Raw genomic sequence first — 57,671 nt, forward strand, 5'->3', positions numbered from 1 at the left:
CTTTATCCAGCTCGTAGATCGAGGCGATGTCGAAGCTCGAACCCTTGTCTTTCAACAGGTCGATGATCTCGACGGCCGGGTTGGCCTTGACCGCGTAATAGACTTTGGCGAATTCGAAACCGGCGCGCAGGTCATCGTAGGCCTGGCTGATCATCGCGGTGTCGATCACCACGAACGGGGTTTCTTGCTTGTCGGCGAACGCCTTCATTTTGTCAAAAGTGGCGCGCGCGAAATAATCTTCGACGTTGATCGACATGCTGGGAACTCCTAAGGGCAAACTGTAGTAATCAATGGGTGCAACTGAACGTCCTCCGTATCCCCACTTTGGTTCGCCTACTTCCCAAGGCATGTCGCCGAAAGCAAAAAGGCCATGGGATAACCGCGTCCCTTGGCCTTGCTGTCTCGTCGTCAGTACTTGAGCCGGATGGATCGTTTCCAGCATGGACGTTCGGCGCGAACTTTAGGACGTGAGGGGCCATAGATCAACTAAAAATGTCGCGTTTTTGCACGCGTTCGTCGCGGGACCCGGTGCAGCTACTTATGTAACCGACAGGTGTGACGGATTGATGTTCCCCCGGGAGTGTTATTTGAGGGGAATTTGGAGCGCTTTGTGGCGAGGGAGCTTGCTCCCGCTGGGGCGCGAAGCGGCCCCAAAATCAGTCAACCCCGTTTACCTGAAACTATTGAGTCGTCTGTTCTGGGGCTGCTGCGCAGCCCAACGGGAGCAAGCTCCCTCGCCACAGAAGTTAATCAGGCCAGTGCTGTCTCGGCAGGCGACACGATACTGGTCTTGCCCCCACGCGACTTACCGGAACTCAGGTACTCGGCAATCGACTCTTGCGTCACTTCACCGAGGAACACCCGCTCGGCGTCCATCACCGGCAACCACGAACGGTTGAACTCATACATACGCGACAACAGGATGCGCAAATGCTCGTCGTACGCCGCCGTGGCGTTGAACTCGCGCAGGTACTGCCCGCAGGTACCGGTCTGACGGTGCAGGTCGCGACGTCGTACATACCCCAGTGCCTTGTTCTCGGCGCAGGTGACCACCACATAACGGCGGTCAGTTTCATCCATCAGCTCCAGCGCATCCGCCACCGGAGTTTCCGGGCTCACCGACGGGGCGTTGTCGGCTGCATCTTCGGCTTTCACCAAGAGCAGGCGCTTGAGGGTGCTGTCCTGACCGACAAAGTTACTCACGAACTCGTCAGCCGGGTGCGCTAGCAAGGTGTCCGGATGGTCGATCTGCAGCAGCTTGCCGGCGCGGAAGATCGCAATCTTGTCGCCCAGCTTGATGGCTTCATCGATGTCGTGGCTGACCATGATCACGGTCTTGTTCAGCGCCCGTTGCATCTCGAAAAACTCGTTCTGGATCATCTCGCGGTTGATCGGGTCGACCGCACCGAACGGTTCGTCCATCAGCAGCAGCGGGGCATCGGCGGCCAGCGCGCGGATCACGCCAATGCGCTGTTGCTGGCCACCCGACAGTTCACGCGGGTAGCGATGCAGGTACTGCTTGGGTTCGAGCTTGATCATGCTCATCAACTCGCGGGCGCGGTCATGGCATTTCTGTTTGTCCCAGCCGAGCAGCTTGGGCACGACCACGATGTTTTCCTCGATGGTCATGTTCGGGAACAGGCCGATCTGCTGGATCACATAGCCGATGTTGCGACGCAGGGTCACTTCGTCGAGGTCGGTGGTGTCTTCACCGTTGATCAGAATCTTGCCCGAGGTCGGCTTGATCAAGCGGTTGATCATTTTCAGCGTGGTGCTCTTGCCGCAGCCCGACGGGCCGAGGAATACGCAAATTTCGCCTTCGTTGACGGTCAGGCTTACGTCGTTCACGGCGGAGACAGTCTTGCCGTTGCTTTGAAAAGTCTTGGTCAGGTTTTGAAGTTCGATCATTTGAGCAGTCCTTTTGGAGTCAGCGAGCGTTGCAGCCATTGCAGAAGCAGGTCGGCGAAGATGGCCAGGAGACTGACCAGCACGGCGCCCACGATCAGCATCGACATGTCGCTGCGGCTGATGGAAGCCAGAATAAGTACACCCAGGCCACCGGCGCCGATGGTGGCGGCGATGGTCATTACACCAATGTTCATCACCACGGCGGTGCGCACACCGGCGAGGATCACCGGCACGGCAATCGGCAGTTCGACCATGCGCAGGCGCTGGCCGAAGGTCATGCCGATGCCTTTGGCGGCTTCGCGAATGCCAGGCTCGACGCCGGTCAGCGCCAGGTAGGTGTTACGCATGATCGGCAGCAGTGAGTAGAGGAACACCGCGGTAATCGCCGGCATCGGCCCCAGGCCCTGGCCGAACTTGGAGTAGAACGGCAGCAGCAGGCCGAACAGCGCGATGGACGGCACGGTCAGCAGCACCGTGGCGCTGGCTTGCAGCGGGCCGGCCAGGGTCGGGAAGCGGGTCATCAGCACGCCCAGCGGCACGCCCACGACAATCGCGAGAATGACCGCAATGCCGACCAGGGTGATGTGCTGCCAGGTCAGTTGCAGGACAAGTGCCCAATCAAGATGGGAAAAGGCGTTCAGGAATTCCATGTCTTCTCCTCTTATTGGCTGATGGGATGTTGGCGCAGAAAATCTGCGGCCACGGCGGATGGGCTTTCATGGTCGACGTCGACCCGTGCGTTCAACTGGCGCATGGTGGCGTCGTCAAACAGCGCAGCCAGCGGCTTCAGGTCGGCGGCCAATTGTGGGTGGGCGTCGAGATAAACCTGACGCACCACGGGCGCTGCGGTGTAGTCCGGGAAGTAGTGCTTGTCGTCTTCCAGCAGCTTCAATTTGAAGGCATTCAGGCGACCGTCGGTGGTGTAGACCAACCCGGCAAACACCTGGCCATTACGCAGCGCGGTATAGACCAGGCCGGCGTCCATCTGCCGAGTGTTTTTACGCGTGAGGTTCATGTCATACAGCTTGACCATGCCGGCCATGCCGTCGGAACGGTTGGCGAACTCGGTGTCCAGGGCTACCAGGCGGTTTTCCTTGGTTTTTTCCGCCAGGGCTTGGGTCAGGTCGCTGATGCTATTGACCTGCGGGAACTCCTTAGCCACGTTCTCCGGCAATGCCAGGGCGTAGGTGTTGCTGAATTTCGACGGCGACAGCCAGACCAGGCCTTTTTTCGCGTCGAGTTCTTTCACCCGAGCGTAAGACTGTTCGCTGTCGAGCTTCTCGTCGATATGGTTGTAAGCCACCAGCGACACGCCGGTGTACTCCCAAATTAAATCAAGCTGCCCGCTTTCCTGGGCACTGCGTGCCAGGTTACTGCCCAGGCCGCCGGTCACACGGGTGTCGTAGCCCTTAGTGCGCAGGTACTGGGAAGTGATTTCGGCGAGCAGGGTCTGTTCGGTGAACACCCGGGCGCCGATGCGAATCACCGGTTTTTCGGCGGCTTGCGCAATGCCTGCAAACAGCAGGACGCAGCTCAATATCAAAGTCAGTTTTTTCATGTGATTTCCTTTGCCAAGCCTTAAGACGCACGCACTCCGCGTTCCAGCCAGAGGCGGCTGGCCATGGTCACCAGACCGTCGAGCAGCAATGCCAGCAGCGCGGTGCACGCGGCGCCGAGCAGCAGTTGCGGCTGATTGTTCAGGGCGATGCCGGGGAAAATCAGGCTGCCCAGGCTGTTGGCGCCAATCAGGAACGCCAGCGGGGCGGTGCCGACGTTGATCGCCAGGGCCACGCGCACGCCGCCGATGATGATCGGCACGGCGTTAGGCAGCTCCACGCGAAACAGCACCTGGCGCGGCGTCATGCCGATGCCGGTGGCGGCTTCTTTGAGTGAGCCTTGAACGTTTTTGAGGCCTTCGTAGGTGTTGCGCACAATGGGCAGCAACGAGGCGAGGAACAACGCGAAGATGGCCGGGCCGCTGCCGATGCCGAGGACGCCGAGGGCGATGGCCAGTACGGCCAGGGGAGGGACGGTGTTGCCGATGTTGAAGATCTGCATGAAGCGTTCTGCGCGCCCGACCATGTTCGGTCGGCTGAGCAGGATGCCGGCGGGGATGCCCACAACGAGGGCGGCCAGCATGGAGACTAGAACGAGGATCAGGTGTGCTTGCAGGTAAAACAACAAATCGTCGCGGTACAGTTCGATCGTGTTGATGCCGATCCAGTGGACCAGCAGGGCCAGGAGTGCGACGACAACCGCACCTCCTATCAGCCCTTTGCCATAGCGAATAGCCACAGGCGGACTCCTTTTTTTCTTTTGTCGGCGAACACATTCTCCGGCGGCAATGCCATTGCTGGCTGCCTTCGAATGTGTTCGCGAAAAGCAGCTCGCCGATACCGGCAACGCGGTATGCGATCGAGCCATGAGCGCAGCCTCGTCAGGCTAACTTGCTGATTTTTCAGCCCCTGTTCCGAGTGCGGTAGCAGGGGAGTGGACGTCTCTACCTTTTAAAAGGTTCCATACTTGGCAGCATTTAGCCACCCCCAATCGGGTGAACGGTGGTCCGGCGCCTGGGGTTTGCGCTATACTCGCCGCCCTTTTTTGACTCACCTGCCAGGCGATTTCCCATGACCCACCAGGCCGCCGAAGTCGCGAAACGCCGCACTTTCGCCATTATTTCCCACCCCGATGCCGGTAAAACCACCATCACCGAGAAGCTGTTGCTGATGGGCAAGGCAATCGCTGTGGCCGGCACGGTGAAATCCCGCAAATCCGACCGCCATGCGACATCCGACTGGATGGAAATGGAAAAACAACGGGGTATCTCCATTACCACGTCGGTCATGCAGTTCCCGTATCGCGACCACATGGTCAACCTGCTCGACACCCCCGGCCACGAAGACTTCTCCGAAGACACCTACCGCACCCTCACCGCGGTGGACTCGGCCTTGATGGTTCTCGATGGCGGTAAGGGCGTTGAGCCACGGACCATCGCGCTGATGGACGTCTGCCGTCTGCGTGATACGCCCATTGTCAGCTTCATCAACAAACTCGACCGCGATATCCGCGACCCGATCGAGTTGCTGGATGAAATCGAAGCCGTCCTGAAGATAAAGGCCGCGCCGATCACCTGGCCGATCGGCTGCTACCGCGACTTCAAGGGTGTGTACCACCTGGCCGACGACTACATCATTGTCTACACCGCTGGCCACGGTCACGAACGCACCGAAACCAAGATCATCGAGAAGCTCGACTCGGACGAAGCCCGCGCCCACCTGGGTGACGAGTACGACCGTTTTGTCGATCAGCTGGAATTGGTGCAGGGCGCCTGCCACGAGTTCAACCAGCAGGAATTCCTCGACGGCCAGCTGACGCCGGTGTTCTTCGGTACTGCACTGGGCAACTTCGGTGTCGACCACGTGCTCGACGCCGTGGTGGATTGGGCGCCGAAACCCCTGGCCCGGGTTGCCAACGAGCGCACCGTGGAACCGGTCGAAGAGAAATTCACCGGCTTCGTGTTCAAGATCCAGGCGAACATGGACCCCAAACACCGCGACCGTATCGCCTTCATGCGCATCTGCTCCGGCAAATACGAAAAAGGCATGAAGATGCGCCACGTGCGCACCGGCAAGGACGTGCGCATCGGCGACGCCCTGACATTCTTCTCCTCCGAGCGTGAACAGCTGGAAGAGGCGTTTGCCGGCGACATTATCGGCCTGCACAACCACGGCACCATCCAGATCGGCGACACCTTCACCGAAGGCGAAGCCCTGGGCTTCACCGGCATCCCGCACTTCGCCCCGGAACTGTTCCGCCGCGTACGCCTGCGTGACCCGCTCAAATCCAAGCAACTGCGCCAAGGTTTGCAGCAGCTGGCGGAAGAGGGCGCCACCCAGGTGTTCTTCCCTGAGCGCAGCAACGACATCATCCTCGGCGCCGTCGGTGTGCTGCAGTTCGATGTGGTCGCCAGCCGCTTGAAGGAGGAATACAAGGTCGAATGCTCCTACGAGCCAATCACCGTGTACTCCGCGCGCTGGATCGATTGCAGCGATAAGAAGAAGCTGGAAGAGTTCTCCAACAAGGCCGTAGAAAACCTGGCGATCGACGGCGGTGGTCACCTGACCTACCTGGCACCGACGCGGGTCAACCTGGCGCTGATGGAAGAGCGCTGGCCGGATGTGAAATTCCGGGCGACGCGTGAGCATCACTAAGGTCTGTGCGGTACACCAAAGGGCGAAGCTGTCATGGCTTCGCCCTTTTTTGTGTGCGCGACGCTGGTCCATTGTGGGAGCTGGCTTGCCTGCGATGGCGGTCTGTCAGTAACCCTATCAGTGGCTGGCCCACCGCTATCGCAGGCAAGCCAGCTCCCACATTTTGATCTTCATCTGTCCGGGCCATTGGCGCGAACCCCGCATCCGGTCTAGCGTTTTCAAATACTTCACCCACTCACCGACGGATCCGGAGGCGACCTTGCGTATAACTCAACGTGCCGTCCAGCTGATGCTGCTGGCAGCCCCAGGCTCAGCCCGCGCCCAAGGAATATCAAGAAAACCCCTACAATGACGGTGAGGACAGGATACGTGAGGCCTGATTGGCATAAACCCGAGAACGGAACTAGCTTCATTCACAGCGCCGGTCGAACGCTGGCGCACGTGTTTCACTGACTGGACGGAAATCGACCATGACTATCTTTCAACGTTTGGTGCTGTTGCTGAAAGTGTTGGTGATGTTATCGCTGGGCGCTTCTTCGGCGTGGGCCAGTACGGCTGTGCAGAGCCAGGTCCCAGGCTATGTGGCGGCGAAGACGGCGCAGGTGGGTGGTTTGCAGTTGGCCAAGAGCGAGTCTGAGGCCGGTGATGAAGACCAGGGCGGCTCAAAGGATGATGATGACCAGCAAGCGCCGCCAGATGACGATGACAACTCTGAAGGTGACAGCGATACCTGAGTCGAGATGAAAAAAAGCCCCGCCTGCCGGACTGATGCGCAATCCGACGGGTGGGGCGGTAGAACTCCTCTAAGTCGATCGTTCCCACGCTCCGCGTGGGAATGCATCCTGTGACGCTCTGCGTCACGCCTTAATCGAGCGACGGGACGCAGAGCGTCCTGGGCGGCGTTCCCACGCAGAGCGTGGGAACGATCCACTGTCTCGCCCTACAAGGCTTAAGCCACAAACTGCTCCGCATAGTGGCAAGCCACCTGACGGTTATCCAACGCTCGCAACTGCGGCTCCTCACTGCTGCACCGCGCCGTGGCATACGGGCAACGTTTGTGGAAAGCGCAGCCAGGCGGCGGGTTTAGCGGGTTGGGCAGTTCGCCGACGATCTTGATCTTCGGCTTGTTCGGGTCCGGGTGGATGGTCGGGGTGGCCGACAGCAGCGCCTGGGTGTAGGGGTGCAGCGGGCGCGCGTAGATGTCTTCCTTGGGGCCGACTTCCACGGGGCGGCCGAGGTACATCACCATCACGTCGTCGGCGACGTGTTGCACCACCGCCAGGTTGTGGGAGATGAACACGTAGGCGGTGTTGAATTCCTGCTGCAGGTCCATGAACAGGTTGAGTACCTGGGCCTGGATCGACACGTCCAGCGCCGAGGTCGGCTCATCCGCCACCAGCACTTTAGGCTGCAACATCATGGCGCGAGCCAGGGCGATGCGCTGGCGCTGGCCACCGGAGAACATGTGCGGGTAGCGCTGATAATGCTCAGGGCGCAGGCCCACTTGCTTCATCATGGCCTGCACTTTCTCGCGGCGTTCGGCGGCGGACAGGTTGGTATTGATCAGCAGCGGTTCGCCGAGCTGGTCACCGACCTTCTGGCGCGGGTTCAACGAGGCGTACGGGCTCTGGAACACCATCTGCACGTCTTTGCGCAATTGCTTGCGCTGGGCCTTGTCGGCGCCGGCGACTTCCTGGCCGGCGATTTTCAAGGAGCCGGACGACGGCTCTTCAATCAGCGTGAGCGCACGGGCCAGGGTGGATTTGCCGCAACCCGACTCGCCTACCACGGCGAGGGTCTTGCCGGCTTCCAGTTCAAACGACACACCATTAAGCGCGCGCACCAGTGCATGGCCCTTGAACAGGCCACGGGACACTTCGTAGTGACGGGTGAGGTCGCGGGCGGTAAGAACGACGGCCATTACGCCACCTCCTGGTTCAAGGGGTAGAAGCAGCGCGCGAGGCTGTTGCTTTTCGGGTCAAGGCCGGGGCGCTGGGCACGGCAGGATTCCTGCACGTACGGGCAACGTGGCGACAGCAGGCAACCCTGCGGGCGGTCATAACGACCAGGCACGATACCCGGCAGCGTGGCCAGGCGCGTGGCGCCCAGGCTGTGCTCGGGAATGGCCTTGAGCAGTGCTTCGCTGTACGGGTGCGCCGGAATGTCGAACAGTTGCGGCACCTGGCCGACTTCCACGGCCTGGCCGGCGTACATCACGCACACGCGCTGGGCGGTTTCAGCCACGACCGCGAGGTCGTGAGTGATCAGCACCAGGCCCATGTTCTGCTCTTTTTGCAGGGCCAGCAGCAGTTCCATGATCTGCGCCTGGATGGTCACGTCCAATGCCGTGGTCGGCTCATCGGCGATCAGCAGCTTCGGCTCGCCGGCAATCGCCATGGCGATTGCCACGCGCTGGCTCATACCGCCGGACAGTTGGTGCGGGTAAGCATCCATACGGCTGGCGGCGCCTGGGATTTCTACCTTTTCGAGCAGTTCGATAGCGCGTTTGCGGGCTTGCTTGCCGGACATTTTCAGGTGCAGGCGCAGCACTTCTTCGATCTGGAAACCCACGGTGTAGCTGGGGTTCAGCGCGGTCATCGGGTCCTGGAACACCATCGCCAGGTCTTTGCCGACGATCTGGCGACGCTGGCGGTTGCTCAGCTTGAGCATGTCCTTGCCGTCAAAGTTCAGCGCGTCGGCAGTAACGATACCGGGGTGCTCGATCAGGCCCATCAGCGCCATCATGGTCACGGATTTACCCGAGCCCGACTCGCCAACGATCGCCAGTACTTCGCCTTTGTCGACGGAAATGTCGAGGCCATCGACCACCGGCACGGCGGTCTTGTCGCCGAAGCGCACGTTGAGATTCTTGATTTCTAACAGTGACATGGGAATCTCCTCAGGCGGCGTTCTTGAGTTTCGGGTCCAGCGCATCGCGCAGGCCGTCACCCATCAAGTTGATTGCCAGCACGCTGAGCAAAATGGTCAAACCAGGCAAGCTCACCACCCACCAGGCGCGTTCGATGTAGTCACGGGCCGAAGCCAGCATGGTGCCCCACTCAGGGGTTGGCGGTTGTACGCCCAGGCCCAGGAAGCCCAGGGCGGCAGCATCGAGGATCGCCGAGGAGAAGCTCAAGGTGGCCTGTACGATCAGCGGCGCCATGCAGTTGGGCAGCACGGTGATGAACATCAGGCGTGGCAGGCCGGCGCCGGCGAGGCGGGCGGCAGTCACGTAGTCGCGGTTCAGTTCGCCCATTACCGCAGCGCGGGTCAGACGGACATAAGACGGCAGCGACACGATAGCGATGGCGATGACGGTGTTGATCAGGCCAGGGCCGAGGATTGCGACGATGGCAACAGCCAGCAGCAGCGATGGCAGGGCCAGCATGATGTCCATCAAGCGCATGATGGTCGGGCCAAGCACGCGTGGGAAGAAACCGGCGAACAGGCCCAGCAGGATGCCCGGGATCAGCGACATCACCACCGACGACAAGCCGATCAGCAACGACAGGCGCGAACCCTGGATCAGCCGCGAGAGCAGGTCACGGCCCAGCTCGTCAGTACCCAACAGGAACTGTATTTGCCCACCTTCCAGCCAGGCCGGTGGGGTGAGCAGGAAGTCGCGGTATTGCTCGCTGGGGTTATGTGGCGCAACCCACGGGGCGAAAATCGCGCAGAACACGATCAGCAACATAAACAGCAGGCCGGCAACCGCGCCTTTGTTTTTGGAAAAGGCTTGCCAGAATTCTTTGTACGGGGACGGGTACAGCAGGCTTTGATCGACTGCTACCGCTTGAGTAGGTGTGCTCATGGTCATGATCTCAGCGCTGGTGACGGATGCGTGGGTTGGCGAAGCCGTAGAGGATATCCACCACGAAGTTCACCATGATCACCAGGCAGGCGATCAGCAAGATGCCGTTTTGCACCACCGGGTAGTCCCGCGCGCCAATGGCTTCGATCAGCCATTTGCCGATGCCGGGCCACGAGAAGATGGTTTCGGTCAGGACCGCACCGGCCAGCAGGGTGCCGACTTGCAGGCCGACCACGGTCAGTACCGGGATCAGCGCGTTACGCAGGCCGTGCACGAATACCACGCGCGCCGGCGACAGGCCTTTGGCCTTGGCGGTGCGGATGTAGTCTTCGCGCAGTACTTCGAGCATCGACGAACGGGTCATGCGCGCAATCACCGCCAGCGGGATGGTGCCGAGCACGATGGCCGGCAGGATCAGGTGGTGCAGGGCATCCCAGAACGCGTCCGGCTCGTCAGCCAGCAAGGTGTCGATCAGCATGAAGCCAGTGCGCGGCTCGATGTCGTAGAGCAGGTCGATACGCCCGGAAACCGGGGTCCAGCCCAGGCTCACCGAGAAGAACATGATCAGGATCAGGCCCCACCAGAAGATCGGCATCGAATATCCCGCGAGGGAGATGCCCATCACCCCATGGTCGAACAGGGATCCTCGTTTAAGGGCCGCGATCACCCCGGCCAACAGGCCCAGGATACCGGCGAACAACAGGGCGGCCATGGACAGTTCCAGGGTCGCAGGGAAGAGGGCGGTGAATTCGGTCCACACGCTGGTGCGCGTGCGCAGGGATTCGCCGAGGTCGCCGTGGGCGAGCTTGCCTACATAGTCAAAGTATTGCGCATAGAGTGGCTTGTTCAGGCCAAGGCGTTCCATTGCCTGTGCGTGCATCTCGGGGTCGACACGGCGTTCGCCCATCATGACTTCTACGGGGTCGCCGGGAATCATGCGAATCAACGCAAACGTCAGCAACGTGATGCCGAAAAACGTGGGGATCAATAACCCCAATCGGCGGGCAATAAAACTAAACATCTTGTTGTGTACCTCAATCAGCCGGTTAGGCAGGTTCGGCACCGTCAATGTCGACGGTGCCGAGCGTCTTCTCTTATTTACTTCACCTGGGTGGTGGCGAAGTTATTTGTACCCAGAGGGCTTTGGGTAAAGCCTTCTACGTTCTTGCGCATGGCGGTGAACAATTTCGGGTAAGCCATGGGCAGCCATGGTTGATCTTTTTCGAAAACGTCCTGTGCTTGTTCATAGAGCGCAGCGCGCTGGCCGGGTTCAGCGATCGCGCGCGCTTTGTCGATCAAGTCTTGAAACTCTTTGTTACACCAGCGGGCGTAGTTTTCGCCGTTTTTCGCTGCATCGCAACTCAGGTTTGGCGTGAGGAAGTTATCCGGGTCGCCGTTATCACCGACCCAGCCGGCCGAAACCATATCGTGCTCGCCGTTTTTGGCACGCTTGAGCATCTCGCCCCATTCCATGACTTTGATGTTTACTTTCAGGCCGATCTGCGCCAGATCCGCCTGCATGCGCTGGGCGCCGAGCATCGGGTTGGGGTTGGTCGGGCCGCCACCGTTACGGGTGAACAGGGTGAACTCGGTGCCTTCCGGCACGCCGGCTTCCTTGAGCAGGGCGCGGGCCTTGTCGAGGTCACGGGGTGGGTTTTTAAGCTTGTCACTGAAACCCAGCAAGGTTGGCGGGTAAGGGCCGGTGCCCACCACGGCATTGCCTTTGCCGAACAGGGCTTCGGTATAGCCGGCCTTGTCGAATGCGATGTTGATCGCGTGACGCACCCGTGCATCGCTCATGTACTTGTGGGTGGTGTTCAGTGCGGTGTAGCTGGTGGTCATCGCCGCCAGTTCATCGACTTTCAGGTTCGGGTCTTTCTTGATGCTTGGAATGTCATCCGGCTTGGGGAACAACGCGATCTGACATTCGTTGGCCTTGAGCTTCTGCAGGCGCACGTTGTTGTCGACGCTGATCGCCAGGATCAGCGGGTCGACTGCCGGTTTGCCGCGGAAGTAGTCGGGGTTGGCCTTGAACCGCGCCTGGGCGTCTTTCTGGTAACGGATGAAGACGAACGGGCCAGTGCCGATTGGCTTGGCGTTGAGGTCTTCGGTCTTGCCGGATTTGAGCAACTGGTCAGCGTATTCCTTCGAGTGGATTGAAGAGAACGCCATGCCCAGGTCGGCAAGGAAAGGTGCTTCAGGACGGGTCAGGGTAAAGACGACGGTGTGATCGTCGGTCTTCTCTACGCTCTTGAGCAGTTCCTTGAAGCCCATGCTTTCAAAGTACGGGTAGCCCACGAGGGACTTGTTGTGCCAAGGGTGATTCGGGTCCAGCTGGCGCTGAAAGCTCCAAAGCACGTCGTCGGCGTTCATGTTGCGCGTGGGTTTGAAGTAGTCGGTGGTGTGGAACTTTACATCGTCACGCAGGTGGAAGGTGTAGGTCAGGCCATCAGCGCTGATCTCGGGCAGGGCCTTGGCCAGTGCCGGTACAACTTCGGTGGTGCCGGGCTTGAAGTCCACCAGGCGGTTGAACATGGTTTCAGCGGCGGCGTCGGCGGTTACTGCGGTGGTGTACAGAACCGGGTCAAAACCTTCCGGGCTGGCTTCGGTGCAGACCACCAGCGGTTTGGCTGAAACGCCGATCGCAACGCTCAACAGCGCAGCGGCAATGGCAGCTTGTAGCGGGAGCATTTTCATTCAGAGCCCTCTGCAATCGATTGAACCAGACAAGCGTAGACGGCGGGCTCGTGATGAGCCCGCCGTCTACCTGGCGCTAATTAAAGAATGTTGAACGGGATGGTGGTGACCAGACGGAACTCACGGAGGTTGCCGTCAGCCTGGTTGGCGCTGGCGCGGTGAGTCACGTAGGTACCACGGATGGTGGTGGCCTTGAGTGGGCCGCTCTGCAGGGCGTAGGAAGTACCGATACCGTATTCCTGGTGTTTCTCGCCATCCTGGTTCTGGATGCCGTTGTAAGCGAAGCCTTTCACGCCGCCATCGCCGGTGTAGTGAGTGCCGTCGATGCCCCAGCCGCGAGCCGAGTAGATGTTGAACTTCAGGCCCGGCACGCCGTATTCGGCCATGTTGAGGCCGTAAGCGACCTGGAACGATTTCTCGTTCGGGCCGTTAAAGTCGGACGTCAGGGAGTTGGCCAGGTAGATGCCGTTGGTTTCGTGCAGGTAGTCGAAGTACTCGTTACCGTTAACTTCCTGGTACGAGAAGGTCAGGCTGTGAGCCTGGTGAGTCAGGCCCAGCGACAGCGAGTAGGTGTCGTTGTCGATCTTGCCCATCAACTTTTTGCCTTCGTCGACGGTCTTGTAGTAGTTCAGGCCGGTGGTCAGGGCCAGGGTCTGAGCATCACCCAGTTCGTGGGTGGCGCCGAAGTAGTACTGGTTCCAGAAGTCTTTGACTTGAGCGCCAAAGAAGCTGGTTTTCAGGCTCTTGAACGGCTGATAGTTCACACCGGCGGTGTAGACGTGATCCGCTTCCTGGCCATTGCCGTATTCACTGCGGAATTTCGACAGGCTCTGTTCGGTACGTGGCGACACGCGGTCGAAGTAAGCGCCCTGGAACGACAGGTTGCTGAATTCTTCGCTGTTCAGGGCGAAACCTTCGAAGCTCGATGGCAGCGCACGGTTGCCGATGGTGTCGACGATGCCGCTGCTGAAGTTCTGGCGACCGGCGGTCAAGGTGGTGTTCGACACACGGAACTTCACGTTGGCCAGGCCCAGTTTGCTCCACTGGTCGACTGCATCACCGTTGGAGTCGGCCAGGGTACGGTTGGAACCACCCTTGATGTCGCGCTTGCTACGGTCCAGAACCAGAGCGTTGTAGACCGCCACTTCGGTGCTCACGCCGACGGTGCCTTGGGTGAAGCCCGAGGTGGCGTTGAGGATGGTGCCTTGTACCCAGTTGGTACGGTACGCGTCAGTGCGGGTTTCGCCGTGCTTCTGGTAGCTGAATTTGCTGCCGCGGAAGCGTTGTTCGTTGGCGAACCAGTTACGGGTGGTACCGCCCAGGCTAAATCCATCGACAAAGCCTTTGGCCTCGCTTTGGGCGCTGGTGCCGGCCAATGTGGTTGGAACGAAGTCCTGGCTCTGGGTTTCAGCGAAGGCGGTTGCCGTGATGCTGCTGATGGCCAGGGCCAGAAGCGCTTTGCTGCTCAGTTTCATGGGTGGAGCTCCTTTGGTTCTCTTTTTAATGCCGGTCTTTTTAGGTGAACCGGCTATTGGGTGTGTAACTCGTTCAAGCTATTGCAAACGTTTGCCGTAGGATAAATCCCAACAAAAGGCTGCACGTTTGCTACGGAGCCGATTTGGCTCCGCACCATCCGGTTATTTTCTTATGGGTTGAAACTGACGCCCGAGAACACGTTGCGGCCGAAGGGGCTGACTTTGAAACCTTCGACTTTGGCGCTTAACGGCTGGTTGACCGTCGAGTGGGCGACTGGCGTGATTGGCACTTGCTGTTTAAGCAATTGCTGCGCCTGTTTGTACAGAACAGTCCTTTGTTCGCGGTCGGTCACGACCTTGGCTTGCTTGATCAGCTTGTCGTACGCCGGGTCACACCACATGGAGTAGTTGTTCCCGCCGATGGCGTCGCAGCTGTAGAGGGTGCCCAGCCAGTTGTCCGGGTCACCGTTGTCGCCGGTCCAGCCGATCAGGCTGATATCGTGCTCGCCGTTTTTGGTGCGCTTGATGTACTCGCCCCATTCGTAGCTGACGATCTTGACCTTGAGGCCGATCTTGGCCCAATCGCTTTGCAGCATTTCGGCCATCAGCTTGGCGTTGGGGTTGTACGGGCGCTGCACCGGCATGGCCCACAGGGTGATCTCGGTGCCTTCTTTAACGCCGGCGGCCTTGAGCAGTTGCTTGGCTTTTTCCGGGTTGTAGGCGGCGTCCTTGATGCTGTCGTCGTAGGACCACTGGGTCGGCGGCATGGCGTTGACCGCCAGTTGGCCCGCGCCCTGGTACACGGCATTGAGGATGCTTTGCTTGTTCACCGCCATGTCCAGCGCCTGGCGCACTTCGAGCTGGTCGAAAGGTTTGTGGCGCACGTTGTAGGCGATGTAGCCGAGGTTGAACCCCGGCTTGGTCAGCAGTTGCAGGTTCGGGTCGGCCTTGAGCGCGTCGACGTCAGCGGGGCGCGGGTGCAGGGTCACCTGGCACTCGCCAGCCTTGAGCTTCTGCACCCGCACCGAGGCGTCGGTGTTGATGGCGAAAATCAGTTGGTCCAGCTTGACGCGGCTCGGGTCCCAGTACTGCTTGTTGCCCACATAACGGATCTGCGAGTCTTTCTGGTAGCGCTGGAATACGAACGGGCCTGTGCCGATCGGCTTCTGGTTGATGTCGCTGGGTTTACCTTGTTTAAGCAACTGTTCGGCGTACTCGGCCGACAGGATCGAGGCAAAGCTCATGGCGATGTTTTGCACAAACGCGGCATCAACCGTGTTCAGGGTCATCACCACGGTGTAAGGGCCGGTCTTCTCGACCTTGGCGATGTTCTTGTTCAGGCTCATCCCGTTGAAGTATGGAAACTCGGTGGGGTAGGCCTTGCGAAACGGGTATTCAGGGTCGAGCATGCGGTTGAAGGTGAACAGCACGTCGTCGGCGTTGAAGTCGCGCGTCGGCTTGAATTCCTTGTTGCTGTGGAACTTCACCCCTTCACGCAGGTGAAAGGTGTAAGTCAGGCCGTCTTCGGAAATATCCCACTTGGTTGCCAGCCCAGGCACCACGTCAGTCGCGCCTTTTTCGAATTCAACCAGGCGGTTGTACAAGGGCTCCGCCGCGTCGTTGTCGGTGGCGGTGGTGTACTGCGCGGTGTCGAACCCGGCCGGGCTGCCTTCAGAGCAGAACACCAGGCTCTTCTTTTCGGCGGCTTGGCCCATCGTGGCCACAGCCAGCAGGCTGGTGCCAAAAATTGCGGATAGAACAGTGGTATGGCGCATGACGATCCCGATCCTTGTTTGTTGTTGTCACCAGCGAACAATCACCCAGGCGTCAGGCCTGGGAGACATCACTGATCCCACATACAGCAAGTGCCTTTCCTAGGTTGGAGCCTCTGCTGTCCTACGACGGTATGGGTCGCGGAGCTTGCAGTAAATGCGCCAAAACGGATTGACCTTGTAGGCAACGGATGCACATGTCGCAGTTCATTGCTGTAGGACGGCAATGTTGCGGATGTGGTCTGTTTCCTGCGGTCTGGGCGGATGCAATAACGGCGACGTTATGAAACGTCGCCGCTACTGAGCCTTACTTGCCGCTTACGCTAACGCCGTAGAAGGAGTTCAAGCCAAACGGGCTGATCTTGAAGTCCTGCACGGTGTTGCGCATGGGTTGATACACCGTCGAGTGCGCGATAGGTGTCATCGGGACTGCATCTTTGAGGATATGTTGCGCCTGCTTGTACAGCTCGGTGCGTTTGGCGACATCCGATGTGGCTTTGGCTTCTTTGACGATGCCGTCGAATTTCTTGTCGCACCATTTGGAGAAGTTGTTACCGGACAGCGAGTCGCAGCCGAACAGCACGTTCAGCCAGTTGTCCGGGTCACCATTGTCACCGCTCCAGCCAATGATCATGGCCTGGTTCTCGCCGCCTTTGGAACGCTTGATGTACTCGCCCCACTCGTAGCTGACAATGTTGACCTTCAGGCCGATCTGTTTCCAGTCGTTCTGCAGCATCTCGGCCATCAGCTTGGCGTTCGGGTTGTACGGACGTTGAACCGGCATGGCCCACAGGGTGATTTCGGTGCCTTCCTTGACGCCCGCTTCCTTGAGCAAAGCCTTGGCTTTGGTCACATCATGCGGGGCATCCTTGATGGTGGTGTCGTAGGACCACTGGGTCGGCGGCATGGCGTTGACGGCCAGTTGGCCTGCGCCCTGGTACACGGAGTCGATGATCTGCTGCTTGTTCACCGACATGTCCAGCGCTTCACGTACACGCAGGTCAGACAGTGGGTTGGCGGCGGTCTGGCCCTTGAGCACCGGCATAACGTTGTAAGCGATGTAGCCCAGGTTGAAACCGGCCTGGTGCGGCAGTTTCAGGTCCTTGTCTTCACCCAGCGCCTTGAGGTCGGCTGGACGCGGGAACAGGGTCACCTGGCATTCGTTTTTCTTCAGCTTCTGGATACGCACCGACGGGTCAGTGGTGATGGCGAAGATCAGGTTGTCGATCTTCACGTCTTCAGGCTTCCAGTAATCCTTGTTGCCGGTGTAACGGATGTTGGAGTCTTTCTGGTAGCTCTTGAACACGAACGGGCCAGTGCCGATTGGCTTCTGGTTGATGTCCTGTGCCTTGCCTTCTTTCAACAGTTGGGCGGCGTATTCAGCCGACTGGATCGACGCGAAGCTCATTGCCAGGTTCTGGATGAAAGCGGCGTCCACAGTGCCAAGGGTGAACTTGACGGTGTGGTCATCGACTTTCTCGATGTTCTTGATGTTGGTGTCCATCCCCATGTCCGTGAAGTACGGGAACTCGGTGGGGTAGGCTTTGCGAAACGGGTCGTCCTTATTGATCATGCGGTTGAACGTGAACAGCACGTCATCAGCATTGAAGGTACGGGTCGGCTTGAAGTACGAGGTGGTGTGGAACTTCACGCCATCACGCAGGTGGAAGGTGTACGTCAGGCCATCCGGGGAAACGTCCCAGCTGGTGGCCAGCCCAGGAATCACAGCAGTGCCGCCGCGTTCGAACTGGGTCAGACGGTTGAACATGGTTTCGGCCGAGGCATCGAAGTCTGTTCCGGTGGTGTACTGGCCTGGGTCGAAACCGGCCGGGCTCCCTTCGGAGCAGAACACCAGGTTAGTCGCCGCTTGGGCGAATGGAGCTGCGGCCATAAGGCCAGCACTCACTAAAAGCGGAAGGACTGCGTGTTTAAGCATGTTGGCCTCATGATTTGTTGTCATTTTTGGTGGTGAGGGCGACCTCGTGAGTCGGCCTGCGGATACTTATGCAGGGGCCATACCCATTGCAAGATGCTGAACCGTTGCGAGAGGCAAACTGTGGTACGAACGTACAGGAATGTCGCATTTATGAAAGTTTGTACATAAATGCATATATATAGAGGGTTTTTTCGGTGCATTGTGCGCACCAAAAAGGCCCAGCCGAGGCGTCTGGCGCACTCGGTTGGGGCGATGATGTTACTTATCTAGACTGACACCATAGAACGGCGTAAGCCCAAACGGGCTGATCTTGAAGTTTTGCACTTCCTTACGCAGTGGCTGGAAAACCGTCGAGTTCGCAATAGGTGTTATAGGTACTTGTTCCTTAAGTATTTTTTGCGCCTGTTGATACCACTTGATGCGTTGCTCGCGGTCGTTGCTGACCTTGGCCTGTTGCACCAGCTTGTCGTAGGCCGGGTTACACCATTTGGCGTAGTTACTGCCCTTGACGGCGGCACAACTGTAGAGCACGCCGAGCCAGTTATCCGGGTCGCCGTTGTCGCCGGTCCAGCCATAAATCATGGCGTCATGCTCGCCATTTTTGGCGCGCTTGATGTATTCGCCCCATTCGTAGCTGATTATGTTGGCCTTGATACCGACCTTCGCCCAATCCTGCTGGATCATTTGTGCCGACATGCGTGCGTTGGGGTTTGAAGCACGCTGTACCGTCATGGCCCACAAATTGATGGTGGTACCTGGTGCAACCCCTGCTTCTTTTAGTAGCGCCCGGGCCTTGGTCGGATCGTAGGGCGCGTCCTTGATAGTGGGGTCATAAGACCACTGCGCCGGTGGCAGTGCGTTCTGCGCCAATTGTCCGGCGCTCTGGTAAACGGCCTTGATGATCGCGGGCTTGTCGATGGCCATGTCCAGCGCCTGGCGCACTTTGAGCTGGTCCAGCGGCGGATGCGTCACGTTGTAGGCCAGGAAACCCAAGTTGAAACCGGCCTGTTGCAGCACGCGCAGGTTGGGGTCTTGTTTCATTATTTCAATGTCGGACGGACGCGGGTAACCGCTGACCTGGCATTCACCGGCCTTGAGTTTCTGCAGGCGCGCGGCGGCGTCCGGGGTGATGGCGAATACCAGATTGTCGAGCTTCACATCCTCGGGCTTCCAATACTGCTTATTGGCCACGTAGCGAATCTGCGAATCTTTCTGGTAGCGCTTGAACACAAACGGGCCCGTGCCCACCGGCTTCTGATTGATCTGCTCGGCTTTGCCTTCTTCTAACAGTTGGGCGGCGTATTCGGCTGATTGCACCGAAGCGAAGCTCATGGCCAGGTTCTGTACGAACGAGGCATCGACATTGTTCAGGTTGAACTGCACGGTGTGGTTGTCGAGTTTCTCGACGTTTTTGATCGTGGTGTTCAAACCCATGTCAGTGAAGTAAGGCGATTCTGACGGGTAAGCCTTGCGAAACGGGCTGTTGGCATCGAGCAAGCGATTGAACGTGAACAGCACATCATCCGCATTGAAGTCACGGGTAGGGGTGAAGTAGTCGGTGGTGTGGAATTTGACGCCATCGCGCAGGTGGAAGGTGTAGGTCAGGCCGTCTTTGGAGACCTCCCAGCTTGTTGCAAGGCCAGGCTCTACCTCGGTGCCACCGCGCTTGAACTGGGTCAGGCGGTTAAAGACGGTTTCGGCTGAGGCATCGAAATCGGTGCCGCTGGTGTACTGGCTGGGGTCGAAGCCGGCGGGGCTGGCTTCGGAGCAGTAGACCAGGGTAGTCGCCGCCTGAGCGGTCGGCATCAAGGCCAGGAGGCCGGCGGCAAGGAGCAACGGTTTTAAGGTGATTCTTTCCATGGAGACCCCTGAAGTGGTGGGCATATAAAAGCTGCCCAAACGGAAGCGACGGTCACCGAGGTTACCGCCGTTCAGGGTTATCAGGTAGAGACTCTGGTTCACTTAATGCAGTCAGATGATGCCCTTCGGCAGGTTCTCGCTGTTATGGTTGTGGGAAGGTCATTGGCTTATAAGTAAATGCCCACCATGAAAACGGATTCCAATAGGGATTTTTCTTTACGGGTTTGAAGTTTATGGTTTTCGCCAATTCTTTGGCGACGTATTTTTCAGCTTCGTCTCTGGCCAATGCCCTATCGGCATCAGTCAGCGGGGAGTTCTGAGTTTGTTTTAGGGCTTTCAAATATTCTTTTTCTACTTTTTCAATCGCGGCATTTATTTCTTCCGGCACGAGGTTGCCTGTGAGCGTGCCACGATAGCCTTTGACGGGGCGCTGTATGAGCCTCTGAAACTCAGCCGCGAAGGAGGCATCTCCACCACTTGCAGAGTCACATGTCAGCAGCCGTATATTGTCAAACGTCTCCGGGTGAATACCTGCGTCTTTAAGTGTCTGAAGTAGCTCGTCGGGCGTATGGAGTTTTCCGGCATATGAAACTTTCGCGATACCAGTAGCAGGGTCGACGCTCCCATGGACGAGTATGTTGAGTCGTTCTGCACTGCCTTTTTTGTTGAAATCGGTAAATGTGTAGAGTTTTTTGTCAAGGGCGTTTAGGTCATTGAGTTCTCCACTCAGAATTACGTTTTTTTCAGGCGTAGAAAAAAGAGCCTCGCCGGTCGGTAAGTCTTCAATGGACCTTAGAATCGAACGTTTACTGTTTTGCGCTTCGATTGTCGGGGGCACGCCTTCTGTCTCAATGGCCGGTGGCGTACTCGGTTCGTTTGGCGCGGCGTGGGTGGCGGGGTGTATATCGCTTTCGCTCGACACTTTTATGTTTCGCTCAAAATTAAAACTCTTGGTCTGCTCATTGTATTTCCAGCCGTAAACTTCGCTGCCCGCGGTAGTAGGTCCGATGGGGGCTTCACCCAACCCTGCATCCGTCCCAATTTGTGCAACTTCGTGCGCGAGTTGCAGGGCAGATATCACCGCGGCAGCAGTGCCGCCAACGCGATCGCTGGCTGTCATACCCGTGGCGGCGTCATGAATGCCAAACACGATATTGCCCGTATTGCCGACAACGGGGACGTAACCGAAGGTATTGCCCCACGCCTCTTTCGCGGCCTTCCACGATTGCTTCGAGGCACCAAACACCTGCGTCTGATCGTCCGATTTTGCATTTTTGGTGTTCATCTCCTGATAGGCGTGGGCAATACCGGAGTTAAGGCTTCCAAACTTTAAATAATAGTGTGAATTTCGCGACTGGGTATAATTAAAGGTCTCCTCCACCGGTACAACTTTTTCGCTGGTTTTACCGGCACGCCCCGGGTAGGTGGCACCTTTACCGATAATCAAATTTTCGAGTACATCGCCCGCCGGGGGCCAATGGGTATTTTGGCCGCCCTGCCTGTCCTTGGAGTTGAAACTCCGTAGCAACTCATTGCGGTTTTCTTTTGCCCAACTGGCAAATTCATTATCTCCGTCTATTTTACTGACCTTGCCGTTCTTCAAGTCAATCATCAGGCCTCTATTGGGCCGGTGATCATAATCGCCATGGTAGTTTTTGTAAGGGATAAACGCATACCCGGCGAGCGGATAGCCGTAGATATTTGGAATAACCACGTTGCCGTTTTTGTCTAGTGTTCGGTCGATGGCTTCTTGTGCCTCAGCCCCGAGCGCCTTATAACTTTCCTTGTCGTTGCGCAGACTGTGCAAGGTGCCCCGCACTACATAGGCATCGGCCAACCCTGAGCGCTTCGCCAGTGCGCCCGAATGATCCGCCATGGGCTTGATTATCTCGTTTTTCCAATGATGCTGAAGCTTGGCGCCCATCGACTCCAAGTCGTTAATTTTATTTCGGTCTTCTGGCCTGATTTGCATGCTTTGGGCATTAATCACGCCGCCTCCCGCGGGCCTATCGTGCTTAAGGGCTCCGGCTGCAATCTCCCATGCAAAGTAGGTGCGCTCGTCTTTGCTGGTCAGGTGAGAAGCACCATTAAGCTCCTTGGTGTAAGCGGTGAACGTCACCGTGATTGTTTCATGCGGGTCATACCCGGCTGCCAGCAAACCGCCACTGAAGTAACCTGCGGGTTCCATGTATTGACGGGCATCTTGGAATTTAATATTCCTTTCGCCTTCGCTACCGTGTTCCACAAGCTTTAACTTCCACCTTACGCGATCCGCATAGTCACCCATACGTGCCTCCCGTTCTTGCAGGGAGGCGTTCGCCGCGGGTGGAGTGACGCTCCATCCATAAATGACTCCCGGGATATTACCCGGTTTAAGATCGTCGAAGGGCGAGTGTCCATGAAACCCACCGCGATAAAACGGCTGGCCCCTCGGTAAACCTCTTGAATTTCTATCCGGAGGGGTTAGATCGCGAGTGACGCGATTGCCCATGTGTGTTTGTTCTGGATAGTTTGAATCCAAGGGAGTAGTTGGTGTAGCGCAAGCGTGCAGCGAAGAGGGTGCCATTGTTTGCATGGTCGGCTCGATTTACTGAGTGGGTTGTGAACTTAACTGTCGATCCTCACTGGGCAGCAGGCGGCCGCAAGTTTACGCTGCGGTGCAATAGCAGGCATCGCACAGAGAACGTCGAATAAACACGTTGCTTGTTAAGTTAAGGCAGCAGTGATGATCACTCAGTGGGGGGCTGGACGCGTCGAGTTCCACTTTACACCCTGGTTGAGCACGTAAAGTTGATGCTTAAACTTATTCCGACTGTGCAGAAGAAAAGTTTTACATGAAGGTACTGTCAACTGTTGCATGGCAGTTTGAGTGGGAAAGCTTTCCACTTGAAATTTTACGGTCGTCGTTAATGAAATGTTGCTGTATGGCGTTCGAGCGCGGCGATGTGAGTTGTGATTTTGCGATGTCGGTGTGGGGCTGTTGGGCGACATAAGCGCGGTCAAAAAAAAGCGCAGCCTGTCAGGCTGCGCCGTTTCTAATATCGCAAAGGGTTTAGTGCAAGACCTCAATCACCCCATCAGCGCTCATGTTGACCTGGCTGGTGCCGGCTTCTACTTCTGGCGTTGGCGCCGAATCCGCCATGGCCGCCTTCATCATCATCCCGCCATTGCGGGCGTAAGGCATCGGGTAACCATTGGTGTTGAAGTTCAGGTTGACGATCTTGTAGCCCTTGCCACCCAACGCGTCAGTTGCGAGCTGGGCACGGGCCTTGAACGCGGCGACCGCATCCTTGAGCAACGCATCTTCGCTGGCCTTGCGCGTGGTGTCGGCGATGGCGAAGTCCATGTTTTCCATTTTCAGGGTGTTCAACAGCTCGCCAGTGAGTTTGGACAGTGCCGGGAAGTCGGCGCTTTCCAGACGCAGTTCGGCGCGTTCGCGCCAACCGGTGATCTTCTGGTTCTTGCTGTCGTAGATCGGGTAGCTGTTGCGGCTGCCTTGGCGCAGGGTTACGGCTTTGACTTCACGTGCCTGGCCCAACGCCTTGTTCATGGTGTTGGTGATTTCGGCAGCAAGCTTGGCCGGGTCGGCATTTTGCGATTCGGTGTACAGCGTGACGATCATCTTGTCGCGGGCAACCTCCTGGCTGACCTCGGCGCGCAGGGAAATCTGGTTGTAGTTCAGCCCTTCGGCTGCCAAAGCGGGGAGGCTGGCAAGGGTGGCGACGCCCAGGGTGATAACAGCTGCACTGCGAGTGAAACGAGACATGGAAGCTCCTTAAGGTGTTCGTATCGGGTATGACTGTAGACGGTGGTATCGGGTTCTTCGGGTTTACACATTCGCTACAAGTTGTGATGGCGCCGACGAACGGTCGTTTGGCCGGCCTGCGTCAAAGAGCCACACGCGCCGTGCCAGCGGGTCTGCTTCGTTTATACTCGTGCCGATCCGCCTGCAGCGCTCACCGGGAGAGCTCATGCTCGCCGCCGTAAAACTGACTTCCGCCACACGCCAGAACCTCTGGCGCCTGACGTTCATCCGCACCCTGGTACTGGCCGCACAGGCCGGCTCCGTCGGGCTTGCCTATTGGTTCGACCTGCTGCCGCTGCCGTGGCTGCAACTGGGTGTGACCCTGGCGTTTTCCACTGTGCTGTGCGCGTTCACGGCCATCCGCCTGCGTACCACGTGGCCTGTGACCGAGTTGGAATACGCACTCCAGTTGGCCTGCGATCTGTTTATCCACAGTGTGTTGCTTTATTTCTCTGGTGGTTCCACCAACCCGTTTGTTTCTTACTACCTGGTGCCACTGACCATCGCCGCCGTGACCTTGCCATGGCGCTATTCGGTAGTGCTGTCGGGTATTGCGCTGACGCTCTATACCTTGCTGCTGGCGCAGTTCTATCCGTTGCAAACCTTTCCCATCGCCCGTGAAAACCTGCAGATCTACGGGATGTGGCTGAGCTTCGCGCTGTCTGCTGCAGTGATCACGTTCTTCGCTGCACGCATGGCCGAAGAACTGCGCCGTCAGGAAGAACTGCGCGCCATTCGCCGCGAAGAAGGCCTGCGTGACCAGCAATTGCTGGCCGTCGCCACCCAGGCCGCGGGTGCCGCCCACGAGTTGGGCACACCACTGGCGACCATGAGCGTGCTGCTTAACGAAATGACCCAGGACCATCACGACCCGGTGTTGCAAGAAGATCTCGGCGTGCTGCGCGAACAGGTCAAACAATGCAAGCAGACCTTGCAGCAACTGGTGCGCGCCGCCGAAGCCAATCGCCGCCTGGCGGTGGAGATGCAGGACGTGACCCAGTGGCTCGACGAAGCCCTGAATCGCTGGCACCTGATGCGCCCCGAAGCCAGTTACCGTTTTCATCTATTAGGGCAGGGCAGTGTGCCGCGCATGGCGCCGCCGCCGGACCTGACCCAGGCCTTGCTCAACCTGCTGAACAACGCCGCCGACGCTTGCCCCGAAGGCTTGGGCGTGCAGCTGGACTGGGACGCGGAAAACGTCACCATCAGCATTCGTGACCACGGCGCGGGCGTGCCGCTGGCCATTGCCGAACAGATCGGCAAACCCTTCTTTACCACCAAGGGCAAAGGCTTCGGCCTCGGCCTGTTTTTGAGCAAGGCCAGCGTGACCCGCGCGGGCGGCTCAGTGAAGCTCTATAGTCATGAGGAAGGTGGCACGCTCACCGAGCTGCGCCTGCCCCGTGTCGCACGAGGAGATATCGATGAGTGACGAGATCCAAGTCGAAGGCGAAGAACTGCCGCACCTGTTGCTGGTAGATGACGACGCCACCTTTACCCGCGTGATGGCGCGCGCCATGAGCCGTCGTGGCTTTCGCGTGAGCACCGCAGGTTCGGCTGAAGAAGGCCTGACCATCGCCCAGGCCGACCTGCCGGACTACGCCGCGCTCGACCTGAAAATGGATGGCGACTCCGGCCTGGTGCTGCTGCCCAAGCTGCTGGAGCTCGACCCGGAAATGCGCGTGGTGATCCTCACCGGTTACTCCAGCATCGCCACCGCCGTCGAGGCCATCAAGCGCGGCGCCTGCAACTACCTGTGCAAGCCGGCGGATGCCGACGACGTGCTGGCTGCGTTGCTCTCAGAGCACGCCGACCTCGATACCCTGGTGCCGGAAAACCCGATGTCGGTGGACCGCCTGCAGTGGGAACACATCCAGCGCGTGCTCACCGAACACGAAGGCAATATCTCCGCCACTGCCCGTGCCCTGGGCATGCACCGTCGCACCCTGCAACGCAAGCTGCAGAAGCGTCCTGTACGGCGCTGAACAAAGTCTGAACAATCTGCTTCAGGCTGCACAGCGCGCTGAACCGATCGTCTATGATCGGTTCAAACGCCTGTCACATTTTCTTACAGAGCCTGAACGATGAGTCAGAACGCTGAGTATTCCGCGGTCAACGACGCGGTGCGTGGGCAATTCTTGCGCCGAACCTGGGCGATGATCACACCGTATTGGCGTAGTGAAGAGAAGGGCAAGGCCTGGTTGTTGCTGGCTGTGGTGATTGGTCTGACGCTGTTCAGCGTGGCGATTTCCGTGTGGCTTAACCACTGGTACAAGGATTTCTACAACGCCCTGGAAAAAAAGGACACTGCGGCCTTCTGGCAACAGATCATCTATTTCTGCGGCATCGCTGCAGTGGCTATTCTCGGCGCGGTCTACCGCCTCTATCTGACCCAGATGTTGACCATTCGCTGGCGCGCGTGGCTCACCGAAAAGCACTTTGCACGCTGGCTTAACAACAAGAACTACTACCAGTTGGAGCAGGGCGGCTACACCGATAACCCGGACCAGCGGATTTCCGAAGACCTCAATAGCTTTACCTTGAACACATTAGCTCTGGGTTTGGGCCTGCTGCGCAATGTGGTCAGTCTGGTGTCGTTCTCGATTATCTTGTGGGGCGTGTCGGGCAGCATCGAAGTGTTCGGTATCACCATCCCCGGCTACATGTTCTGGTGCGCATTGCTGTATGCCGCCGTCGGCAGTTGGCTGACGCACCTGATCGGCCGTCGTTTGATCGGCCTTAGCAACCAGCAGCAACGGTTCGAAGCAGACTTGCGTTTCTCCATGGTGCGCGTGCGGGAAAATGCCGAAAGCATTGCTTTGTACAATGGCGAGTCAAACGAGAATCAACGTTTGAGTGCGCGGTTCGGCAAGGTCTGGCACAACTATTGGGACATCATGAAGGTGTCCAAGCGCCTGACATTCTTCACCGCAGGCTATGAGCAGATCGCGGTTGTCTTTGCATTTATCGTGGCGGCACCGCGCTATTTCGCCGGCAAGATCGAACTGGGCGAGCTGATGCAAATCAACTCGGCGTTCGGCAATGTGCAGGGCAACTTCAGCTGGTTTATCACCGCTTACTCCGACCTCGCCAGCTGGCGTGCCAGCAGTGACCGTCTGCTGAGTTTTCATGAGGCCATGAGCCGCAACGAACAACGTGCTCCGGCCATCGATGTGCGCCCGCAAGGCGAGCAACTGGTGGTCAAAGACCTGGGCATGGACCTGGCCGACGGCCGCCACCTGCTCACCGACGCCGACATGACGGTAGAGCCTGGCCAGCGTGTGATGCTCAGTGGGCGTTCCGGTAGCGGTAAAAGTACATTGCTGCGCGCCATGGGCGACTTGTGGCCGGCGGGCCACGGCAGCATTTGCCTGCCGGCGGCGCGTTATCTGTTCCTGCCGCAAAAGCCTTACTTGCCGATTGGCAGCCTGAAGGCCGTGTTGAGTTATCCACAAGACGACAGCACCTACCCGGCCGAACGTTATGCACAGGTCCTGGAAACCTGCCGCTTGCCGCATCTGGTCAGCCGTCTGGATGAGGCCAACCATTGGCAACGCATGCTCTCGCCCGGTGAGCAGCAACGTCTGGCCTTTGCGCGTGCCTTATTGTTCGCGCCGCAGTGGCTGTACATGGACGAAGCCACCTCGGCGATGGATGAAGAGGATGAAGCGAACCTGTATCAAGCGCTGATCGATGAACTGCCGGGCCTGAGCATCGTCAGTGTCGGCCATCGCAGCAGCCTCAAGCGTTTTCATGGGCGGCATGTGCGGATTGAAGGCGGGCTGTTGCAGGAGCAACAACCGGCTTAAGGTCTTACGCGGTCAATGTGGGAGTCGGGCTTGCCCGCGATGGCGGTGTGTCAGGCAATGGAAGCTTTGCTGATACACCGCTATCGCAGTCAAGCCAGCTCCCACAGTTGACCGGTGTCGCCTGCTTGATTGAGGCCCACAAAAAAGCCCGGCTGATCATCGATCAACCGGGCTTTTTAGTGTTTGAAAAAACTTACTTCTTCAAACCGTAATGCTCATCCAGCATGCCTGGGGCGTTCGGCGTTTTTGGCGCGTAGTCCCGTGGCGGCTCCTGGTTTTCCCGCGGTGGCGTCAGGCGCTCCCGTGGGGCTTGCGGTGCATCGGAATGCAACGCGGCCAGCAGGCGCTGGCGGGTGATGTCGTCGAGGGCGAGGCGGTTGGCGCCATCGGCGAGATGATCCTGTACTTCCTGGTAGCTCTGGGTGAGCTTCTTGACCAGGGTCGCGGTGCTGTTGAAGTGGGTAACAACCTCGTTCTGATAACTGTCAAAACGTTCCTGAATGTCATCCAGCTGACGCTGCGTGCGGTTAGGCGCGGCATTCGGCAGCAGGCGGGCAACCAGGAATCCAATGGCGACACCGGCAACCAGGGCAAGAGTCGGCAACAACCAAACTAAGAGCGAGTGTTCCACGAGTCCTTCCTCTATAAACGGCTTTGCTTTACGTTAACGGCTCAAACCTGCGCTGTATACCGCGATTAAGCTCGCAATGATGCCATGCACAGACTTTTAGCTAGACGAGTCGACCCTTTGAGAGGTCACGGAGTTCATTCCTTGCTCATGCGTGAAACCCCCGTTTTGATCGCTGGCCCGGTGGGCCAATTGGAAGCCTTGTACCTGGATCACCCCGAGCCACGTGGCCTGGCGCTGATCTGCCACCCTAACCCGGTGCAAGGCGGGACCATGCTCAATAAAGTCGTTTCGACCCTGCAACGCACTGCCCGCGATGCTGGTTTGATTACTTTACGTTTCAATTACCGTGGCGTCGGCGCGAGCGCCGGTACTCACGACATGGCCACCGGTGAAGTGGACGATGCCGAAGCGGCGGCCACCTGGCTGCGGGAAAAGCACCCCGACCTGCCGATCACCTTGCTCGGCTTTTCCTTCGGCGGCTACGTCGCGGCCAGCCTCGGTGGCCGCCTGGAAGCCAAGGGCGAAAAGCTTGCGCACCTGTTCATGGTTGCCGCTGCGGTGATGCGCCTGCGCGATAGCGACGTGCTGCCCCAAGGCTGCCCGTTAACCCTGATCCAGCCGGAAACCGACGAAGTGGTCGACCCACAGACCGTGTACGACTGGTCCGCCGCCCTGAAACGCCCCCATGAGCTGCTGAAAGTGGCAGAATGCGGACACTTTTTTCATGGCAAGCTCACCGACCTCAAGGATCTGGTGCTGCCGCGCCTCTCGAATTGATAGCAGTCTGATAAGCGATTACCCATGACGACTCGTACCCGTATCCTCACCGGCATCACCACCACCGGCACGCCGCACCTGGGCAACTACGCCGGTGCGATCCGCCCTGCGATCCTCGCCAGCCAGGACGCGAATGCCGATTCCTTTTACTTCCTGGCCGACTACCACGCCCTGATCAAGTGCGATGACCCGCAGCGCATCCAGCGCTCGCGCATGGAAATCGCCGCGACCTGGCTCGCCGGTGGCCTGGATGTGAACCGGGTGACCTTCTATCGCCAGTCCGACATCCCGGAAATCCCAGAACTGACCTGGCTGCTGACCTGTGTTGCCGCCAAGGGCCTGCTCAACCGCGCCCATGCCTACAAGGCCTCGGTGGACAAGAACGTTGAAGCCGGCGAAGACCCGGACGCGGGCATCAGCATGGGCCTGTACAGCTACCCGGTGCTGATGGCGGCGGACATCCTGATGTTCAACGCGCACAAGGTGCCGGTCGGCCGTGACCAGATCCAGCACGTGGAAATGGCCCGCGACATCGGCCAGCGTTTCAACCACCTGTTCGGCAACGGTAAAGAATTCTTCACCATGCCTGAGGCGTTGATCGAAGAAAGCGTCGCCACTTTGCCGGGCCTCGATGGCCGCAAGATGTCCAAGAGCTACGACAACACCATCCCGTTGTTCACCAGCGCCAAGGACATGAAAGACGCGATCTCGCGGATCGTCACCGACTCGCGTGCGCCCGGCGAAGCCAAGGACCCGGACAATTCGCATCTGTTCACCTTGTTCCAGGCGTTTGCCAGCAAGGCTCAGGAACAAGAGTTCCGCGCCGATCTGCTGCAAGGCCTGGGCTGGGGCGAGGCGAAGAGCCGCCTGTTCCAACTGCTCGACAGCCAACTGAGCGAGCCGCGTGAGCGTTACCACCAGTTGATGTCGCGCCCCTCGGACATGGAAGACCTGCTGCTGATCGGCGCCAAGAAAGCCCGCGCCGTGGCCGCGCCGTTCCTTGCCGAGCTGCGTGAAGCCGTGGGCCTGCGCTCGTTCGTCAACCAGGCCGCCGCGCCGGTGGCGGCCAAGAAGAAAGCCGCGAAGGCTGCGCGCTTCGTGAGCTTCCGTGAAGACGACGGCAGCTTCCGCTTCCGCCTGCTGTCGGCCGATGGCGAGCAATTACTGTTGTCGCGCAACTTTGCCGACGGCAAAGCGGCGGGCGCAGTGACCAAGCAACTGCAAAGCGGCGACGCGCTGGATGTGCGCAATGAGGCCACAGGCTTCAGCGTATGGCTGGACGGTGCTGCCGTGGCCGACAGCGCTGAATTTGCCGACGAAACGTCGCGTGATGCTGCCATCGCCGCCTTGCGCGTTGCGTTGACCCCCATCGAGGATTAACCCGACCAAGGGTTGATTGCCATTATCCAGGGCCGTCGTTACAGTGACGGCCCGTTTTTGTTGCCTTGCTAACGAAATTATGACGCCCCTAGAACGATATCAAGCTGATCTGAAACGCCCTGAATTCTTCCATGACGCGGCCCAGGAAAATGCGGTGCGTCATTTGCAGCGCCTGTACGACGACCTGGTCGCGGCCTCGCACAACAAGCCAGGGATGTTCAGCAAGCTGTTTGGCAAGAAAGACCACACGCCGGTCAAAGGCCTGTATTTCTGGGGTGGCGTGGGCCGCGGCAAGACTTATCTGGTCGACACCTTCTTCGAAGCGCTGCCGTTCAAGGAAAAGGTCCGTACGCACTTCCACCGCTTCATGAAGCGTGTGCACGAAGAGATGAAGACCCTGCCGGGCGAGAAAAACCCGCTGACCATCATCGCCAAGCGCTTCTCCGAAGAGGCAAGGGTGATCTGCTTCGATGAGTTCTTCGTCTCCGACATTACCGATGCCATGATCCTCGGCACCTTGATGGAAGAGCTGTTCAAGAACGGCGTGACCCTGGTCGCCACCTCGAACATCGTTCCCGATGGCTTGTACAAGGACGGCCTGCAACGCGCACGTTTCCTGCCGGCCATCGCGCTGATCAAGCAGAACACCGAGATCGTCAACGTCGACAGCGGTGTCGACTACCGTTTGCGTCACCTTGAGCAGGCTGAACTGTTCCACTTCCCGCTGAACGAAGCGGCGCATGAAAGCCTGAAAAAGAGCTTCCGCGCGCTGACGCCGGAATGCACCCAGGCGGTGGAAAACGACAAGCTGATGATCGAGAACCGCGAAATCATCGCCCTGCGTACCTGCGATGACGTGGCCTGGTTCGAGTTCCGCCAGCTCTGCGACGGCCCGCGTAGCCAGAACGACTACATCGAGTTGGGCAAGATCTTCCACGCGGTGATCTTGAGCGGTGTGGAGCAAATGAGCGTCACCACGGACGACATTGCGCGCCGGTTCATCAACATGGTCGACGAATTCTACGACCGTAACGTCAAGCTGATCATCTCGGCCGAAGTCGAGCTCAAGGACCTCTACACGGGCGGTCGCTTGAACTTCGAATTCCAGCGCACCCTGAGCCGCTTGCTGGAGATGCAGTCCCACGAGTTCCTGTCGCGCGGGCACAAGCCGTAAGCAATGTGCATGAAATGACCAAGGCCTGCAGTGATGCAGGCCCTTTTTATGGGTGTTCTCCAGAACAATGGAGATCACCTGTGGGAGCCGGGCTTGCCCGCGATGGCGGTGGTTCAGGAACAAATGTACTCACTGATCCACCGCCATCGCAGGCAAGCCAGCTCCCACATGGGTTTGTGGTTACCTTGGCTTACGCGGTCTGCAGTGATGCAGGCCTTTTTTATGGGTGTTCTCCATAACAATGGAGATCAAATGTGGGAGCCGGGCTTGCCCGCGATGGCGGTGGGTCAGGAACAAATGTACTCACTGATCCACCGCCATCGCAGGCAAGCCAGCTCCCACATGGGTTTGTGGTTACCTTGGCTTACGCGGCCTGCAGTGATGCAGGCCTTTTTTATGGGTGTTCTCCATAACAATGGAGATCAAATGTGGGAGCCGGGCTTGCCCGCGATGGCGGTGGGTCAGGAACAAATGTACTCACTGATACACCGCTATCGCAGGCAAGCCAGCTCCCACATGGGTTTGTGTTTACTTTGGGTCAGGCGGCTTGCTGGAACTGCTGGCGATACTGGTTCGGCGACAGCTCGGTGTGCTGCCTGAACAGCCGCGCGAAGAAGCTCGCATCGTCGTAACCCACCTCGTAGCTGATGGTCTTGATGCTCTTGCGGCTGCCTGAAAGCAGGCCTTTGGCCGTCTCGATGCGCAGCCTTTGCAGGTAATGCAGCGGCTTGTCACCCGTGGCCGTCTGGAAGCGGCGCATGAAGTTGCGGATGCTCATGCCGTGTTCCCGGGCGACGTCTTCGAAGCGGAACTTGTCGGCAAAGTGCTCTTCGAGCCAGTGCTGGATCTGCAGGATGATCACGTCCTGGTGCAGCTTCTGCCCGCCAAAACCGATGCGCCCTGGCGCGTAGCTGCGCTGCACTTCGTAAAGAATGTCGCGGGCCACGGCCTGGGCAATGTTGGCGCCGCAGAAGCGTTCGATCAGGTAGATGTAAAGGTCGCACGCTGAGGTAGTGCCGCCGGCGCAGTACAGGTTGTCGGCGTCGGTGAGGTGCTTGTCCTGGTTGAGCTGTACCTTGGGGAAACGCTCGCTGAAGGCGTTGAAGAAGCGCCAGTAAGTGGTCGCCTCCTTGCCATCGAGCAACCCGGCTTCGGCGAGCCAGAACACCCCGGTGGCTTCACCGCACAACACCGCGCCACGTGCATGTTGCTCGCGCAGCCAGGGCAGTACTTGCGGGTAACGGGTGCACAGCGCGTCGAAGTCGTCCCAGAAGGCCGGCAACACGATGATGTCGGCGTTTTCCAGGCCGCCGTCCACCGGCATGATCACATCGCTGAAGCTACGTACCGATTGCCCGTCGGGGCTGACCAGGCGCGTTTCAAATGCCGGGGTCAGGCCCAGGCCTTGCTGCTTGCCGTAACGCAGGCTGGCGAGGTGGAAGAAATCCTTGGCTTGCATGAGGGTGGAAGCGAATACCCGATCAATGGCCAAAATGCTGACGCGCCGCAAGGGCGTGGAGATTTGGTTAGACATAATTTCATTTATTCTTATAGGGGAAAGTGGTCACCAGACGGCTGGATCGTCTTATTTTTTGTCGCATGTGTCCAGTGTCCTGTGACGCCTTCGCGGCATAGGCTCTGTGGGCTGGTCTTTGTCCGACAATCCACGCAGGTGACCCATGATCCCCAGAACCTTGTTCAGCTCGGAGCACGAACTCTTCCGCGAGAGCGTGCGTACCTTCCTCGAAAAACACGCTGCGCCGTTCCATGGAGAGTGGGAAAAGCAGGGTTACATCGACCGTAACCTGTGGAGCAAGGCGGGGGAGGCGGGGATGCTGTGCTCCCATCTGCCGGAAGAATATGGCGGGCTGGGCGCGGACTTTTTGTACAGCGCGGTGGTGATCGAAGAGATCAGCCGCCTGGGCCTTACCGGCATTGGCTTTTCCCTGCATTCGGACATCGTCGCGCCGTACATCCTGCATTACGGCAGTGAGGCACTGAAGCAAAAGTACCTGCCCAAATTGATCTCCGGCGAGATGGTCACGGCCATTGCGATGACCGAACCGGGCGCCGGCTCTGACTTGCAGGGCGTCAAGACCACCGCCGTGTTGGACGGCGACGAGTATGTGATCAACGGCTCCAAAACCTTCATCACCAACGGCTACCTCGCCGAGCTGGTCATTGTCGTGGCCAAGACCGACCCCAAGGCCGGCGCGAAGGGCACCAGCCTGTTTCTGGTAGAAGCCGATACGCCGGGCTTCGACAAGGGCAAGCGCCTGGAGAAGGTCGGCATGAAGGCCCAGGACACCTCGGAACTGTTCTTTCAGGACGTGCGCGTGCCCAAGGGTAACCTGCTGGGCCAGGCAGGCATGGGCTTCGCCTACCTGATGCAGGAGCTGCCTCAGGAGCGCCTGACGGTAGCGATTGGCGCGCTGTCATCCGCCGAAGCCGCGCTGGCGTGGACCCTGGACTACACCCGCGAGCGCAAGGCGTTCGGCAAGGCGATTGCCGACTTTCAGAACACTCGATTCAAACTGGCGGAGATGGCCACCGAGATTCAGATCGGCCGCGTGTTTGTCGACAAATGCATGGCGCTGCACCTGGAAGGCAAGCTTGATGTGCCCACCGCCGCGATGGCCAAGTACTGGGCCACGGACCTGCAGTGCAAGGTACTCGACGAGTGCGTGCAATTGCACGGTGGCTACGGCTTTATGTGGGAATACCCGATTGCGCGGGCTTGGGCGGATGCGCGGGTGCAGCGCATTTATGCGGGGACCAATGAGATCATGAAGGAGATTATTGCGCGGGCGCTTTGACGCCCATCGGATCGTTCCCACGCTCTGCGTGGGAATGCATCCGGTGACGCTCTGCGTCATACCTTCAAGCGCGGACGCGGAGCGTCCAGGGCGGCATTCCCACGCAGAGCGTGGGAACGATCATTTCGGCTCAATCAAGGCGCTGGATTCGGATGATCCTTCTGAATCGCCTCAATCCCTTCCAGCACTTCCTTGGACAGCTTCAAATCAGCACTGGCAATGTTGCTGTCCAGCTGCTCCAGGCTCGTGGCCCCAATAATATTACTGGTCACAAACGGCTGTTGCGTCACAAATGCCAGCGCCATCTGCGCCGGGTCCAGGCCATGTTCCCGCGCCAGGGCCACATAACGGCTGCACGCGGCTTCCGACTGCGGGTTGAAGTAGCGGCTGAAACGGCTGTACTCGGTGAGGCGCGCCTTGGCCGGGCGTGCGCCATTTTCGTATTTGCCGCTGAGCATGCCGAATGCCAGCGGTGAATAGGCCAGCAAGCCGCATTGCTCGCGAATAGCCACTTCCGCCAAACCCACTTCAAAGCTGCGGTTGAGCAGGTTGTAGGGGTTCTGGATCGACACGGCGCGGGCCCAGCCACGGGCTTCGGCCAGGGCCAGGAACTTCATGGTGCCCCACGGGGTTTCGTTGGACAGGCCGATGTGGCGGATCTTGCCGGCTTTTACCTGCTCGTCCAGCGCTTCGAGGGTTTCTTCCAGCGGGGTCAGGTCGTCTTCGTCCTTGTGCTTGTAGCTCAATTGGCCAAAGAAGTTGGTGCTGCGCTCCGGCCAGTGCAACTGGTAGAGGTCGATCCAGTCGGTTTGCAGGCGCTTGAGGCTGGCATCCAGGGCGTCGACGATGTGCTTGCGGTTGTGGCGCAGGTGGCCGTCGCGGATGTAGTCGATGGTATTGCCGGGGCCGGCGATCTTGCTGGCGAGGATCCAGTCGGCACGGTCGCCGCGGCTCTTGAAGTAATTACCGATATAACGCTCGGTGGTGGCATAGGTGTCGGCCTTGGGCGGCACCGGGTACATTTCTGCGGTGTCGAGGAAGTTGATCCCTGCGGCCTTGGCCCGTTCGATCTGTGCGAAGGCCTCTGCCTCGCTGTTCTGCTCACCCCAAGTCATGGTGCCCAAGGCGATCGCGCTTACGTTCAGATCGGTGCGGCCCAGCTGTCGATAATCCATCGGGTACTCCTTCGGGGAAAACAATCATAAAAGCAGGTTGAATTTTTTTTCGCAATCTGCATAATTGCCCACCTCTTTCTGCAGTGGAAGTGATGCGCCGCCTGCCGAAGAATCTTGCCGTTGAACGGACGCGCCGACCCGAGCCCCCGATAGCGTCTGTATCCGGCTGCCTTTGACTTGTCAAAGTACGCACTATTCAGTAAGATCCGCCGTCTAATTTACAGGGCGGCCCCTGAGGCTATTAAAGAATGACAACTTTTACTGCAAAACCGGAAACAGTTCAGCGCGACTGGTTTGTCGTCGACGCCGCTGGTCAGACCCTGGGTCGTCTGGCCACTGAAGTCGCCAGCCGTCTGCGTGGCAAGCACAAGCCTGAGTACACCCCTCACGTTGACACCGGTGACTACATTGTCATCATCAACGCCGAGCAGGTACGTGTTACCGGCAACAAAGCGCAAGACAAAATGTACTACCGTCACTCCGGTTTCCCAGGCGGTATCAAGTCTTCGAACTTCGAAGGCCTGATCTCCAAGAAGCCTGAAGCCCCGATCGAAATCGCGGTCAAAGGTATGCTGCCTAAGGGCCCACTGGGTCGCGATATGTTTCGCAAGCTGAAAGTCTATGCGGGCGCTGTACACCCTCATGCTGCTCAGCAGCCCCAAGAACTGAAGTTTTAACGGAATAGTTCATTATGTCGGCGACTCAAAATTACGGCACTGGCCGTCGCAAAACCGCTACCGCTCGCGTTTTCCTGCGTCCGGGTACTGGTAACATCTCGATCAACAACCGCACTCTGGAAAACTTCTTCGGTCGCGAAACTGCCCGCATGGTAGTTCGTCAGCCGCTGGAACTGACCGAGACTGTTGAAAAGTTCGACATCTACGTCACCGTTATCGGTGGCGGTGTAAGTGGTCAAGCTGGCGCAATCCGCCACGGTATCACTCGCGCTCTGATGCAGTACGACGAAACCCTGCGTGGCGCTCTGCGCAAAGCTGGCTTCGTAACTCGCGATGCTCGTGAAGTTGAACGTAAGAAAGTCGGTCTGCGTAAAGCGCGTAAGCGTCCGCAGTACTCGAAGCGTTAATTCGCTTTACGTTCCACAAAAACGCCCAACTCCTCACGGAGCTGGGCGTTTTTTATTGCCTGCGATTTATGCATAAATTTCGCCGTGACAACTTGCCACATCCGTAGACGCCCTATACTACAAGGCCTGGAGGCTGAGCCCAGGGCAATTCCCTTGTCATACGTGGGGCTTTTCATTACCATCCGACAAAATTTTTATAAGTAAAGATTCAACACTTAGTAGACGCCTGATTTAACAGGCCAAAAAGCTGATGGGAGAGGACTGAATGAGCAATGACGGCGTGAATGCAGGCCGGCGTCGCTTCTTGGTAGCAGCCACATCCGTGGTGGGTGCTGCAGGAGCGGTGGGGGCTGCGGTCCCGTTCGTGGGGTCATGGTTTCCCAGTGCCAAGGCGAAAGCCGCAGGTGCACCGGTGAAGGTGAATGTCAGCAAGATCGACCCAGGCCAGCAGATGATTGCTGAGTGGCGCGGTCAGCCGGTTTTCATCGTTCGTCGTACTGAGGAGATCCTGGGGAATCTGAAGAAAATCGAAGGTCAACTGTCTGACCCCGACTCGAAGAACTCCGACCAGCCCGCCTACGTCGATAAGGAAATCCGTTCGATCAAGCCAGAGATCCTGCTGCTGATCGGTATCTGCACCCACTTGGGTTGCTCGCCTACCTTCCGCCCGGAAGTTGCTCCTGCCGACCTTGGCAAGGATTGGGTCGGTGGCTACTTCTGCCCTTGCCACGGCTCCCATTACGACCTCGCCGGTCGCGTCTACAAGTCACAACCCGCACCACTGAACCTGCCAGTGCCGCCACATCACTACGAGACTGACAGTGTCATTGTCATTGGCGTCGACGAGGGGGAGAAAGCCTGATGAGCAAGTTCATGGATTGGGTGGATGCGCGCTTCCCCGCCACTAAAATGTGGGAAGACCATCTCAGCAAATATTACGCGCCAAAAAACTTCAACTTCTTCTACTTCTTCGGCTCGCTGGCCTTGCTGGTGCTGGTCAACCAGATCGTCACCGGTGTGTGGCTGACGATGAGCTACACGCCGTCGGCGGAAGAGGCGTTCGCCTCCGTCGAGTACATCATGCGTGACGTCGAGTACGGCTCGATCCTGCGTCTGCTGCACTCCACCGGCGCGTCAGCGTTCTTCATCGTCGTGTATATGCACATGTTCCGCGGCCTGCTCTACGGCTCGTACCAGAAGCCACGCGAACTGGTGTGGGTCTTCGGCATGCTGATCTACCTGGCGCTGATGGCCGAGGCCTTCATGGGTTACCTGCTGCCGTGGGGCCAGATGTCGTACTGGGGCGCCCAGGTGATCATCTCGCTGTTTGGTGCGATCCCGGTGATCGGCAACGACCTGACCCAGTGGATTCGCGGTGACTACCTGATCTCCGGCATCACCTTGAACCGCTTCTTTGCGTTGCATGTCGTTGCATTGCCTATCGTGATTCTGGGCCTGGTGGTGCTGCACATCCTGGCGCTGCACGAAGTGGGTTCGAACAACCCCGATGGTGTGGACATCAAGAAGCACAAAGACGAAAACGGCATCCCGCTGGATGGCATTCCGTTCCATCCGTATTACACCGTCAAAGACATTGTCGGTGTGGTGGTCTTCCTGTTCATCTTCTGCTCGATCGTGTTCTTTTTCCCGGAGATGGGTGGTTATTTCTTGGAGAAGCCTAACTTCGAACAGGCCAACGCCTTCAAGACGCCTGAGCACATTGCACCGGTCTGGTACTTCACGCCGTTCTACGCGATCTTGCGTGCTATCCCCGACAAGCTCATGGGCGTAATGGCCATGGGCGCGTCGATTGCGCTGCTGTTCGTACTGCCATGGCTCGACCGCAGCCCGGTCAAGTCGATGCGCTACAAAGGCTGGCTGAGCAAGATCTGGCTGTGGGTGTTCTGCATTGCATTCGTGATCCTGGGCGTGTTGGGCGTATTGGCGCCGACCCCTGAGCGCACGCTGCTGTCGCAGGTCTGCACCTTCCTGTACTTCGCCTACTTCATTCTGATGCCGTTCTACACCCGGCTCGAGAAGACCAAACCGGTTCCGGAAAGGGTGACTGGCTGATGAAAAAGTTATTCGTTGCTTTGATCCTTGCGGCGCTGCCGCTACTGTCCTTCGCCGCCGAGCACGGCGCGGAGCTGGAAAAAGTCGATATCGACGTGTCCGACAAGGCCGCCATGCAAGATGGCCTGCGTACGTTCACCAACTACTGCATGGGCTGCCACAGCGCCAAGTTCCAGCGTTACGAGCGTGTCGCCGATGACCTGGGCATTCCCCATGACCTGATGCTCAGCCACGCCGTGTTCACCGGCGCCAAGATCGGCGACCACATGAACATCGGCATGCAGCCTGCGGATGCCAAGGCCTGGTTCGGCGCTGCGCCGCCCGACCTGACCCTGGTGGCGCGCGTGCGCGGCACCGATTGGCTCTATGGCTACCTCAAATCCTTCTACGAAGACCCGGCGCGCCCTTACGGCGTGAACAACAAAGTCTTCCCGAACGTCGGTATGCCTAACGTTCTGGTCGGCCTGCAGGGTCGCCAAGTGGTAGGATGCAAGCAGGTTCAGGTCGTTGAAGACGGCAAGAAGCAATATGATCCGTTGACCGGCACGCCTTTGACACACGAAGCGTGCGATCAACTGACCATCGTGCCCAAGACCGGTACGCTGAACGAAGAGCAGTTCGACGAGAAGGTCAAGAATCTGGTGACCTTCCTGGCCTACTCGGCCAACCCGGTCAAATTGCAGCATCAGCGCATCGGTACGTATGTGTTGCTGTACCTGGCCTTCTTCTTCGTATTCGCTTATCTGCTTAAACGCGAATACTGGAAGGATGTGCATTGATCCAACCGTAAGCAATTGCTGTTAATCTTGCGCGCCCAGCGGCATCTCTGAATACGTAGCGGTCTGGTTGAACCAGGCACTACAGGGATGCTCTCTGGGCGCGCTCGTTTTTGAGCTTTCCATAATTTCAACAAGCGAGGAGGACCGCCATGGGCGTGACCAATCGGTTGGCCTGTTACTCCGACCCCGCCGACCACTATTCCCACCGAGTACGCATCGTGCTCGCAGAGAAGGGTGTCAGCGCCGAGATCATCAGTGTGGAGGCAGGTCGTCATCCGCCGAAACTGATCGAAGTGAACCCTTACGGCAGCTTGCCCACCCTGGTCGATCGTGACCTGGCGTTGTGGGAGTCAACCGTGGTGATGGAATACCTGGATGAGCGTTACCCGCATCCGCCTTTGCTGCCGGTGTATCCGGTGGCGCGTGCCAACAGCCGCCTGCTGATCCATCGGATCCAGCGTGACTGGTGCGGGCTGGTGGATGTGATCCTGGATACGCGCAGTAAAGAAGCCGTTCGTGTGCAAGCGCGCAAGGAATTGCGCGAGAGCCTGACCGGCGTTTCGCCGCTGTTCGCCGACAAGCCTTTTTTCCTCAGTGAGGAACAAAGCTTGGTGGATTGCTGCCTATTACCCATACTCTGGCGCTTGCCGATCCTGGGCATTGAACTGCCACGGCCGGCCAAGCCGTTGCTTGATTACATGGAGCGCCAGTTTGCGCGTGAGGCTTTCCAGGCGAGTCTGTCTGGTGTCGAACGCGACATGCGCTAAGGCTTAAGGAGCCGCTGATGAACTCCAGTCGACCCTATTTGGTCCGCGCGCTCTATGAGTGGATTGTGGACAACGATTGCACCCCGCACATGCTGGTCAACTCTGAATTTCCCAAGGTTGACGTGCCGCAGGGTTTTGCCAGTGACGGGCAGATCGTGCTGAACGTATCACCGAGTGCAGTGCGTCACTTGCACATGGACAATGAAGCCGTCAGCTTCGAAGGGCGTTTTGGCGGCGTGCCGCATACGCTGTTCGTGCCGATTGGTGCCATCCTCGGGATCTATGCCCGGGAAAATGGCCAGGGCATGGTGTTTGATCTGGAATCGCCTTTCGAGGACGACGAAACGATCGAAGGCGAGGACGGTGATGATGTACCGCCACCAGACTCCGAGCCGCCGCGTCCAAGCGGTCGGCCAAGCCTGAAAGTGGTGAAGTAAGCGGCGTTCACCCTTGGGTGAAGTCTAAAAATGCCTCGGCCTGTGCCGGGGCATTTTTTTGCGCAAAGGATATGGATGAAAGTCGTGACAGAACGGTGATCGTACAACCGCCATGGGCTATGATGCGGACTCAAGTTCGCCGAGAAAGATCATTCGTCATGGAAAACGCCAACATCGCCCCTCGTCTTCCCCGCAAGCGCCGCAGCCTTGCCCAGGAATTGGTCACGGTGTTGTCCGAGCAGATCCGCGACGGCCAGCTCAAGCGTGGCGACAAGTTGCCCACCGAGTCGGCCATCATGGAAGCCCATGGGGTCAGCCGCACGGTGGTGCGTGAGGCTATCTCACGTTTGCAGGCGGCGGGGCAGGTGGAAACCCGCCACGGTATCGGCACCTTTGTGTTGGACACGCCAAGCCCGAGCGGTTTCCGGATCGACCCGGCCACGGTGGTGACACTGCGGGATGTGCTGGCGATTCTTGAGTTGCGTATCAGCCTGGAAGTGGAATCGGCTGGCCTTGCCGCGTTGCGCCGCAGTGACGAACAGCTGGCAGCCATGCGCGCGGCCCTTGATGCGTTGAATGAAAGCGCGGCCCACGCAGGGGATGCGGTGGCGTCAGACTTTGCGTTCCATCTGGAAATTGCGCTGTCCACCGGCAACCGCTACTTCACCGACATCATGACCCACCTGGGCACCAGCATCATTCCGCGTACCCGCCTGAATTCGGCGCGCCTGGCCCATGATGACCAGCAGCACTACATGGGCCGCCTGAGCCGCGAACACGAAGAGATTTATGAGGCGATTGCCCGCCAGGATTCGGACGCGGCCCGCGCGGCCATGCGCCTGCATTTGACCAATAGCCGTGAGCGGCTGCGCCATGCCCATGAAGAGGCGCAAGCACAGCGCGGTTAACCGCCAAACCCGTTCTAGTGTGGGAGCTGGCTTGCCTGCGATGGCTGAGTGTCAGGCAACTGATACTGTGTGCACGCACCGCTATCGCAGGCAAGCCAGCTCCCACATTTTGATCTCCTTGGCCTGGAGTTGATCGTTCCCACGCTCTGCGTGGGAATGCCGCCCTGGACGCTCCGCGTCCCGATGTGCGCGAGTATCTCAAGCCCCGTGCAACGTGACGCAGAGCGTCACAGGATGTATTCCCACGCAGAGCGTGGGAACGATCATTTATGAGGCAATTGCCCGCCAGGATTCGGACGCGGCCCGCGCGGCCATGCGCCTGCATTTGACCAACAGCCGTGAGCGGCTGCGCCATGCCCATGAAGAGGCGCAAGCACAGCGCGGTTAACCGCCAAACACGTTCTAGTGTGGGAGCAGGCAAGCCAGCTCCCACATTTTGATCTCCTTGGCCTGGAGTTGATCGTTCCCACGCTCTGCGTGGGAATGCCGCCCTGGACGCTCCGCGTCCCGATGTGCGCGAGTATCTCAAGCCCCGTGCAAGAATGCCGCCCTGGACGCTCCGCGTCCCGATGTGCGCGAGTATCTCAAGCCCCGTGCAAGGTGACGCAGAGCGTCACAGGATGTATTCCCACGCAGAGCGTGGGAATGATCAGTGGCAGGTCGGTTGGTACGATCAGTGTCAGGCCGGCTGGTTGGGCTTGTAGTCCTTGAGCAGCAGGTAAGTGCTCCAGCCCCACCAATCATTGGTCCAGTGCTTGTCGTTCAGGTCATTCACGTCCTTGCGGCGCAGCACTTTGTCACCCTCCAACTTGAACAGCGGCGAAAAGTTGTTCGCCGGGTTCTGCGCAGCATTCAGGTCCGGCACATACAGCGGTGCCTTGAAGCTGGCCGGGGAGGGCGCGACACCGCTGATAAAGGTCTCGAAGATCTCATCGGCCGAGGCCTGCACTGCACGTTTAACCATGGCCCGATTGTCCGCGTCGATCGCATCGAAGTAGCGCTTGTCCCCATAGGCGTGCCATTGATCACCCTTGGCATTGCGTACCTTGAGCCCGAACTTGCTGTCTTCGTCGTGCATGAAGCGGCTGATCAGTGAGCCCAACTCTCCTGGCGTGACCACCGCCGCCAATTGCTTGCGCGGCACGCGCAGGTGGCCGGCAGAAAACAGATCGGTCAAAAAGTGATCGGCAAAGCTGTTCATTGCATACGCCAGTTCCAGCGCCTGGTCGGTGCCAGTCTGGTGCGCGATGACCGCCTGTTGCAGTGCCGCCGTATGGCCGGCCAGGTACGCCGACAGCGCCCATTCGCCAAAGTGGTCGGCGTTGTCTGCTGCCAGCTTCAAGTAACGCCCCAGTGGAATCAGCGCCGAAACCGCACTGCCGCCGCCGGTAATGCGGTTCCATTCTTCGGACAACGTATCACCCAGCGCGTCATAGGCTTCATGGGGTTGTTTGCCGTCGCGGATGGCCTGGTTGACCGCGTTGATCTCCTTTTGCATGACTGCGAGGATTTTCCCGGCTTCTTCACGCGAGGCCGGTAGCACCGCCAGTGAGTTGAAAGCGGCGGTAAAACGTTGCACACGGTCGGCCGGGGAGGCGCCATCGCTGATGGCCTGGCCGGGAATGCCATAGAAGTCACCGCCCAGGGCAATCACTTGGCCGTAGGTCAGCGCCAGACCGTTGGGCAGGTGCAATTCGACTTGCCGCGCAGGAATCGCCGGGGCGTCCTTGACGAAACGCAGCAGCGTGTCATCGCCGATGGCAGTGTGTTCACCGCCTTCAAAACGTAGGGTGGGCGGTGTTTTTTCGGGTGCTGCGAGTTCAAGACCTGACATGTTAGCTCCTTGCTATGTCGTAGGAATCTTCCGTAATAACTGTATATGCATACAGTCATTCAGAGCATAGAGGAATAATTTCCTACGTCAAGAAGCTGCGTTTAAACACGTGCCTGCGGATGAAGCCCGATGAATTGCAGTTGACGAATCATTTTATAGTTGTACGATGACGTACGACATCATCAAAACCAACAACAACCTTTCGACAGAAAGTCTTCATCCAGGGTGTTCGAATAATGAATCCACAAGAACTGAAGTCCATCCTCTCCCACGGTCTGCTGTCTTTTCCGGTAACCGATTTCAATGCCCAGGGTGACTTCCACCAGGCGGGCTACATCAAGCGTCTGGAATGGCTGGCCCCTTATGGCGCCACCGCCTTGTTCGCCGCCGGCGGCACCGGTGAGTTTTTCTCCCTGGCCGCCAGCGAATATTCCCAAGTGGTGAAGACCGCTGTTGATACCTGCGCCACCAGCGTGCCGATCCTCGCCGGTGTCGGCGGTTCGACCCGTCAGGCCATCGAATATGCGCAGGAAGCCGAGCGTCTTGGCGCCAAAGGCTTGCTGCTGTTGCCGCACTACCTGACCGAAGCCAGCCAGGACGGCGTCGCCGCCCACGTTGAGGCCGTGTGCAAGTCGGTCAAAATCGGCGTAGTGGTCTACAACCGCAATGTTTGCCGCCTGACTGCACCCTTGCTCGAACGCCTGGCCGAGCGCTGCCCGAACCTGATCGGCTACAAAGATGGCCTGGGTGATATCGAGCTGATGGTGTCGATCCGCCGCCGTCTCGGCGACCGTTTCAGCTACCTCGGCGGCCTGCCGACTGCCGAGGTTTACGCCGCTGCCTACAAGGCCCTGGGCGTGCCGGTGTACTCCTCGGCGGTGTTCAACTTCATCCCGAAAACCGCGATGGACTTCTACCACGCGATTGCCCAGGACGATCACGCCACTGTTGCCAAAATCATCGACAACTTCTTCCTGCCTTACCTCGATATCCGCAACCGTAAAGCCGGTTACGCGGTGAGCATCGTCAAGGCGGGCGCCAAAATTGCTGGTTACGACGCAGGCCCGGTGCGCACGCCGCTGACCGACCTGCTGCCGGAAGAATACGAAGCCCTGGCCGCGCTGATCGACAAGCAAGGTCCGCAGTAACTTATCAACAAGGCCGCTGAGTAATCAGCGGCCTTTTGCGTCAGGAGAAGATTTGTGTCCCAAGCCAAACGTTTTGAAAACTACATCAATGGCGAGTGGGTGGCCGGTGCCGACTACTGCAATAACATCAATCCGTCGGAGTTGTCCGATGTCATTGGCGAATACGCCAAGGCCGATGTAGCCCAAGTCAACGCGGCCATCGATGCCGCCCGCGCCGCGTTCCCGGCCTGGTCGACGTCCGGCATCCAGGCACGCCACGATGCACTGGATAAAGTCGGCAGCGAAATTCTCGCCCGCCGCGAAGAACTTGGCACCTTGCTGGCTCGGGAAGAGGGCAAGACCCTGCCCGAAGCCATCGGCGAAGTGACCCGCGCCGGTAACATCTTCAAATTCTTCGCGGGCGAATGCCTGCGCTTGTCTGGCGATTACGTGCCATCGGTACGCCCAGGCGTGAATGTTGAAGTCACTCGCGAAGCCCTCGGTGTGGTCGGCCTGATCACGCCGTGGAACTTCCCGATTGCCATCCCTGCGTGGAAAATCGCTCCGGCCCTGGCCTACGGCAACTGCGTGGTGATCAAACCGGCAGAACTGGTGCCGGGTTGCGCCTGGGCCTTGGCCGAAATCATCTCCCGCGCCGGTTTCCCGGCCGGTGTGTTCAACCTGGTGATGGGCAGCGGCCGTGTGGTCGGCGATGTGTTGGTCAACAGCCCGAAAGTCGACGGCATCAGTTTTACCGGTTCGGTTGGCGTCGGGCGTCAGATCGCGGTCAGCTGCGTGTCGCGCCAGGCCAAAGTACAGTTGGAGATGGGCGGTAAAAACCCGCAGATCATCCTCGATGACGCCGACCTCAAACAGGCCGTCGAGCTGTCGGTACAGAGCGCGTTCTACTCCACCGGCCAGCGTTGCACCGCCTCCAGCCGCTTGATCGTCACCGCCGGTATCCACGACCAGTTCGTCGCGGCCATGGCCGAGCGCATGAAGTCGATCAAAGTCGGCCACGCGCTCAAAAGCGGCACAGACATTGGCCCGGTGGTCTCCCAGGCCCAGTTGGACCAGGACATGAAGTACATCGACATCGGCCAAAGCGAAGGCGCGCGGCTGGTCAGCGGTGGCGGCCTGGTGACCTGTGACACCGAAGGCTACTACCTGGCGCCGACGCTGTTTGCCGACAGCGAAGCCGCCATGCGTATCAGCCGTGAAGAGATCTTCGGCCCGGTGGCCAATGTGGTGCGTGTTGCGGATTACGAGGCGGCGCTGGCCATGGCCAATGACACCGAGTTCGGCCTGTCGGCGGGCATCGCCACCACCTCGCTCAAGTACGCCAACCACTTCAAGCGCCACTCCCAGGCCGGGATGGTGATGGTCAACCTGCCGACCGCTGGCGTGGATTATCACGTGCCGTTCGGTGGCCGAAAGGGTTCGTCCTATGGTTCGCGTGAGCAAGGTCGCTATGCGCAAGAGTTCTACACAGTGGTGAAAACCAGCTACATCGGTTCGTAATACCTGCGAGCCCTGCTTGTGTGGGAGCTGGCTTGCCTGCGATAGCATCACTGCGGTGTACCTGACACACCGCGGTGCCTGTATCGCAGGCAAGCCAGCTCCCACACAAAGCCGGTCCCGCATACAACAAGACCATTACCCGCAAAAAAAATAATTAGTGGGAGTACATCTTCATGCAAGCGACCAAGCCGACTCACGTCCGCTATTTGATCCTGCTCATGCTGTTCCTGGTGACCACGATCAACTACGCCGACCGAGCCACTATCGCCATCGCCGGCTCCAGCCTGCAAAAAGACCTCGGCATCGACGCGGTCACCCTCGGTTATATCTTCTCTGCATTCGGTTGGGCCTACGTGGCCGGGCAAATCCCCGGTGGCTGGCTGCTGGACCGGTTCGGTTCAAAAAAAATCTACGCGCTGAGCATCTTCACCTGGTCGTTGTTCACCGTGCTGCAAGGCTATGTGGGTGAGTTCGGGGTTTCCACCGCGATTGTTGCGCTGTTTATGCTGCGCTTTTTGGTGGGCCTGGCTGAGGCGCCTTCGTTTCCCGGAAACGCCCGTATTGTGGCGGCGTGGTTTCCTACGGCCGAACGCGGCACTGCTTCGGCGATTTTCAACTCGGCGCAGTACTTCGCTACGGTACTGTTTGCACCGCTGATGGGCTGGATCGTCTACAGCTTCGGCTGGCAGCACGTGTTTATTGTGATGGGCGGCATCGGCATCCTGTTCTCGCTGATCTGGCTGAAACTTATCCACAGCCCGCGCCAGCATCCGATGATCAACGAAGCCGAGTTCAACCACATCGCGGCCAACGGTGCGATGGTCGACATGGACCAGGACAAGACCAAAGGCCAGAAAACCGACGGGCCGAAGTGGGATTACATCCGCCAACTGCTCACCAACCGCATGATGCTCGGCGTGTACCTGGGCCAGTACTGCATCAATGGCATCACCTATTTCTTCCTGACCTGGTTCCCGGTGTATCTGGTGCAGGAGCGTGGCATGACCATTCTCAAGGCGGGGTTCATTGCATCCTTGCCGGCCATCTGCGGCTTTATCGGTGGCGTACTCGGCGGCGTGATTTCCGACTACCTGCTGCGCAAAGGCCATTCGCTGACGTTCGCGCGCAAGGCGCCGATCATTGCCGGCTTGTTGGTCTCCAGCAGCATCATCGCGTGTAACTACGTTGACGTTGAATGGATGGTGGTGGGCTTCATGGCTTTGGCCTTCTTCGGCAAAGGCGTTGGCGCACTGGGTTGGGCGGTGGTGTCCGACACCTCGCCGAAACAAATCGCCGGGCTCAGTGGCGGCTTGTTCAATATGTTTGGCAACCTGGCGTCCATCAGCACGCCGATCGTGATTGGTTACATCATCGCCACCACCGGCTCGTTCAAGTGGGCGTTGGTGTTCGTCGGCGCCAACGCGCTGTTGGCGGTGTTCAGCTACTTGGTGATCGTCGGCCCGATCAAGCGCGTGGTGCTCAAAGAGCCGCCAAGCAAAGGACCGGAACTGACTAACCTTACCCAAGCGCACTCCTGAGGGGCGATGTAATGCAGTTGATTGAACATGCCGACTCGCCGCGCTCGATTCGTTTGCACGCGCGCGACAATGTGGTGATCGTGGTGAACGACCAGGGCGTGCCGGCCGGCACCGAGTTTCCGGACGGCCTGGTCACCGTGGATTTCATTCCACAGAGCCACAAGGTGACCCTGGAAGATATCCCCGAAGGCGGTGAGATTATTCGCTACGGCCAGACCATCGGCTATGCGCTGGCGCCGATTCCGCGTGGCAGTTGGGTGCAGGAAGACCAATTGCGCATGCCGACTGCGCCGCCGCTGGACAGCTTGCCGCTGTCGACCGAGGTGCCAGCAAGGCAGGCGCCGTTGGAAGGCTTCACGTTTGAGGGCTACCGCAACGCTGACGGCACCGTGGGCACGCGCAATATCCTCGGCATCACCACCACGGTGCAATGCGTCACTGGTGTGCTGGACCATGCGGTCAAGCGCATCAAGGACGAGTTGCTGCCCAAGTACCCGCACGTTGACGACGTGGTGGCGCTGACCCACAGCTACGGCTGTGGCGTGGCCATCACCGCGACCGATGCCTACATCCCGATCCGCACCGTGCGCAACCTGGCGCGCAACCCGAACCTGGGCGGCGAAGCGCTGGTGATCAGCCTGGGCTGCGAAAAGCTGCAGGCCGGGCAGGTGATGCACGACAACGACAGTTCTGTCGACCTCAGTGAGCCTTGGCTGTACCGCTTGCAGGACTCCAGCCACGGGTTTACCGAAATGATCGAGCAGATCATGGCACTGGCCGAAACCCGCTTGAAGAAACTCGACCAGCGTCGCCGGGAAACCGTGCCGGCGTCCGAGCTGATCCTGGGCATGCAATGCGGCGGCAGTGATGCGTTTTCCGGCATCACCGCCAACCCGGCGTTGGGTTATGCCTCGGATTTGCTGTTGCGAGCCGGGGCGACGGTGATGTTTTCCGAAGTCACCGAAGTGCGCGACGCCATCTACCTGCTGACGTCGCGCGCCGAGAGCAAGGAAGTTGCCCAGGAACTTGTCAGGGAAATGGACTGGTACGACCGTTACCTGGCCAAGGGTGAGGCGGATCGCAGCGCCAACACCACGCCGGGTAACAAGAAGGGCGGGTTGTCGAACATTGTCGAGAAGTCCCTGGGCTCCATCGTCAAATCCGGCAGCAGCGCGATCAATGGCGTGCTTGGCCCGGGTGAGCGGTTCAAGGGCAAGGGCCTGATCTTTTGCGCCACGCCGGCCAGCGACTTTGTCTGTGGCACCTTGCAACTGGCGGCCGGGATGAACCTGCATGTGTTCACCACCGGGCGTGGCACGCCTTACGGGCTGGCGATGGCGCCGGTGGTGAAGGTCTCAACGCGCACGGAACTGGCGCAGCGCTGGCCGGACTTGATCGATATCGACGCCGGGCGTATCGCCACCGGGCGTGCGACCATCGAGGAGCTGGGCTGGGAGCTGTTCCACTTCTACCTGGATGTGGCCAGCGGCAAGAAACAGACGTGGGCGGAGCGGCATAAGCTGCATAACGACATCACCCTGTTCAACCCCGCGCCCATCACCTGAGACCAGCACGGACTCTGTGGTAGCTGGCTTGCCTGCGATGGCGGTGTATCAGTAACGAATGCATCGACTGACACTGCGCCATCGCAGGCAAGCCAGCTCCCACATTTGCTCGGGGTTGCCCAGACGAACCGGGCTGCATGGCTTATCATTAGCCACCTGACGACACCCACCAAGGTTCTCCCCGGCATGCTGGCTATCTTCCTCACCACCCTGACCATCACCGCGCCGGTGTTTGCCATGCTGTTTTTGGGTGTGCTGCTCAAGCGCATCAACTGGATCAACGACAACTTCATCCACGTTGCATCGTCGCTGGTGTTCAACGTCACCATGCCGGCGCTGCTGTTTCTCGGCATCCTCCACGCCGACCTGCATTCGGCGCTCAAACCCGGTTTGTTGATCTACTTTGCCGTTGCCACGCTGCTGAGCTTTGCTGTGGCCTGGGGCTGGGCGATCTTTCGCTGCCCGCGTGAAGACCGTGGCATTTATGCCCAGGGCGCGTTTCGCGGCAATAACGGCGTGATCGGCCTGGCGCTGGCGGCCAGCATGTACGGCGACTACGGCATCTCCCTTGGCGCGATTCTCGCGGCGCTGGTGATCCTGTTCTACAACACGCTGTCGACCATTGTGCTGGCGGTGTACAGCCCGGTGATCAAGTCCGACCCGTGGAGCATTTTCAAAAGCGTGATAGCCAACCCGCTGATCATCAGTGTGATCGTCGCCGCGCCGTTCGCGATCTTCAAGATCGGCTTGCCGGGGTGGCTGGAGTCGTCCGGGCAGTATCTGGCGGACATGACCTTGCCGCTGGCGCTGATCTGCATCGGCGGCACCTTGTCATTGGCGGCCTTGCGCAAAAGCGGGAGCATGGCCTTGAGTGCCAGCCTGGTGAAGATGATCGGCCTGCCGCTATTCGCGACGTTGGGCGCGTGGCTGCTGGGCTTTCGTGGGCCGGAATTGGGGATTTTGTTTCTGTATTTCGGCGCGCCGACGGCGGCGGCGAGTTTTGTCATGGCCAGGGCGGCTGAGGGCAACCATGAGTTGGCGGCGGCGATTATTGTGATCACCACGTTGATGGCGGCGGTGACCACCAATATCGGGATTTTTGTGTTGCAGGCGGGTGGGTGGATCTAAGGTTTGTGGTGTGCTTGAGGGCCAATCGCAGGCAAGCCAGCTCCCACATTTTGAATGTATTCACAGTTCAAATGTGGGAGCTGGCTTGCCTGCGATGGCTATCTAACAGTCACTACTGGTCTGCCTGATACGCCTCAATCACTTCCTGCGCCGCCCGAAACGCATCAATCGCCGCCGGCACACCCGCGTACACCGCGCAATGCAGCAGCGCTTCGCGAATCTCTTCCACCGTGCAGCCATTGTTCAGTGCGCCGCGCACGTGGCCCTTGAGTTCTTGCGGGCACTTGAGTGCGGTCAGGGCTGCCAGGGTGATCAGGCTGCGAGTCTTCAAGGGCAAGCCTTCGCGATTCCACACGCTGCCCCAGGCATGTTCGTTGACAAAATCCTGCAGCGGCTGGGTGAACTCGGTGGCGTTGCCCAGGGCGCGATCGACGAACACGTCGCCCATCACCTGGCGACGCATCTCAACCCCGGGCTTTCTCTGATCGGTCATTGCGCTTCCCTCTTGTGTTGGCGGCGCCAGGCTCGCAGCGTGCTGAGTACCAGAAACGCCACCAGCGCCGGCAGGACGTAATACAGCATCAGTTTTTCAAGACGGGTAGCCAAGGGCATGCCGAACGTGAACGAGACCACATGCAATGCGTACACCAGGTACAGGCCCAGAAAGACCAGGCCTTCGGCGCGGGTGACTCGGTAACCGGTGTAGAACACCGGCAGGCACAGCGCCACCACGCCGAGCATTACCGGCAAGTCGAAATCGAGGGCGTTGGGCGATACCGACAGCGGTGACGGCGCTACCAACGCGGTAAACCCCAGCACACCGAGCAGGTTGAACAGGCTGCTGCCGATCACATTGCCCACGGCAATCTCGCGCTCGCCGCGCACGGCGGCAATCAGCGAAGTGGCCAGGCACGGCAACGAAGTGCCGACGCCGATCAAGGTCAGGCCGACGATGCGCTCCGACAGGCCCAGGTCGCTCGCCACGTCCACCGCCGCGCCCAGCAGCAAATGCCCGGCCAGCACCAGAATCAGCAGCCCGCCGAGCATCAGCAACACGCTGCTCAACCACGGCGCTCTGGCCACGGTGTCCAGCGTGCGCGGGCGCCGGGAATGGCGGGTCTGGTAATGCAGCACACCCAGGTAGGCCACCAGCGCTGCGAGCAGTACCAGCCCGTCAACGGGCGTCAACGTTTCATTGGCTGACAGGGTAAACACCAGCAGCGCGGCGCAAATCATCACCGGGATGTCCAGGCGCACCAGTTGTCGCGACACCCGCAGCGGGATGATCAGCGCAGACAGGCCCAGGGTGACGAGGATGTTGAATATGCTGCTGCCGATCACGCTGCCCACGGCGATATCGGTATTGCCGGCCAGGGTGGCTTGCAGGCTGACGGTCATTTGCGGCGCGCTGCTGCCGAAGGCAACGATGCTCAAGCCGATGATCAGCGGCCGCACCTTGAGGCTGGCCGCCAGGCGCACGGCGGCGCGCACCAGGATTTCGGCGCCGAGAATCAGCAGCAGCAGGCCGCTGACCAATTCGAGCAGGCTGAAGGGCGAGAGGGCGGTGAGTACGGAAATGGCCAAGGCTCCTGTCAGTTGCTCAGCGCTTGCACGCGAACCCGTGCGGTGCCGCTGCCCAGCATACCGAGTTGCTCAGCCGCTTTGCGGGAAACATCGATCAGACGGCCACGGGTGTGCGGGCCGCGATCATTGATGCGCAGCACGACGGATCTGTTGTTGTCGAGATTGGTCACCTTGACCCGCGTGCCGAAGGGCAGGCGCCGATGGGCGGCGGTCAGGGCATTCTGGTTGAAGGGTTCACCGCTGGCGGTTCTATTGCCATGGTGCTTGGCGCCGTAATAGGAGGCGGTGCCGGTTTCGTCGTAGCCGTTGGGGTCGATGAGGCCGCTGGCGCAACCGGCCAACAGAGAGAACAGGGCCAGGAGGCCGAGTAGACGCTTCATGTTCAACAAACCCCCAATTGATCGTTCCCACGCTCTGCGTGGGAATGCAGCCCGTGACGCTCCGCGTCACAAAAGCGGACGCGGAGCGTCCAGTGAGGCGTTCCCACGCAGAGCGTGGGAACGATCAAGTGTCAGCCTTCGAGCTTGCTTTTGAGCAGTTCGTTCACCTGTTGCGGGTTGGCTTTGCCTTTGGAGGCTTTCATCGCCTGGCCGACAAAGAAGCCGAACATCTTGCTGCGCTTGGCTTCGTCTGCCGCACGGTATTGTTCAACTTGCTCGGCATTGGCGGCGAGCATCTCATCGAGCACGGCCGAAATAGCGCCGCTGTCGGTGACTTGCTTGAGGCCACGCTTCTCGATGATGTCGTCGGCGCTGCCTTCGCCTGCGGCCATCGCTTCAAACACGGTCTTGGCGATTTTGCCGGAGATAGTGTTGTCTTTGATGCGCAGCAGCATGCCGCCCAACTGCTCGGCGGTCACCGGGGCTTCGTCGATCTCCAGGCCCTGTTTGTTCAACAGGCTGCCCAGCTCAACCATCACCCAGTTGGCCGCCAGCTTGGCGTCGCCGGCAATGCTCACGACTTTTTCGAAGTAGTTGGCTTGCTCACGGCTGGAGGCCAATACGCTGGCATCGTAGACCGACAGGCCGAACTGTTCCTGGAAACGCTCGCGTTTTTGCGGCGGCAGTTCCGGCAGGGTGGCACGCACGTCATTGAGGAACGAGTCCTCAATGATCACCGGCAACAGGTCCGGGTCGGGGAAGTAACGGTAGTCGTTGGCTTCCTCTTTGCTGCGCATGGCGCGGGTTTCGTCTTTGTTCGGGTCGTACAGGCGCGTTTGCTGGATCACCTTGCCGCCGTCTTCGATCAGCTCGATCTGGCGACGCACTTCGGTGTTGATCGCCTTCTCGATGAAGCGGAACGAGTTGACGTTCTTGATCTCGCAGCGTGTGCCGTACTCGGCCTGGCCTTTTGGCCGCACCGACACGTTGCAGTCGCAACGCAGCGAACCTTCGGCCATGTTGCCGTCGCAGATGCCCAAGTAGCGCACCAGCGCGTGGATGGTCTTGACGTAGGCCACGGCTTCCTTGGCGCTGCGCATGTCCGGCTCGGAAACGATCTCCAGCAGCGGCGTACCGGCGCGGTTCAGGTCGATACCGGTGGCGCCGTTGAATTCTTCATGCAGGCTCTTGCCGGCATCTTCTTCCAGGTGCGCACGGGTCACGCCGACACGCTTGATGGTGCCGTCTTCCAGCGGGATATCCAGGTAGCCCTTGCCGACGATCGGCAATTCCATCTGGCTGATCTGGTAGCCCTTGGGCAGGTCCGGGTAGAAGTAGTTCTTGCGCGCGAACACGTTGTGCTGGCCGATCTCGGCGTCAATCGCCAGGCCGAACATCACCGCCATGCGCACCGCTTCCTCGTTCAGCACTGGCAGTACGCCGGGCATGCCCAGGTCGACCAGGCTGGCCTGGGTGTTGGGTTCTGCGCCGAACGTGGTGGCGCTACCGGAGAAAATCTTCGATTGGGTGGCGAGCTGGGTATGAATCTCCAGCCCGATCACAACTTCCCATTGCATAGTGTTCTCCTCAGAAGCCGGTAGGGGTGCGAGTGTGCCAGTCGGTGTTCAACTGGTACTGGTGCGCCACATTGAGCAGGCGGCCTTCCTGGAAATACGGGGCGAGCAATTGCACGCCGACCGGCAGGCCATCGACGAAACCTGCGGGCATGGACAAGCCCGGCAAGCCCGCGAGGTTGGCGGTGATGGTGTAGAGGTCTTCCAGGTACTCGGCGATCGGGTCGCCGGTCTTGGCGCCGATCTTCCAGGCCGGGTTCGGCGTGGTCGGGCCGAGGATCACGTCGACTTCTTCAAAGGCGGCCATGAAGTCGTTCTTGATCAGGCGACGGATCTTTTGCGCCTTGAGGTAGTACGCGTCGTAGTAACCGGCGGAAAGCGCGTAGGCACCGACCATGATCCGGCGTTGTACTTCGGCACCGAAGCCTTCGCCACGGGAGCGTTTGTACAGGTCGGTAAGGTCTTTCGGGTTTTCGCAGCGGTAGCCGAAGCGCACGCCGTCGAAACGCGACAGGTTCGAGGAGGCTTCTGCCGGCGCGATCACGTAGTACGCAGGAATCGCGTGCTGGTTGTTCGGCAGGCTGATTTCCTTGATCACGGCACCGAGCTTTTCCAGCTCTTTAATGCTGTTGTGCACCAGTTCGGCGATACGCGGGTCGAGACCGGCGCTGAAATACTCTTTCGGCACGCCGATACGCAGGCCTTTAAGCGAGGTATTAAGGCTGGCGCTGTAGTCCGGCACCGGCTCATCGATGCTGGTGGAGTCCTGTTTATCGAACCCGGCCATACCTTGTAACAATATTGCGCAGTCTTCAGCCGTGCGTGCCAGCGGGCCGCCCTGATCGAGGCTGGAGGCATAGGCAATCATGCCCCAACGGGAAACGCGACCGTAGGTCGGCTTCAAACCAGTGAGGTTGGTGAAAGCGGCGGGCTGGCGGATCGAGCCGCCGGTGTCGGTGGCCGTGGCCGCCGGCAGGAAACGCGCGGCAACAGCAGCAGCCGAGCCGCCGGAGGAACCGCCGGGCACGTGCTCCAGGTTCCACGGGTTTTTTACCGCACCGTAGTAGCTCGACTCGTTGGCCGAACCCATGGCGAATTCGTCCATGTTGGTCTTGCCCAGGGTCACGGCCCCGGCGGCCGCCAGCTTGGACACTACGGTGGCATCGTAGGGTGCCTTGAAGTTGTCGAGCATCTTCGAGCCGCAGCTGGTGCGAATGCCCTGGGTGCAGAACAGGTCTTTGTGGGCGATGGGTGCGCCCAGCAGTGCGCCGTTTTCACCGTTGGCGCGACGTGCGTCGGCGGCCTTGGCCTGGCTCAGGGCCAGTTCCTCGGTGAGGCTGATAAAGCTGTTGACCTTGGGGTCCAGCGCGGCAATTCGCGCCAGCAGGGTCTGGGTCAGCTCTTCGGAAGAAAACTTTTTGTCGGCGAGACCGCGGGCGATCTCGGCCAGAGTCATGTGATGCATGAAAGGCTCTTTCCCTTTAGTCGATGACTTTCGGAACCAGGTACAGGCCGTTTTCGACCGCTGGCGCGATGGACTGGTAGGCCTCGCGATTATTTCGCTCGGTCACAACGTCTGCACGCAGGCGCTGGCTGGCTTCCAGCGGGTGAGCCAGGGGCTCGATGCCGTCGGTATTTACGGCCTGCATTTGGTCGACCAGCCCGAGAATGCTGTTCAGGGCTGCGGTGGTCTGTGGAAGATCGGCGTCATTAAGGCCAAGCGAGGCCAGATGCGCGATTTTTTCCACGTCGGAGCGTTCAAGCGCCATGGGTTTCTCCAGTGGAAAACAGAACGGAGGGCATCCGTGTGTTAGATTGTCGGAACACTACCGCATTTCTACGGTCATAAGGCCGCGATTGTGGGGGTTGGTGCACAGAAAGTCGGCCAATTTAGCACATTGGCGCCTTGCCCAAAATCCCTGTCGTTGTTAGAGTTTGCCGCACTTTTTTACCCACGCGTTGCCTAGGGTCCTTTCCCCATGTTCAAGAAACTGCGTGGCATGTTTTCCAGCGATCTTTCCATTGACCTGGGCACTGCCAACACCCTTATTTACGTGCGCGAGCGCGGTATCGTTCTGAATGAGCCATCGGTTGTGGCCATTCGGACCCATGGTAATCAGAAAAGTGTCGTTGCCGTAGGCACCGAGGCCAAGCGCATGCTCGGCCGTACACCAGGCAATATTGCTGCCATTCGTCCGATGAAAGACGGCGTGATCGCCGACTTCAGCGTCTGCGAAAAGATGCTGCAGTACTTCATCAACAAAGTTCACGAAAACAGTTTTCTGCAGCCCAGCCCTCGTGTGCTGATCTGCGTTCCGTGCAAGTCCACCCAGGTGGAGCGTCGTGCCATCCGTGAATCGGCCCTTGGTGCCGGTGCCCGTGAAGTGTTCCTGATCGAAGAGCCTATGGCTGCCGCAATCGGCGCCGGCCTGCCGGTTGAGGAAGCACGCGGTTCGATGGTGGTGGATATCGGTGGTGGTACTACCGAGATCGCCCTGATTTCCCTGAACGGTGTGGTGTATGCCGAATCCGTGCGTGTAGGCGGCGACCGTTTCGACGAAGCGATCATCACGTATGTACGCCGTAACTACGGCAGCCTGATCGGTGAGTCCACTGCTGAGCGCATCAAGCAGGAAATCGGCACCGCTTACCCGGGCGGCGAAGTTCGCGAAGTCGACGTTCGTGGTCGCAACCTGGCCGAAGGCGTTCCACGTGCCTTCACCCTGAACTCCAATGAAGTGCTGGAAGCTCTGCAAGAGTCCCTGGCCACCATCGTTCAGGCTGTGAAAAGCGCCCTGGAGCAATCGCCGCCGGAACTGGCTTCCGATATCGCCGAGCGTGGCCTGGTGCTGACCGGTGGTGGCGCCTTGCTGCGCGACCTCGACAAGCTGCTGGCCCAGGAAACCGGCCTGCCGGTGATCGTCGCCGAAGACCCGCTGACCTGCGTTGCCCGTGGCGGTGGTCGTGCACTGGAAATGATGGATAAACACACCATGGACCTGCTCTCCAGCGAATAAGATCGTTGGTTGCACCATGCTTCGCCCGCAGGCAGCACTTTGCAGTGCTGCCTGTTGGCGTTTATCTTCTTCAATCTGCATCCAGGCCGGTTTGATGCCGTATGAATAAAGAGAACATTTGCCTGGGAGGAGCGGCTTATTAAACCGCTTTTCGCCAAAGGCCCCTCATTGGGCGTGCGCTTATTGGTGCTGGTCGTGCTTTCGGTCGCGCTGATGGTGGTCGATGCCCGCTTTGCACTGCTCAAGCCCGTGCGCAGCCAGATGTCGCTGGTGTTGATGCAGACTTACTGGATCACCGACCTGCCGCAACGTCTCTACCAGGGCGTGGCCAGCCAATTCGGCAGCCGCACCGAGCTGGTCGCCGAGAACGAAAAACTCAAGACTGAAAACCTGCTGCTGCAGGGGCGCATGCAAAAGCTCGCGGCCCTCACCGAGCAGAACGTTCGGCTGCGCGAGTTGCTCAATTCTTCGGCATTGGTCAACGAGAAGGTCGAAGTGGCCGAGTTGATCGGCATGGACCCAAATCCCTTTACCCACCGCATCATCATCAACAAGGGTGAGCGCGACGGTGTAGTGCTGGGCCAGCCGGTGCTTGATGCCCGTGGCCTGATGGGCCAGGTGGTGGAGCTTATGCCCTACACCTCACGGGTATTGTTGCTGACGGACACCACCCACAGCATTCCGGTACAGGTCAACCGTAACGGCCTGCGGGCGATTGCCAGCGGCACCGGCAACCCGGAGCGTCTGGAGTTGCGTCACGTTGCCGACACCGCCGATATCAAGGAAGGCGACCTGCTGGTCAGCTCCGGTTTGGGTCAGCGCTTCCCGGCGGGTTACCCGGTGGCGACGGTCAAGGAAGTGATCCACGATTCCGGCCAGCCTTTCGCTATCGTGCGTGCCGTGCCAACCGCTGCCTTGAACCGCAGCCGCTATCTGTTGCTGGTATTCAGCGACAATCGCACTCCGGAAGAGCGCGCCAACGACGCCGCCCAAGCCCAGGAAGCGGAAGACAAGCAGAACGGTATAACGCCGATCGTTCCCGCAACGGTGCCCAAGCCCGCATTTGTTGGGCCGCCTGCACCGGTGGCAACTCCGGCAGCGCCGGTGGCGACGCCCGTTAA

50 protein-coding genes and 1 pseudogene (2 of these 51 running past the window's edge) are annotated in these 57,671 nt (G+C 59.1%); 25 read left to right on the forward strand and 26 right to left on the reverse strand.

Annotated elements, in window-relative coordinates:
- The 5 genes from HBO23_RS00835 to HBO23_RS00855 form a co-directional block, all read right to left on the reverse strand.
- Positions 1–256, reverse strand: partial view of a type III PLP-dependent enzyme gene (locus HBO23_RS00835; protein WP_017138295.1) — the 5' end (the start) only. The gene continues 908 nt to the left of window position 1, outside the view; 256 of the gene's 1,164 nt are visible here — the first part of the coding sequence; its start codon is at positions 254–256; the stop codon falls past the left edge of the window.
- A gap of 494 nt (positions 257–750) precedes the next feature.
- A complete protein-coding gene (locus tag HBO23_RS00840) occupies positions 751–1,908 on the reverse strand; it encodes an ABC transporter ATP-binding protein (protein WP_017138294.1) in 1,158 nt (385 codons plus the stop codon).
- Entirely contained in the window at positions 1,905–2,558 is a 654-nt protein-coding gene (locus HBO23_RS00845; protein ID WP_017138293.1) for an ABC transporter permease, read from the reverse strand. The genes HBO23_RS00840 and HBO23_RS00845 overlap by 4 nt, the downstream gene beginning before the upstream one ends.
- A gap of 11 nt (positions 2,559–2,569) precedes the next feature.
- Positions 2,570–3,466 (reverse strand): glycine betaine ABC transporter substrate-binding protein, encoded by an 897-nt coding sequence (locus tag HBO23_RS00850; RefSeq protein ID WP_017138292.1) that lies wholly within the window; start codon positions 3,464–3,466, stop codon positions 2,570–2,572.
- Between the two features lie 20 nt (positions 3,467–3,486).
- Positions 3,487–4,203, reverse strand: a complete 717-nt coding sequence (locus HBO23_RS00855; RefSeq protein ID WP_017138291.1) for an ABC transporter permease — start codon at positions 4,201–4,203, stop codon at positions 3,487–3,489.
- A 332-nt stretch (positions 4,204–4,535) separates the two neighbouring features.
- Here HBO23_RS00855 and HBO23_RS00860 point away from each other — a divergent pair, with 332 nt between their 5' ends.
- Both HBO23_RS00860 and HBO23_RS00865 read left to right on the forward strand, forming a co-directional pair.
- Positions 4,536–6,119, forward strand: a complete 1,584-nt coding sequence (locus HBO23_RS00860) for a peptide chain release factor 3 (protein ID WP_017138290.1) — start codon at positions 4,536–4,538, stop codon at positions 6,117–6,119.
- 470 nt (positions 6,120–6,589) lie between these two features.
- Entirely contained in the window at positions 6,590–6,853 is a 264-nt protein-coding gene (locus HBO23_RS00865) for a hypothetical protein (protein ID WP_170036248.1), read from the forward strand.
- Positions 6,854–7,068: 215 nt separating this feature from the next.
- Here HBO23_RS00865 and HBO23_RS00870 read toward each other — a convergent pair whose 3' ends face one another.
- The 11 genes from HBO23_RS00870 to HBO23_RS00920 form a co-directional block, all read right to left on the reverse strand.
- On the reverse strand, positions 7,069–8,040 hold the full coding sequence (locus tag HBO23_RS00870) for a peptide ABC transporter ATP-binding protein (protein WP_017138288.1): 972 nt from the start codon (positions 8,038–8,040) through the stop codon (positions 7,069–7,071).
- Complete coding sequence (locus tag HBO23_RS00875; protein WP_017138287.1) at positions 8,040–9,008, reverse strand: ABC transporter ATP-binding protein; 969 nt, start codon at positions 9,006–9,008, stop codon at positions 8,040–8,042. Before HBO23_RS00875 ends, HBO23_RS00870 begins: the two co-directional genes overlap by 1 nt.
- A 10-nt stretch (positions 9,009–9,018) precedes the next feature.
- Positions 9,019–9,930, reverse strand: coding sequence for an ABC transporter permease subunit (locus HBO23_RS00880; protein WP_017138286.1), 912 nt, complete (start codon positions 9,928–9,930; stop codon positions 9,019–9,021).
- Positions 9,931–9,940: 10 nt separating this feature from the next.
- Complete coding sequence (locus HBO23_RS00885) at positions 9,941–10,951, reverse strand: ABC transporter permease subunit (protein WP_026013789.1); 1,011 nt, start codon at positions 10,949–10,951, stop codon at positions 9,941–9,943.
- Positions 10,952–11,028: 77 nt separating this feature from the next.
- Entirely contained in the window at positions 11,029–12,627 is a 1,599-nt protein-coding gene (locus tag HBO23_RS00890; RefSeq protein ID WP_138449133.1) for an ABC transporter substrate-binding protein, read from the reverse strand.
- A gap of 80 nt (positions 12,628–12,707) precedes the next feature.
- A complete protein-coding gene (locus HBO23_RS00895; protein WP_170036249.1) occupies positions 12,708–14,102 on the reverse strand; it encodes an OprD family porin in 1,395 nt (464 codons plus the stop codon).
- A 170-nt stretch (positions 14,103–14,272) separates the two neighbouring features.
- Positions 14,273–15,877 (reverse strand): ABC transporter substrate-binding protein, encoded by a 1,605-nt coding sequence (locus tag HBO23_RS00900; RefSeq protein WP_017138282.1) that lies wholly within the window; start codon positions 15,875–15,877, stop codon positions 14,273–14,275.
- Between the two features lie 304 nt (positions 15,878–16,181).
- A complete protein-coding gene (locus HBO23_RS00905) occupies positions 16,182–17,810 on the reverse strand; it encodes an ABC transporter substrate-binding protein (protein WP_017138281.1) in 1,629 nt (542 codons plus the stop codon).
- A gap of 258 nt (positions 17,811–18,068) precedes the next feature.
- Positions 18,069–19,670: an ABC transporter substrate-binding protein gene (locus tag HBO23_RS00910; protein ID WP_170036251.1), complete on the reverse strand. Its 1,602-nt coding sequence runs from the start codon at positions 19,668–19,670 to the stop codon at positions 18,069–18,071.
- 142 nt (positions 19,671–19,812) lie between these two features.
- Positions 19,813–21,957 carry a hypothetical protein gene (locus tag HBO23_RS00915; protein WP_170036253.1) on the reverse strand — a complete coding sequence of 715 codons (2,145 nt, stop codon included), beginning with the start codon at positions 21,955–21,957 and terminating at the stop codon, positions 19,813–19,815.
- 765 nt (positions 21,958–22,722) lie between these two features.
- A complete protein-coding gene (locus HBO23_RS00920) occupies positions 22,723–23,436 on the reverse strand; it encodes an SIMPL domain-containing protein (RefSeq protein WP_017138278.1) in 714 nt (237 codons plus the stop codon).
- Between the two features lie 205 nt (positions 23,437–23,641).
- Here HBO23_RS00920 and HBO23_RS00925 point away from each other — a divergent pair, with 205 nt between their 5' ends.
- The 3 genes from HBO23_RS00925 to HBO23_RS00935 all read left to right on the forward strand — a co-directional run bounded on the left by HBO23_RS00925 (position 23,642) and on the right by HBO23_RS00935 (position 27,281).
- Positions 23,642–24,904 carry an ATP-binding protein gene (locus HBO23_RS00925; RefSeq protein ID WP_017138277.1) on the forward strand — a complete coding sequence of 421 codons (1,263 nt, stop codon included), beginning with the start codon at positions 23,642–23,644 and terminating at the stop codon, positions 24,902–24,904.
- A complete protein-coding gene (locus tag HBO23_RS00930) occupies positions 24,897–25,457 on the forward strand; it encodes a response regulator transcription factor (RefSeq protein WP_003171731.1) in 561 nt (186 codons plus the stop codon). The genes HBO23_RS00925 and HBO23_RS00930 overlap by 8 nt, the downstream gene beginning before the upstream one ends.
- 99 nt (positions 25,458–25,556) lie before the next feature.
- Complete coding sequence (locus HBO23_RS00935) at positions 25,557–27,281, forward strand: ABC transporter ATP-binding protein/permease (protein ID WP_170036255.1); 1,725 nt, start codon at positions 25,557–25,559, stop codon at positions 27,279–27,281.
- Positions 27,282–27,474: 193 nt separating this feature from the next.
- Here the strand turns inward: HBO23_RS00935 and HBO23_RS00940 are convergent, their stop codons facing one another.
- Positions 27,475–27,912, reverse strand: a complete 438-nt coding sequence (locus HBO23_RS00940) for a DUF1043 family protein (RefSeq protein WP_017138275.1) — start codon at positions 27,910–27,912, stop codon at positions 27,475–27,477.
- Between the two features lie 147 nt (positions 27,913–28,059).
- On the opposite strand from HBO23_RS00940, the gene HBO23_RS00945 reads away from it, so the two are divergent.
- From HBO23_RS00945 to zapE, 3 genes are all read left to right on the forward strand, one after another.
- Entirely contained in the window at positions 28,060–28,689 is a 630-nt protein-coding gene (locus tag HBO23_RS00945) for an alpha/beta fold hydrolase (protein ID WP_099548364.1), read from the forward strand.
- Between the two features lie 24 nt (positions 28,690–28,713).
- A complete protein-coding gene (locus HBO23_RS00950) occupies positions 28,714–30,069 on the forward strand; it encodes a tryptophan--tRNA ligase (protein WP_170036257.1) in 1,356 nt (451 codons plus the stop codon).
- A gap of 79 nt (positions 30,070–30,148) precedes the next feature.
- Positions 30,149–31,243, forward strand: coding sequence for a cell division protein ZapE (gene zapE / locus HBO23_RS00955; protein WP_138451290.1), 1,095 nt, complete (start codon positions 30,149–30,151; stop codon positions 31,241–31,243).
- Between the two features lie 538 nt (positions 31,244–31,781).
- Here zapE and HBO23_RS00960 read toward each other — a convergent pair.
- Complete coding sequence (locus HBO23_RS00960; RefSeq protein ID WP_169986983.1) at positions 31,782–32,702, reverse strand: GlxA family transcriptional regulator; 921 nt, start codon at positions 32,700–32,702, stop codon at positions 31,782–31,784.
- A gap of 220 nt (positions 32,703–32,922) precedes the next feature.
- On the opposite strand from HBO23_RS00960, the gene HBO23_RS00965 reads away from it, so the two are divergent.
- Entirely contained in the window at positions 32,923–34,059 is a 1,137-nt protein-coding gene (locus tag HBO23_RS00965) for an acyl-CoA dehydrogenase family protein (protein WP_099548369.1), read from the forward strand.
- Positions 34,060–34,193: 134 nt separating this feature from the next.
- Here HBO23_RS00965 and HBO23_RS00975 read toward each other — a convergent pair whose 3' ends face one another.
- The gene (locus tag HBO23_RS00975) at positions 34,194–35,234 is read right to left on the reverse strand and encodes an NADP(H)-dependent aldo-keto reductase (RefSeq protein ID WP_122720921.1); all 1,041 of its coding nucleotides are present in this window, start codon (positions 35,232–35,234) and stop codon (positions 34,194–34,196) included.
- A gap of 248 nt (positions 35,235–35,482) precedes the next feature.
- Here HBO23_RS00975 and rplM point away from each other — a divergent pair, with 248 nt between their 5' ends.
- The 9 genes and pseudogenes from rplM to HBO23_RS01020 all read left to right on the forward strand — a co-directional run.
- Positions 35,483–35,911, forward strand: coding sequence for a 50S ribosomal protein L13 (rplM, locus tag HBO23_RS00980; protein ID WP_003171742.1), 429 nt, complete (start codon positions 35,483–35,485; stop codon positions 35,909–35,911).
- 14 nt (positions 35,912–35,925) lie between these two features.
- Complete coding sequence (gene rpsI / locus HBO23_RS00985) at positions 35,926–36,318, forward strand: 30S ribosomal protein S9 (protein WP_003216038.1); 393 nt, start codon at positions 35,926–35,928, stop codon at positions 36,316–36,318.
- Positions 36,319–36,583: 265 nt separating this feature from the next.
- Positions 36,584–37,180: a ubiquinol-cytochrome c reductase iron-sulfur subunit gene (gene petA, locus HBO23_RS00990; RefSeq protein WP_003216040.1), complete on the forward strand. Its 597-nt coding sequence runs from the start codon at positions 36,584–36,586 to the stop codon at positions 37,178–37,180.
- Positions 37,180–38,391, forward strand: a complete 1,212-nt coding sequence (locus HBO23_RS00995) for a cytochrome bc complex cytochrome b subunit (protein WP_017138268.1) — start codon at positions 37,180–37,182, stop codon at positions 38,389–38,391. The genes petA and HBO23_RS00995 overlap by 1 nt, the downstream gene beginning before the upstream one ends.
- Positions 38,391–39,170, forward strand: a complete 780-nt coding sequence (locus HBO23_RS01000) for a cytochrome c1 (protein WP_170036259.1) — start codon at positions 38,391–38,393, stop codon at positions 39,168–39,170. Before HBO23_RS00995 ends, HBO23_RS01000 begins: the two co-directional genes overlap by 1 nt.
- Before the next feature lie 149 nt (positions 39,171–39,319).
- Positions 39,320–39,937 (forward strand): glutathione S-transferase N-terminal domain-containing protein, encoded by a 618-nt coding sequence (locus tag HBO23_RS01005; RefSeq protein WP_017138266.1) that lies wholly within the window; start codon positions 39,320–39,322, stop codon positions 39,935–39,937.
- 17 nt (positions 39,938–39,954) lie between these two features.
- A complete protein-coding gene (locus HBO23_RS01010) occupies positions 39,955–40,374 on the forward strand; it encodes a ClpXP protease specificity-enhancing factor (protein WP_017138265.1) in 420 nt (139 codons plus the stop codon).
- A gap of 158 nt (positions 40,375–40,532) precedes the next feature.
- On the forward strand, positions 40,533–41,282 hold the full coding sequence (locus tag HBO23_RS01015) for a FadR/GntR family transcriptional regulator (RefSeq protein ID WP_170036261.1): 750 nt from the start codon (positions 40,533–40,535) through the stop codon (positions 41,280–41,282).
- A gap of 261 nt (positions 41,283–41,543) precedes the next feature.
- Positions 41,544–41,670: pseudogene (locus HBO23_RS01020) on the forward strand (GntR family transcriptional regulator); the annotation flags it as partial.
- A 291-nt stretch (positions 41,671–41,961) separates the two neighbouring features.
- On the opposite strand, the gene HBO23_RS01025 reads toward HBO23_RS01020, so the two are convergent.
- Positions 41,962–43,116, reverse strand: coding sequence for a phospholipase (locus tag HBO23_RS01025; RefSeq protein WP_170036263.1), 1,155 nt, complete (start codon positions 43,114–43,116; stop codon positions 41,962–41,964).
- Between the two features lie 236 nt (positions 43,117–43,352).
- Here HBO23_RS01025 and kdgD point away from each other — a divergent pair, with 236 nt between their 5' ends.
- From kdgD to HBO23_RS01050, 5 genes are all read left to right on the forward strand, one after another.
- Positions 43,353–44,264 carry a 5-dehydro-4-deoxyglucarate dehydratase gene (kdgD, locus tag HBO23_RS01030; RefSeq protein ID WP_017138261.1) on the forward strand — a complete coding sequence of 304 codons (912 nt, stop codon included), beginning with the start codon at positions 43,353–43,355 and terminating at the stop codon, positions 44,262–44,264.
- 54 nt (positions 44,265–44,318) lie between these two features.
- Positions 44,319–45,764, forward strand: a complete 1,446-nt coding sequence (locus tag HBO23_RS01035; RefSeq protein WP_017138260.1) for an aldehyde dehydrogenase family protein — start codon at positions 44,319–44,321, stop codon at positions 45,762–45,764.
- A gap of 173 nt (positions 45,765–45,937) precedes the next feature.
- Positions 45,938–47,302 carry an MFS transporter gene (locus HBO23_RS01040; protein WP_099548377.1) on the forward strand — a complete coding sequence of 455 codons (1,365 nt, stop codon included), beginning with the start codon at positions 45,938–45,940 and terminating at the stop codon, positions 47,300–47,302.
- A gap of 11 nt (positions 47,303–47,313) precedes the next feature.
- Positions 47,314–48,867, forward strand: coding sequence for a galactarate dehydratase (gene garD, locus HBO23_RS01045; protein WP_170036265.1), 1,554 nt, complete (start codon positions 47,314–47,316; stop codon positions 48,865–48,867).
- A 186-nt stretch (positions 48,868–49,053) separates the two neighbouring features.
- Complete coding sequence (locus HBO23_RS01050; protein WP_170036267.1) at positions 49,054–49,995, forward strand: AEC family transporter; 942 nt, start codon at positions 49,054–49,056, stop codon at positions 49,993–49,995.
- A 112-nt stretch (positions 49,996–50,107) separates the two neighbouring features.
- Here HBO23_RS01050 and HBO23_RS01055 read toward each other — a convergent pair whose 3' ends face one another.
- From HBO23_RS01055 to gatC, 6 genes are all read right to left on the reverse strand, one after another.
- Positions 50,108–50,488, reverse strand: a complete 381-nt coding sequence (locus tag HBO23_RS01055; protein WP_017138256.1) for a carboxymuconolactone decarboxylase family protein — start codon at positions 50,486–50,488, stop codon at positions 50,108–50,110.
- The gene (locus HBO23_RS01060; protein WP_032865800.1) at positions 50,485–51,531 is read right to left on the reverse strand and encodes a calcium/sodium antiporter; all 1,047 of its coding nucleotides are present in this window, start codon (positions 51,529–51,531) and stop codon (positions 50,485–50,487) included. Before HBO23_RS01060 ends, HBO23_RS01055 begins: the two co-directional genes overlap by 4 nt.
- Positions 51,532–51,587: 56 nt before the next feature.
- Positions 51,588–51,959, reverse strand: a complete 372-nt coding sequence (locus HBO23_RS01065) for a septal ring lytic transglycosylase RlpA family protein (RefSeq protein WP_026013786.1) — start codon at positions 51,957–51,959, stop codon at positions 51,588–51,590.
- Between the two features lie 131 nt (positions 51,960–52,090).
- Positions 52,091–53,536 carry an Asp-tRNA(Asn)/Glu-tRNA(Gln) amidotransferase subunit GatB gene (gene gatB, locus HBO23_RS01070; protein ID WP_099548380.1) on the reverse strand — a complete coding sequence of 482 codons (1,446 nt, stop codon included), beginning with the start codon at positions 53,534–53,536 and terminating at the stop codon, positions 52,091–52,093.
- Positions 53,537–53,546: 10 nt separating this feature from the next.
- Positions 53,547–54,998, reverse strand: a complete 1,452-nt coding sequence (gatA, locus tag HBO23_RS01075; RefSeq protein WP_065911562.1) for an Asp-tRNA(Asn)/Glu-tRNA(Gln) amidotransferase subunit GatA — start codon at positions 54,996–54,998, stop codon at positions 53,547–53,549.
- A gap of 16 nt (positions 54,999–55,014) precedes the next feature.
- Positions 55,015–55,302, reverse strand: a complete 288-nt coding sequence (gatC, locus tag HBO23_RS01080) for an Asp-tRNA(Asn)/Glu-tRNA(Gln) amidotransferase subunit GatC (protein WP_003188556.1) — start codon at positions 55,300–55,302, stop codon at positions 55,015–55,017.
- Between the two features lie 210 nt (positions 55,303–55,512).
- Between gatC and mreB the strand changes: the two genes are divergently transcribed.
- Together mreB and mreC are read left to right on the forward strand one after the other, a co-directional pair.
- Positions 55,513–56,550, forward strand: a complete 1,038-nt coding sequence (gene mreB, locus HBO23_RS01085; RefSeq protein ID WP_002555108.1) for a rod shape-determining protein MreB — start codon at positions 55,513–55,515, stop codon at positions 56,548–56,550.
- 138 nt (positions 56,551–56,688) lie between these two features.
- Positions 56,689–57,671, forward strand: the 5' portion of a protein-coding gene (mreC, locus tag HBO23_RS01090; RefSeq protein WP_080593785.1) for a rod shape-determining protein MreC. 130 nt of this gene lie beyond the right edge of the window; 983 of the gene's 1,113 nt are visible here — the first part of the coding sequence; its start codon is at positions 56,689–56,691; its stop codon lies off the right edge, out of view.

The organism is Pseudomonas sp. WS 5532 (assembly GCF_012985445.1).
Classification (GTDB): Bacteria; Pseudomonadota; Gammaproteobacteria; order Pseudomonadales; family Pseudomonadaceae; genus Aquipseudomonas; species Aquipseudomonas edaphica.

Coding starts and splice junctions, on each gene's coding strand:
- HBO23_RS00930 (WP_003171731.1), top strand. CDS start 24,897: ATGAGTGACGAGATCCAAGTCGAAGGCGAAGAACTGCCGCACCTGTTG.
- HBO23_RS00900 (WP_017138282.1), bottom strand. CDS start 15,877: ATGCGCCATACCACTGTTCTATCCGCAATTTTTGGCACCAGCCTGCTG.
- HBO23_RS01010 (WP_017138265.1), top strand. CDS start 39,955: ATGAACTCCAGTCGACCCTATTTGGTCCGCGCGCTCTATGAGTGGATT.
- HBO23_RS00845 (WP_017138293.1), bottom strand. CDS start 2,558: ATGGAATTCCTGAACGCCTTTTCCCATCTTGATTGGGCACTTGTCCTG.
- HBO23_RS01065 (WP_026013786.1), bottom strand. CDS start 51,959: ATGAAGCGTCTACTCGGCCTCCTGGCCCTGTTCTCTCTGTTGGCCGGT.
- HBO23_RS00915 (WP_170036253.1), bottom strand. CDS start 21,957: ATGGGTGACTATGCGGATCGCGTAAGGTGGAAGTTAAAGCTTGTGGAA.
- mreB (WP_002555108.1), top strand. CDS start 55,513: ATGTTCAAGAAACTGCGTGGCATGTTTTCCAGCGATCTTTCCATTGAC.
- HBO23_RS00865 (WP_170036248.1), top strand. CDS start 6,590: ATGACTATCTTTCAACGTTTGGTGCTGTTGCTGAAAGTGTTGGTGATG.
- HBO23_RS00925 (WP_017138277.1), top strand. CDS start 23,642: ATGCTCGCCGCCGTAAAACTGACTTCCGCCACACGCCAGAACCTCTGG.
- HBO23_RS00950 (WP_170036257.1), top strand. CDS start 28,714: ATGACGACTCGTACCCGTATCCTCACCGGCATCACCACCACCGGCACG.
- HBO23_RS00895 (WP_170036249.1), bottom strand. CDS start 14,102: ATGAAACTGAGCAGCAAAGCGCTTCTGGCCCTGGCCATCAGCAGCATC.
- HBO23_RS00910 (WP_170036251.1), bottom strand. CDS start 19,670: ATGGAAAGAATCACCTTAAAACCGTTGCTCCTTGCCGCCGGCCTCCTG.
- HBO23_RS01005 (WP_017138266.1), top strand. CDS start 39,320: ATGGGCGTGACCAATCGGTTGGCCTGTTACTCCGACCCCGCCGACCAC.
- garD (WP_170036265.1), top strand. CDS start 47,314: ATGCAGTTGATTGAACATGCCGACTCGCCGCGCTCGATTCGTTTGCAC.
- HBO23_RS01025 (WP_170036263.1), bottom strand. CDS start 43,116: ATGTCAGGTCTTGAACTCGCAGCACCCGAAAAAACACCGCCCACCCTA.
- HBO23_RS00920 (WP_017138278.1), bottom strand. CDS start 23,436: ATGTCTCGTTTCACTCGCAGTGCAGCTGTTATCACCCTGGGCGTCGCC.
- zapE (WP_138451290.1), top strand. CDS start 30,149: ATGACGCCCCTAGAACGATATCAAGCTGATCTGAAACGCCCTGAATTC.
- HBO23_RS00945 (WP_099548364.1), top strand. CDS start 28,060: ATGCGTGAAACCCCCGTTTTGATCGCTGGCCCGGTGGGCCAATTGGAA.
- HBO23_RS00975 (WP_122720921.1), bottom strand. CDS start 35,234: ATGGATTATCGACAGCTGGGCCGCACCGATCTGAACGTAAGCGCGATC.
- HBO23_RS00870 (WP_017138288.1), bottom strand. CDS start 8,040: ATGGCCGTCGTTCTTACCGCCCGCGACCTCACCCGTCACTACGAAGTG.
- petA (WP_003216040.1), top strand. CDS start 36,584: ATGAGCAATGACGGCGTGAATGCAGGCCGGCGTCGCTTCTTGGTAGCA.
- HBO23_RS00965 (WP_099548369.1), top strand. CDS start 32,923: ATGATCCCCAGAACCTTGTTCAGCTCGGAGCACGAACTCTTCCGCGAG.
- HBO23_RS00840 (WP_017138294.1), bottom strand. CDS start 1,908: ATGATCGAACTTCAAAACCTGACCAAGACTTTTCAAAGCAACGGCAAG.
- gatB (WP_099548380.1), bottom strand. CDS start 53,536: ATGCAATGGGAAGTTGTGATCGGGCTGGAGATTCATACCCAGCTCGCC.
- kdgD (WP_017138261.1), top strand. CDS start 43,353: ATGAATCCACAAGAACTGAAGTCCATCCTCTCCCACGGTCTGCTGTCT.
- rplM (WP_003171742.1), top strand. CDS start 35,483: ATGACAACTTTTACTGCAAAACCGGAAACAGTTCAGCGCGACTGGTTT.
- HBO23_RS01015 (WP_170036261.1), top strand. CDS start 40,533: ATGGAAAACGCCAACATCGCCCCTCGTCTTCCCCGCAAGCGCCGCAGC.
- rpsI (WP_003216038.1), top strand. CDS start 35,926: ATGTCGGCGACTCAAAATTACGGCACTGGCCGTCGCAAAACCGCTACC.
- HBO23_RS01040 (WP_099548377.1), top strand. CDS start 45,938: ATGCAAGCGACCAAGCCGACTCACGTCCGCTATTTGATCCTGCTCATG.
- HBO23_RS00905 (WP_017138281.1), bottom strand. CDS start 17,810: ATGCTTAAACACGCAGTCCTTCCGCTTTTAGTGAGTGCTGGCCTTATG.
- HBO23_RS00890 (WP_138449133.1), bottom strand. CDS start 12,627: ATGAAAATGCTCCCGCTACAAGCTGCCATTGCCGCTGCGCTGTTGAGC.
- HBO23_RS01055 (WP_017138256.1), bottom strand. CDS start 50,488: ATGACCGATCAGAGAAAGCCCGGGGTTGAGATGCGTCGCCAGGTGATG.
- HBO23_RS00850 (WP_017138292.1), bottom strand. CDS start 3,466: ATGAAAAAACTGACTTTGATATTGAGCTGCGTCCTGCTGTTTGCAGGC.
- gatA (WP_065911562.1), bottom strand. CDS start 54,998: ATGCATCACATGACTCTGGCCGAGATCGCCCGCGGTCTCGCCGACAAA.
- HBO23_RS00880 (WP_017138286.1), bottom strand. CDS start 9,930: ATGAGCACACCTACTCAAGCGGTAGCAGTCGATCAAAGCCTGCTGTAC.
- HBO23_RS00875 (WP_017138287.1), bottom strand. CDS start 9,008: ATGTCACTGTTAGAAATCAAGAATCTCAACGTGCGCTTCGGCGACAAG.
- HBO23_RS00885 (WP_026013789.1), bottom strand. CDS start 10,951: ATGTTTAGTTTTATTGCCCGCCGATTGGGGTTATTGATCCCCACGTTT.
- HBO23_RS00935 (WP_170036255.1), top strand. CDS start 25,557: ATGAGTCAGAACGCTGAGTATTCCGCGGTCAACGACGCGGTGCGTGGG.
- gatC (WP_003188556.1), bottom strand. CDS start 55,302: ATGGCGCTTGAACGCTCCGACGTGGAAAAAATCGCGCATCTGGCCTCG.
- HBO23_RS01000 (WP_170036259.1), top strand. CDS start 38,391: ATGAAAAAGTTATTCGTTGCTTTGATCCTTGCGGCGCTGCCGCTACTG.
- HBO23_RS00995 (WP_017138268.1), top strand. CDS start 37,180: ATGAGCAAGTTCATGGATTGGGTGGATGCGCGCTTCCCCGCCACTAAA.
- HBO23_RS00860 (WP_017138290.1), top strand. CDS start 4,536: ATGACCCACCAGGCCGCCGAAGTCGCGAAACGCCGCACTTTCGCCATT.
- HBO23_RS01050 (WP_170036267.1), top strand. CDS start 49,054: ATGCTGGCTATCTTCCTCACCACCCTGACCATCACCGCGCCGGTGTTT.
- HBO23_RS00960 (WP_169986983.1), bottom strand. CDS start 32,702: ATGCAAGCCAAGGATTTCTTCCACCTCGCCAGCCTGCGTTACGGCAAG.